Source organism: Bacillus hominis (assembly GCF_018332515.1).
Classification (GTDB): Bacteria; Bacillota; Bacilli; order Bacillales; family Bacillaceae_G; genus Bacillus_A; species Bacillus_A hominis.
Genome location: NZ_BOQD01000007.1, coordinates 57,672 through 104,771, shown reverse-complemented (window position 1 = coordinate 104,771; position 47,100 = coordinate 57,672). Strand labels below are relative to the sequence as shown.

General features: G+C 37.7%; 45 protein-coding genes (1 of these 45 cut by a window edge). All 45 read right to left on the bottom strand.

From position 1 onward, the window contains the following. Positions 1-1,836: polyribonucleotide nucleotidyltransferase (locus KI356_RS01665; protein WP_212934629.1), on the bottom strand; the 1,836-nt coding region annotated here is incomplete at its 3' end. Between the two features lie 161 nt (positions 1,837-1,997). Continuing rightward, positions 1,998-2,267 carry a 30S ribosomal protein S15 gene (gene rpsO / locus KI356_RS01660; protein ID WP_001229392.1) on the bottom strand — a complete coding sequence of 90 codons (270 nt, stop codon included), beginning with the start codon at positions 2,265-2,267 and terminating at the stop codon, positions 1,998-2,000. Positions 2,268-2,367: 100 nt separating this feature from the next. After that, positions 2,368-3,339 carry a bifunctional riboflavin kinase/FAD synthetase gene (ribF, locus tag KI356_RS01655; RefSeq protein WP_212934628.1) on the bottom strand — a complete coding sequence of 324 codons (972 nt, stop codon included), beginning with the start codon at positions 3,337-3,339 and terminating at the stop codon, positions 2,368-2,370. Positions 3,340-3,382: 43 nt separating this feature from the next. After that, on the bottom strand, positions 3,383-4,306 hold the full coding sequence (gene truB / locus KI356_RS01650; RefSeq protein WP_212934627.1) for a tRNA pseudouridine(55) synthase TruB: 924 nt from the start codon (positions 4,304-4,306) through the stop codon (positions 3,383-3,385). Between the two features lie 90 nt (positions 4,307-4,396). Continuing rightward, positions 4,397-4,753: a 30S ribosome-binding factor RbfA gene (gene rbfA, locus KI356_RS01645; protein WP_000776437.1), complete on the bottom strand. Its 357-nt coding sequence runs from the start codon at positions 4,751-4,753 to the stop codon at positions 4,397-4,399. 15 nt (positions 4,754-4,768) lie between these two features. After that, positions 4,769-5,050: a DUF503 domain-containing protein gene (locus KI356_RS01640; protein WP_002088157.1), complete on the bottom strand. Its 282-nt coding sequence runs from the start codon at positions 5,048-5,050 to the stop codon at positions 4,769-4,771. After that, a complete protein-coding gene (gene infB / locus KI356_RS01635; protein WP_128281202.1) occupies positions 5,047-7,113 on the bottom strand; it encodes a translation initiation factor IF-2 in 2,067 nt (688 codons plus the stop codon). The genes KI356_RS01640 and infB overlap by 4 nt, the downstream gene beginning before the upstream one ends. Positions 7,114-7,117: 4 nt before the next feature. Beyond that, entirely contained in the window at positions 7,118-7,429 is a 312-nt protein-coding gene (locus KI356_RS01630) for a YlxQ family RNA-binding protein (protein WP_001286519.1), read from the bottom strand. After that, entirely contained in the window at positions 7,430-7,702 is a 273-nt protein-coding gene (gene rnpM, locus KI356_RS01625) for an RNase P modulator RnpM (protein ID WP_128281201.1), read from the bottom strand. 11 nt (positions 7,703-7,713) lie between these two features. Then, complete coding sequence (nusA, locus tag KI356_RS01620) at positions 7,714-8,820, bottom strand: transcription termination factor NusA (RefSeq protein ID WP_128281200.1); 1,107 nt, start codon at positions 8,818-8,820, stop codon at positions 7,714-7,716. A 17-nt stretch (positions 8,821-8,837) separates the two neighbouring features. After that, positions 8,838-9,308 carry a ribosome maturation factor RimP gene (rimP, locus tag KI356_RS01615; RefSeq protein WP_000359098.1) on the bottom strand — a complete coding sequence of 157 codons (471 nt, stop codon included), beginning with the start codon at positions 9,306-9,308 and terminating at the stop codon, positions 8,838-8,840. Positions 9,309-9,641: 333 nt separating this feature from the next. After that, on the bottom strand, positions 9,642-13,943 hold the full coding sequence (locus KI356_RS01610; RefSeq protein ID WP_128281199.1) for a PolC-type DNA polymerase III: 4,302 nt from the start codon (positions 13,941-13,943) through the stop codon (positions 9,642-9,644). A 124-nt stretch (positions 13,944-14,067) separates the two neighbouring features. Then, on the bottom strand, positions 14,068-15,768 hold the full coding sequence (locus KI356_RS01605) for a proline--tRNA ligase (RefSeq protein ID WP_128281198.1): 1,701 nt from the start codon (positions 15,766-15,768) through the stop codon (positions 14,068-14,070). A 109-nt stretch (positions 15,769-15,877) separates the two neighbouring features. Next, on the bottom strand, positions 15,878-17,134 hold the full coding sequence (rseP, locus tag KI356_RS01600) for an RIP metalloprotease RseP (RefSeq protein ID WP_128281197.1): 1,257 nt from the start codon (positions 17,132-17,134) through the stop codon (positions 15,878-15,880). A 17-nt stretch (positions 17,135-17,151) separates the two neighbouring features. Then, positions 17,152-18,294, bottom strand: coding sequence for a 1-deoxy-D-xylulose-5-phosphate reductoisomerase (gene dxr, locus KI356_RS01595; protein WP_128281196.1), 1,143 nt, complete (start codon positions 18,292-18,294; stop codon positions 17,152-17,154). A gap of 23 nt (positions 18,295-18,317) precedes the next feature. Beyond that, positions 18,318-19,109: a phosphatidate cytidylyltransferase gene (gene cdsA / locus KI356_RS01590; RefSeq protein ID WP_002160739.1), complete on the bottom strand. Its 792-nt coding sequence runs from the start codon at positions 19,107-19,109 to the stop codon at positions 18,318-18,320. A gap of 17 nt (positions 19,110-19,126) precedes the next feature. Next, on the bottom strand, positions 19,127-19,903 hold the full coding sequence (gene uppS / locus KI356_RS01585) for an undecaprenyl pyrophosphate synthase (protein ID WP_212934626.1): 777 nt from the start codon (positions 19,901-19,903) through the stop codon (positions 19,127-19,129). A gap of 85 nt (positions 19,904-19,988) precedes the next feature. Then, positions 19,989-20,546, bottom strand: a complete 558-nt coding sequence (frr, locus tag KI356_RS01580; RefSeq protein WP_000531506.1) for a ribosome recycling factor — start codon at positions 20,544-20,546, stop codon at positions 19,989-19,991. Positions 20,547-20,549: 3 nt separating this feature from the next. Beyond that, a complete protein-coding gene (gene pyrH, locus KI356_RS01575) occupies positions 20,550-21,272 on the bottom strand; it encodes a UMP kinase (protein WP_002111372.1) in 723 nt (240 codons plus the stop codon). A 66-nt stretch (positions 21,273-21,338) separates the two neighbouring features. Next, on the bottom strand, positions 21,339-22,226 hold the full coding sequence (tsf, locus tag KI356_RS01570) for a translation elongation factor Ts (RefSeq protein ID WP_128281194.1): 888 nt from the start codon (positions 22,224-22,226) through the stop codon (positions 21,339-21,341). Positions 22,227-22,330: 104 nt separating this feature from the next. Next, positions 22,331-23,032, bottom strand: a complete 702-nt coding sequence (rpsB, locus tag KI356_RS01565; protein ID WP_000111485.1) for a 30S ribosomal protein S2 — start codon at positions 23,030-23,032, stop codon at positions 22,331-22,333. A 350-nt stretch (positions 23,033-23,382) separates the two neighbouring features. Continuing rightward, a complete protein-coding gene (gene codY / locus KI356_RS01560; RefSeq protein ID WP_000421293.1) occupies positions 23,383-24,162 on the bottom strand; it encodes a GTP-sensing pleiotropic transcriptional regulator CodY in 780 nt (259 codons plus the stop codon). A gap of 77 nt (positions 24,163-24,239) precedes the next feature. Further along, a complete protein-coding gene (gene hslU, locus KI356_RS01555) occupies positions 24,240-25,631 on the bottom strand; it encodes an ATP-dependent protease ATPase subunit HslU (protein WP_128281193.1) in 1,392 nt (463 codons plus the stop codon). Between the two features lie 22 nt (positions 25,632-25,653). Next, complete coding sequence (gene hslV / locus KI356_RS01550) at positions 25,654-26,196, bottom strand: ATP-dependent protease proteolytic subunit HslV (RefSeq protein ID WP_002014538.1); 543 nt, start codon at positions 26,194-26,196, stop codon at positions 25,654-25,656. A gap of 42 nt (positions 26,197-26,238) precedes the next feature. Beyond that, entirely contained in the window at positions 26,239-27,138 is a 900-nt protein-coding gene (gene xerC, locus KI356_RS01545) for a tyrosine recombinase XerC (RefSeq protein ID WP_128281313.1), read from the bottom strand. Between the two features lie 71 nt (positions 27,139-27,209). Next, a complete protein-coding gene (gene trmFO, locus KI356_RS01540) occupies positions 27,210-28,514 on the bottom strand; it encodes an FADH(2)-oxidizing methylenetetrahydrofolate--tRNA-(uracil(54)-C(5))-methyltransferase TrmFO (protein ID WP_128281192.1) in 1,305 nt (434 codons plus the stop codon). 48 nt (positions 28,515-28,562) lie between these two features. Continuing rightward, positions 28,563-30,641, bottom strand: a complete 2,079-nt coding sequence (gene topA, locus KI356_RS01535) for a type I DNA topoisomerase (RefSeq protein WP_128281191.1) — start codon at positions 30,639-30,641, stop codon at positions 28,563-28,565. A 144-nt stretch (positions 30,642-30,785) separates the two neighbouring features. Then, positions 30,786-31,655: a DNA-processing protein DprA gene (gene dprA / locus KI356_RS01530; protein ID WP_128281190.1), complete on the bottom strand. Its 870-nt coding sequence runs from the start codon at positions 31,653-31,655 to the stop codon at positions 30,786-30,788. Between the two features lie 87 nt (positions 31,656-31,742). Then, entirely contained in the window at positions 31,743-32,645 is a 903-nt protein-coding gene (gene sucD / locus KI356_RS01525) for a succinate--CoA ligase subunit alpha (RefSeq protein ID WP_000115186.1), read from the bottom strand. A 19-nt stretch (positions 32,646-32,664) separates the two neighbouring features. Next, entirely contained in the window at positions 32,665-33,825 is a 1,161-nt protein-coding gene (gene sucC / locus KI356_RS01520) for an ADP-forming succinate--CoA ligase subunit beta (protein ID WP_002121788.1), read from the bottom strand. A 193-nt stretch (positions 33,826-34,018) separates the two neighbouring features. Next, positions 34,019-34,792: a ribonuclease HII gene (gene rnhB, locus KI356_RS01515; RefSeq protein WP_128281189.1), complete on the bottom strand. Its 774-nt coding sequence runs from the start codon at positions 34,790-34,792 to the stop codon at positions 34,019-34,021. Positions 34,793-34,847: 55 nt separating this feature from the next. After that, on the bottom strand, positions 34,848-35,738 hold the full coding sequence (ylqF, locus tag KI356_RS01510) for a ribosome biogenesis GTPase YlqF (protein ID WP_002121793.1): 891 nt from the start codon (positions 35,736-35,738) through the stop codon (positions 34,848-34,850). 20 nt (positions 35,739-35,758) lie between these two features. Beyond that, entirely contained in the window at positions 35,759-36,310 is a 552-nt protein-coding gene (gene lepB, locus KI356_RS01505) for a signal peptidase I (RefSeq protein ID WP_025148333.1), read from the bottom strand. 100 nt (positions 36,311-36,410) lie between these two features. Beyond that, a complete protein-coding gene (gene rplS, locus KI356_RS01500; RefSeq protein WP_002014524.1) occupies positions 36,411-36,755 on the bottom strand; it encodes a 50S ribosomal protein L19 in 345 nt (114 codons plus the stop codon). Between the two features lie 146 nt (positions 36,756-36,901). Beyond that, positions 36,902-37,636, bottom strand: a complete 735-nt coding sequence (gene trmD / locus KI356_RS01495; protein WP_002014522.1) for a tRNA (guanosine(37)-N1)-methyltransferase TrmD — start codon at positions 37,634-37,636, stop codon at positions 36,902-36,904. After that, the gene (gene rimM / locus KI356_RS01490) at positions 37,636-38,151 is read right to left on the bottom strand and encodes a ribosome maturation factor RimM (protein ID WP_033711967.1); all 516 of its coding nucleotides are present in this window, start codon (positions 38,149-38,151) and stop codon (positions 37,636-37,638) included. Before rimM ends, trmD begins: the two co-directional genes overlap by 1 nt. A gap of 121 nt (positions 38,152-38,272) precedes the next feature. Then, a complete protein-coding gene (locus KI356_RS01485; RefSeq protein ID WP_002088196.1) occupies positions 38,273-38,500 on the bottom strand; it encodes a KH domain-containing protein in 228 nt (75 codons plus the stop codon). A 14-nt stretch (positions 38,501-38,514) separates the two neighbouring features. Continuing rightward, a complete protein-coding gene (gene rpsP / locus KI356_RS01480; protein WP_000268750.1) occupies positions 38,515-38,787 on the bottom strand; it encodes a 30S ribosomal protein S16 in 273 nt (90 codons plus the stop codon). A 100-nt stretch (positions 38,788-38,887) separates the two neighbouring features. Then, entirely contained in the window at positions 38,888-40,237 is a 1,350-nt protein-coding gene (ffh, locus tag KI356_RS01475) for a signal recognition particle protein (RefSeq protein ID WP_002111383.1), read from the bottom strand. Between the two features lie 12 nt (positions 40,238-40,249). Further along, positions 40,250-40,582: a putative DNA-binding protein gene (locus KI356_RS01470; RefSeq protein WP_000891061.1), complete on the bottom strand. Its 333-nt coding sequence runs from the start codon at positions 40,580-40,582 to the stop codon at positions 40,250-40,252. Positions 40,583-40,715: 133 nt separating this feature from the next. Next, a complete protein-coding gene (ftsY, locus tag KI356_RS01465; protein ID WP_000007653.1) occupies positions 40,716-41,705 on the bottom strand; it encodes a signal recognition particle-docking protein FtsY in 990 nt (329 codons plus the stop codon). Positions 41,706-41,719: 14 nt separating this feature from the next. Then, entirely contained in the window at positions 41,720-45,289 is a 3,570-nt protein-coding gene (gene smc / locus KI356_RS01460; protein WP_212934625.1) for a chromosome segregation protein SMC, read from the bottom strand. Between the two features lie 147 nt (positions 45,290-45,436). Beyond that, positions 45,437-46,174, bottom strand: coding sequence for a ribonuclease III (rncS, locus tag KI356_RS01455; protein ID WP_070144596.1), 738 nt, complete (start codon positions 46,172-46,174; stop codon positions 45,437-45,439). A gap of 58 nt (positions 46,175-46,232) precedes the next feature. Further along, on the bottom strand, positions 46,233-46,466 hold the full coding sequence (acpP, locus tag KI356_RS01450) for an acyl carrier protein (protein WP_000786062.1): 234 nt from the start codon (positions 46,464-46,466) through the stop codon (positions 46,233-46,235). A 69-nt stretch (positions 46,467-46,535) separates the two neighbouring features. After that, positions 46,536-47,100: the 3' portion of a 3-oxoacyl-[acyl-carrier-protein] reductase gene (gene fabG, locus KI356_RS01445; RefSeq protein ID WP_002121805.1), read on the bottom strand. The gene runs 176 nt beyond the window's last position; 565 of the gene's 741 nt are visible here — the last part of the coding sequence; the start codon falls outside the window, past its right edge; the stop codon is at positions 46,536-46,538.

The following is a 47,100-nucleotide window of genomic DNA, read 5'->3' as shown; positions in this document are numbered from 1 at the left end:
AATTTTCTTCGCTTTTTCATTCATCTCTTGATTAATTGATGAAATGAATACTGTACCATCTTGCTCGATGTCAATTTTAACACCAGTTTCTTCAATAATTTTATTGATTTGTTTACCGCTTGGTCCAATAACGTCACGGATTTTATCTGGGTTAATTGCCATTGTAATAATCTTTGGAGCGTAAGCTGATAATTCAGTACGTGGCTCTGCAATAACAGATAACATATGATTTAGAATGTGCACACGACCAATTTTCGCTTGTTGTAATGCCTCTTCTAAAATTTCACGAGATAGACCATCGATTTTAATGTCCATTTGCAGTGCAGTTACACCTTTTGCAGTACCTGCTACTTTAAAGTCCATATCACCTAAATGATCTTCCATACCTTGAATATCAGATAAAATTGTGTAATGCTCACCAGATTTAACTAGACCCATTGCAATACCTGCAACTGGAGCTTTAAGTGGAACACCAGCATCCATCATCGCTAAAGTACTACCACAAATACTTGCTTGTGAAGTAGAACCATTTGATTCTAACACTTCAGATACAAGACGTACTGTATATGGGAAATCTTTTTCAGATGGAATTACAGGCTCAAGAGCACGTTCTCCTAGTGCACCGTGACCAATTTCACGACGACCTGGTCCACGCATCGGTCTTGTTTCACCAACACTAAATGATGGGAAATTATAATGATGCATGAAGCGTTTTGATTCTTCTACACCAAGACCATCTAAAATTTGCACATCGCCTAATGCGCCTAATGTACAAATACTTAACGCTTGTGTTTGTCCACGTGTGAATAAACCAGAACCATGTGTACGAGATAAAATACCAACCTCTGATGCTAAAGGACGAATTTCATCACCTTTACGACCATCTGGGCGGATTTTTTCAACTGTAATAAGACGACGTACTTCTTCTTTTACAATTTTATATAAAATTTCACTTACTTGTCCTAATGTATCAGCGTCAACTTCCTGAGCTTCGTAATGCTCAATTACACGCTTTTTCACTACATTAATTGCATCTTCACGTGCATGTTTTTCGTGCACTTGAATTGCAGAATGCATATCCTTCTCAGCCATCTCACGTACAGCTTGATTAAGATCAGCATCTACTTCATAAAGTTTCACTGCTGTTTTCTCTTTACCGACAGCTTGTACAATCTCTTCTTGGAATGCAATTAGACGTTTAATTTCGTCATGACCAAACATAATTGCCTCTAACATTGTTTCTTCAGGCACTTGATCTGCTCCTGCTTCAACCATGTTAATTGCATCTTTCGTACCAGCTACAACAAGGTGAATATCACTTTGTTCTTGCTGTTCTACTGTTGGATTAATAACGAACTCGCCATTAATACGACCAACTGTCGCACCTGCGATTGGACCTTCAAATGGAATATCTGAAATAGATAATGCTAATGAAGAACCAAGCATAGCTGCCATCTCAGAAGAACAGTCTTGATCAACACTCATTACGATGCTGACAACTTGTACTTCATTACGGAAACCATCTGCGAAAAGTGGACGGATTGGACGGTCAATTAAACGACTTGCTAAAATTGCTTTTTCACTTGGACGGCCTTCGCGCTTAATAAAACCGCCTGGGATTTTTCCGACTGCATATAAACGCTCTTCATAGTTTACTGTAAGCGGGAAGAAATCTACATTTTTTGGCTCTTTTGATGCAGTTGCTGTAGATAGAACTGCTGTGTCGCCATATCTTACTAATACTGCTCCGTTTGCTTGTTTTGCAAGCTGACTTGTTTCAATTGTTAGCTGACGACCAGCTAAATCTATCGAGAAGACTTGCTTTTCCTGACTCATTTAAGTACCCCTCTCAATTTAAAATATTCAATTCTTCTATGTAAATGGATAGTATATCACAATATTCTTTCCTCTAGTATTGCCGAAAATTAAGTAAGCTATAAAGAGTAGAAGATATATTTTTACCTAACAAAAAAGCGGGAATATTCCCGCTTCTTTGACTATCGACGTAAGCCAAGCTTTGTGATTAATTCACGGTAACGTGTGATATCGCTATTACGAAGGTAAGTAAGTAAGTTACGACGTTTACCAACCATCTTTAATAGACCACGACGTGAATGATGATCCTTCTTGTGAGTACGTAAGTGCTCGTTTAGAGTGTTAATTTGCTCCGTTAGGACAGCAATTTGAACCTCTGGAGAACCAGTATCAGTCTCATGAGTTCTAAATTGTGCAATGATTTCATTTTTACGCTCTTGTGTTAAAGCCATCCTATTTCACCTCCTAATAATTAAACCCCCAGTTACCTAGCAAGCATCGGTGAGTCGCAATGCCAAGTAATGGTTGTCATAAAGTACATAACATAGAATACTACTTTTCATTTGAAAAAGCAAGTATATTCTTTACGCTCGCAAAATATTCTTGGGCAACCTTTTTATCTTGAGCGATTTGCGCAACTAACTCATCAATTCCATTAAACTTTTTTTCTTCTCTTATACGCATGTGCCACTCCACTGTAACACTTTGATCGTATATGTCTTTATTAAATTCAAATAGATGCACTTCAATAGATAATTGACGCTCATTCTCTTTGAAAGTTGGTTTATACCCGATATTACATACGCCATCGTGCCATTCATCGTGAACTTTCAATCTCACTGCATATACACCTACAGGTGGAAGTAGATATTCATCACTTAAACCTACATTTGCAGTTGGAAAACCAATTTGGCGTCCACGCTTATCACCGTGCACAACTATTCCTTCTACCGTATAAGATCTCCCTAAAATAGATGGAATTTGTTCCATTTCGCCATTTCGAATTAACTTTCGTAATGAAGTAGAACTTACTTTTTCTTCTTGATATTCAACTTTTTCGATCACGGTCTGTGTAAACTCCCCTCTTGCATGAAATGGTAAAGTCTCCATCTTCCCTTTCCCTAAACGTCCATATGAATAATCAAAGCCTGCTACTACATGCTTTACATTTAAGCCAATAATATAATCATCGACAAACTGTTGTGGCAATAATCCAGCAAATGATTCATCGAATTTCACCACATATAATATATCAATCCCTAAACTTGCGATGATTTCTTCTTTAAGACGCATCGGTGTAATATACTCCACATGCGCTTCTTTTTTCCCTAATACAACAGATGGGTGTGGATGAAATGTCATGACAGCACTTTTACATCCTCTTTCATCCGCTATTTTTTTCGCTGTTCGAATCACACGTTGATGTCCTAAATGAATGCCATCAAAATATCCTAATGCCATTACAGTAGGTGGTAATTCTACTTTATTTCGTTCATGTGGATGAGTTAAATGAATAAGTTTCACGCTTGCATTCACCTTTTTCTGTAATAATCCTTCCAATAATTCATTATAGCTTTAGTTCTTGATTATTCACAAGTACTTTCATCGGCTTTAGCATACCAGGTTGTTTCGGGTGATGCTCAAAAATTGCTAAGCAACGATCATTTTTATCAAATACTGTAATAAATGGTGCTGTTATTTCTAGTTCATTCTTTAAGAACATACCATTCTTTATTTTTTCAGCTTGCTTTTCATCTACAACCATTTTGGGAAACTTACTTAACGCTTCATCAATTGAAATGAAGATAGACTCTACTGTTCCATTTTGCACGTTTTCTTCAATTTCTTCAAATGATATGCAATTTTCTAGTAAAAATTCACCCGATGCTGTTCTTACAAGGTGAGACATATGTGATGGAAAACCAAGTTTTTCACCAATCATTACTGCTAATGTTCTTACATATGTTCCTTTACTACACGTTACACGGAAACGGAATGAAATGTTTTCCCCTTCAAAAACATCGCGTTCATCAAGTAATACAAATTCATGAATTGTAATTGTACGAACTGGACGCTCAACTTCTTGTCCTGCTCTTGCATATTCGTATAGTTTTTTCCCATTTACTTTTACAGCTGAGAACATCGGTGGCATTTGTTCAATTGTCCCTGTTAGTTCTGCTAGTACCTCTTCTACTTCTTTACGTGTAATGACACGATTTACATCTTGTTTCTCCACAACTTCACCAGAAGCATCTTCTGTTGTTGTTGAAAACCCTAATGTCACTTCACCTTCGTATGTTTTTGTTTCACTTGTCAAAAATTGCGCAATTTTTGTTGCACGCCCAACGCAAATAGGTAATACTCCTGTTACATCTGGATCCAGTGTCCCTGTATGACCAATTCGTTTCTCACGCAATATCTTTCTTAATTTGAACACACAATCATGTGATGTCATTCCCTTTGGCTTATGTAATAATACTACACCTTCCATATATTCACCTCATCGTTATTCTTCTGTAGTAATTGTAATTATGCAAAACTTATTTTACATTGAAAAAATGGATAGACAAATGTCTATCCATTATTCTTCACGTTTACCGTCTTTATTAATTTCATGTAAAAGTGTATCAATTCGATGACCATATCCGATAGACTCATCGAACTCAAAGGTAATTTCTGGTGTTTTACGAAGACGAATACGTTGGCCAATTTCTGAACGAATAAAGCCTTTTGCCTTCGCTAAACCTTTTAATGTATTTTCTTTCTGTTCTTCGTCACCTAAAACAGAAATGTATACTTTAGCAATTTGTAAATCTCCACTTACTTGTACATCTGTTACTGTAACAAATCCAATACGTGGGTCTTTAATTTTACGACTGATAATGTCGCCTAATTCTTTTTTCATTTGCTCGCCCACACGGTTCGCACGTAATTTCATAACTCTTCACCTCATTCAATACCATTCCAAATGTGTTATCGTACGTTCAATTTCAGGAAATGAATCGATATACTCAAGTACACGATTCATTTCTTTTTCACAGACAACACGATTTGAGGATACGGAAACAATTGCAATTTCTGTACGTTGCCATACATCTTGATGCCCAACTTCAGAAACAGCTACATTATAGCGCTGTTTCACACGAGTTAACACACGTTGCAAAATTGCTCGTTTCTCTTTTAAAGAATGCACATCGTAAATCATACACTCGAATGAGAGTGAAGCGATAATCATCGCTTCACTTCTTCCATAACGTATGCTTCAATGATGTCCCCTTCTTTAAGATCATTATATCTCTCAATTGTAATACCACACTCATAGTTTTGTGCAACTTCTTTTACGTCGTCTTTGAAACGTTTTAACGTATCAAGTTGCCCTTCGAAAACTACTACGCCATCACGGATAATACGAACGCCACTATCACGTGTAATTTTACCGTCTATTACGTAACAACCTGCGATCGTTCCAACTTTTGTTACTTTGAACGTTTGACGAACTTCCGCTTGACCGATTACTTTTTCTTCGAATTCTGGATCCAGCATACCTTGCATTGCTGATTCGATTTCTTCGATTGCTTTATAGATAATACGGTGTAAACGAACATCAACGTTCTCTAATTCAGCTGTACGCTTCGCATTCACATCAGGGCGTACGTTAAATCCAATTATAATTGCATTAGATGCAGAAGCTAAAATAACATCAGATTCTGTAATCGCACCTACGCCTGTATGGATAATTTTCACTTTTACGCCTTCAACATCAATTTTACGAAGTGATGCTGCCATTGCTTCTACAGAACCTTGTACGTCTGCTTTCACAATTAAGTTAATTTCTTTTACATCGCCCTCTTGGATTTGTTGGAATAAATCTTCAAGGCTTAATTTAGATTTCTCACCACGTTGTGCAACTAACGCTTCTTGTGCACGTGATTCACCGATTTGACGAGCTTTCTTCTCATCAGCGAATGCCATGAAACGATCTCCCGCTTGTGGTACTTCATTTAAACCTGTAATTTCAACAGGAGTTGATGGACCAGCAACTTTTACACGACGACCAATATCACTTACCATTGCACGAACACGACCGAATGATGTTCCAACAACAATTGGATCTCCAACTCGAAGTGTACCGTTTTGAACAAGTAATGTCGCGATAGTTCCTTTACCTTTATCAAGCTGTGCTTCAATTACAGTACCAGTTGCATAGCGATTTGGATTTGCTTTATATTCTTCTACTTCACTCACAAGAAGAATCATTTCTAGCAAGTTGTCAATTCCCTCGCCTTGAATTGCAGAAATTGGTACGAAAATCGTGTCTCCGCCCCAAGCTTCTGGAACTAATTCATATTCTGTTAATTCTTGCATTACACGATCAGGATTTGCCGCTGGTTTATCCATTTTATTCACAGCAACAATAATTGGTACTCCAGCTGCTTTCGCATGGCTAATCGCTTCAACTGTTTGTGGCATAACACCGTCATCAGCTGCAACAACAAGAATTGTAATATCTGTTACTTGTGCACCACGAGCACGCATTGTTGTAAATGCCGCGTGACCTGGTGTATCTAAGAATGTAATTTTCTTATCATTTACATCAACTTGGTATGCACCGATATGCTGAGTAATTCCACCAGCTTCGCCAGCAGTTACTTTTGAATTACGGATAGAGTCAAGCAATGTTGTTTTACCATGGTCAACGTGTCCCATAATTGTAACAACAGCTGGACGTTCTTTTAAGTTTTCTTCATCCTCTTGCTCATCGATGAATGTTTCAAATTCAGTTTCACTTACAACTACTTCTTCTTCTACTTCAATACCATAATCAGTAGCAATTAACTCAATTGTATCTTTATCTAAGTCTTGGTTAATTGTCGCCATAATTCCTAGCATGAAGAGCTTTTTAATAATTTCAGATGGCTCTTTGCTTAACTTTTTAGCAAGGTCACCTACTGTAAGGCTTCCAGAGAAAGTAATTTTATCTGGTGTTTCTACTATTTGCGTTTGTTGTCTTCCAGCAAAGTTATCTTGACGTTTGTCTTCATTTCCTTTGCCTTTTTTCTTCTTCTTATTGCTGTTCTTTTTACTGCGAACAACTTTCTCTTCTACTTCAAACTCATCTGCAACAGAAGGTTTTTCTGCTTCAGTGCTATATTGATTATCTAATTTGTTTACTACTTCATCTTCTAACATTGTCATATGATTCGAAACCTCGATATTCATCTCTTTTAGTTTTGTCATAAGATCTTTACTTGAGATATTATTTTTTTTTGCATATTCATGTACTCGAATTTTACTCATACCTTCACCCCCGGTAATTTGTATCGAGCATGCTACGTAGCTTTTTCGCAAAGCCTTCATCTAACACAGCTACAACGACTCGCTCGTCTCTCCCAATCGCATGCCCTAATTGTTGTCGATTTTCGACTTTTCTCATTGGTATGTTGTAGTACGTGGTTTTATCAATGATACGTTTTGTAGTGTTCGCTGACGCATCTTCAGAAAGCAATACTAGCTTTGCTTTGCCACTTCGTACTTCTTTTAAAACGAGTTCTTCACCCGAAATAATTTTTCGAGCGCGGTTTGCTAGTCCTAAAAACGATTTCCAATCGGACACTTATTTCGACTCCTTCTCAATAAGCTCAAGAAGCTCTTCGTACAGAGAACTGTCGATTTTCGCTTTTAGATGATGTTCCAAAATATTTTTCTTTTGGGCTTGAATAATGCTTTCTTTATCTTTTGACAAATATGCACCTCGTCCTGATTTTTTTCCTGATAAATCAATAGACACTTCGCCCTCTTTGGAACGAACAATGCGAACGAGCTCTCGTTTTGATTTCATCTCTTGCGTCGCAATACATTTTCGTAACGGAACTTTTCGATTGCTCATACTCATCACCTCTATTCGATTTCGTCTTCAACTGAATCGAATCCGAATGCGATTACGCTATCTTCTTCTGTCACAATACCAAGTTGTTTCGCATCAGACTCACTTTTAATATCAATTTTCCAGCCTGTTAATTTAGCTGCAAGACGCGCATTTTGTCCACGCTTACCAATCGCTAATGAAAGCTGGTGGTCTGGAACAACAACAGTTGTTGCTTTCTCTTCTTCATCTACAAGTACTTTAACAACCTGTGATGGACTTAAAGCATTTGCAACATATTCAACTGGGTCATTCGACCAGCGAACGATGTCAATCTTTTCACCTTTTAGTTCATCTACAACGCGTTGTACACGTTGTCCTTTCGGTCCTACACAAGAACCTACTGGATCAACATCCATATTCTCTGCATATACAGAAATTTTAGAACGGTCGCCTGCTTCACGTGCTACAGAGCGAATTTCTACAGTTCCATCATAAATTTCTGGAACTTCCATTTCGAATAAACGTTTTAAAAGACCAGGATGTGTACGTGATACGTAAATTTGTGGTCCTTTTGTTGTCTTTTCTACTTTTGTAATAAATACGCGAATACGATCATGTGGTTTATATTGCTCATTTGGCATTTGCTCACTTACAGGTAATAAAGCTTCTACTTTACCTAAGCTTACATAGATGAAACGAGCATCTTGGCGCTGTACAATACCAACCATAATGTCTTCTTCACGATCACTAAATTCTGAGTAGATAACACCACGTTCTGCCTCACGAACTCGTTGTGTTACAACTTGTTTGGCAGTTTGCGCTGCAATACGACCAAAATCTTTTGGCGTTACTTCAATTTCTAGTACGTCGCCATCTTGGTAGTTTGGATTAATTTGTCTTGCCTCTTCTACAGAGATTTCAAGACGTGGATCAAATACATTATCCACAACGTCCTTACGTGCTAAAACTTGAATTGTTCCCACTTGTGGGTTAAAGCTCACACGAACGTTTTGTGCTTGGTTAAAATTGCGTTTATAAGCAGAGATTAATGCTGCTTCAATCGCATCAATAATAATATCTTTACTAATACCTTTTTCTGACTCTAATACGAGCAAAGCATCTAACAACTCAGTGCTCATGAAGATCCCCCTTCTTACTAAAACGTAACAGCAAGTCGCGCATTTGCAACTTTATCCATTGGAATTTGGATTTCTTTTTTACGTGTTTTAATTGTTAATAGTAGTGTAATTGTAGTACCGTCGTAGGAAAGTAACTTTCCTTCAAACATCTTCTCACCATCAATCGGCTCATATGTTTTAATTGCCACTTGTTTTCCTACCGCTTGCTGGAAGTCTTTCTCTTTCTTTAATGGGCGTTCCGCTCCAGGAGATGATACATCCAAAAAGTAAAGATGAGGAATTGGATCCTCTTTATCTAAAGCTTCGCTTAAACGTTCACTTACCGCACCGCATTCTTCAATGTCGACTCCCTTTTCAGAATCGATGAATACGCGTAAGAACCAGTCTTGTCCTTCTTGCACATACTCTACATCTACAAGTTCAAGATTTAACTCTTCAACGATTGGCTGCGCAAATGCTTCTACAACTTCTGTGACTTTCTTATCCATAAACAGCCTCCTTCCTGCCGCCATGTACCATTTACAAGAAAAGATCCCGTTCATAAAGACGGTCTATCTTATTCTTTCTCGTTAGCTAACAAAAGCCCCTGCCGTTAAGCAGGGAATATCTGTCTTAGTATTACCAAATTTAAGAAGTAAAACTTGTAACAAAATATGTATATACGACAGAAATATCTTTACTATCTACATAAACAAAATGTAGATAGTAACACGAAAGAGTGGGTTTCCCCACTCTCTTTTTCACAAAATATACATGACATGGTTATCTCGGTTTATAGTATACCATAGCAAATATTGATTTGCAAAGACTTTTCCTACCTATTAAAACAGTGACAATTGGTTTTGATCCGGTAAATCTCCTAGACAACCTTGACTATCTAAATACTCAATAATCGTTTTAGAAACCTTACTGCGCTGCTGTAAGTCTTCTTTTGATAAGAAATCACCATTTTTACGAGCCTCAACAATACTGAAAGCTGCGTTTGTACCAAGACCAGGCACTGCATTAAATGGAGGAATTAAAGTATCCCCATCAATTATAAATTCGGTTGCATGCGAACGGTATAAATCAACCTTTTGGAATGAATAACCACGCTCACACATTTCAAGTGTCATTTCTAGTACCGTTAATAAACTCTTCTCTTTCGGCGCTGCATCCAATCCTTTTTGTGCAATTTCATCAATTCTTACACGTATGGATGCTGAGCCTTTCGCCATCGCCTCTACATCAAAGTCATCTGCACGAACTGTAAAATATGCTGCATAGAATAAAAGTGCGAAATGTACTTTAAAGTATGCGATACGTACAGCCATAAGTACGTATGCAGCCGCATGGGCTTTAGGGAACATGTACTTAATCTTCTTACATGAATCAATATACCAGCCTGGTACACTGTTATTTTTCATGTCCTCTTCCCATTCCTCTGGTACACCTTTACCTTTACGCACCGACTCCATGATTTTGAAGGCTAACGATGGATCCAATCCTTGATAAATTAAATATACCATGATGTCATCACGACAACCGATAACTTCACTCAGTGTACACGTACCGTTATAAATTAATTCATTCGCATTACCTAACCATACATCTGTACCATGGGACAGTCCAGAAATTTGGACAAGCTCTGAAAACGTCGTTGGTTTCGTTTCTTCTAACATTTGTCTTACGAATTTCGTACCAAACTCTGGTATACCAAGTGTACCTGTTTTACAGTTAATTTGTTCTTCCGTTACCCCTAAAGATTCTGGACCAGAGAAAATCTTCATTACTTCTGGATCATCCGTTGGGATTGTTTTCGGGTCAATACCACTTAAATCTTGAAGCATACGAATAACAGTCGGATCATCGTGTCCTAATATATCAAGTTTCAATAAATTATCATGAATTGAGTGGAAGTCAAAGTGCGTTGTTCTCCACTCAGCACCTATTGAATCAGCCGGAAACTGAATTGGTGAAAAGTCAAAAATATCCATGTAATCTGGTACAACGATAATACCACCTGGATGCTGTCCGGTCGTACGCTTTACACCCGTACATCCTGAAACTAAACGATCAATCTCTGCATTTCGAATCGTTAAATTATGATCATTTGCATAACCTTTTACATATCCATAAGCAGTTTTTTCCGCAACCGTACCAATCGTTCCAGCACGATATACATAATCTTCACCAAACAATACTTTCGTATAGTTATGGGCACGTGGTTGGTATTCCCCGGAGAAGTTCAAATCGATATCGGGCACCTTATCTCCTTTAAATCCAAGGAAGGTTTCGAACGGAATATCATGTCCATCTTTCACGTATGGAACATTACATGTTGGACATTCTTTATCTGGTAAGTCAAAACCAGAACCTACAGAACCGTCATTAAAGAACTCTGATTGTTTACACTTTGGACATACATAGTGTGGTGGTAATGGATTTACTTCTGTAATTTCCATCATCGTTGCAACAAATGATGATCCTACCGATCCACGCGAACCTACCAGATAGCCATCTACTAACGATTTTTTCACAAGCTTATGTGAAATTAAATAAATAACGGCGAACCCATGTCCAATAATACTTTTCAATTCTTTTTCTAAACGAGCCTCTACAATTTCCGGTAATTCTTCACCATAAATACTGCGCGCCATTTTATAACTCATATCACGTGTTTCATCGTCGGCACCTTCAATTTTCGGTGTGTATAGATCATCTTTTACCGGATGAACATCACCAATTAATGATGCAATCTTTTGTGTATTCGTTACAACAATTTCTTTTGCTGTATCTTCACCTAAGAATGAAAAACAATCTAACATTTCATCTGTTGTACGGAAATGTACGGGTGGTAATGAATGGCGATTTAAAGGATTTGCTCCGCCCTGCGAACTTACTAAAATTTTCCGATACATTGCATCCTCTGGATCTAAATAATGCACGTTCCCTGTAGCAACAACTGGTTTATCTAACGTCTCACCTAGTTTTACTAAATTAGAAATAATTGTTTTTAATTGACCTTCATCTCGAACAAGTTCACGTTCTACTAAATGACGTAACACCTCTGGAGGCATAACCTCAATATAATCATAAAACTGTGCAATTTCTTCTACTTCTTCAGGTGCTTTTTGCATCATCGCTTCAAACACTTCACCTTTATCACAAGCCGTCCCTACTATAATGCCTTCACGATATTTTTTTAATAGGGACCTTGGCACTCGTGGTACACGGTAAAAGTAATTCAGGTGAGAATAAGAAACAAGTTTATATAAATTTTTTAATCCAACGTCTGATGTGGCAAGTAATGTCATATGACTTGGGCGCCCACGTTTATATGCATCACCTTGTCCCATACTATCGTTTAATTGATCGTGATATTCAAATCCCTTTTCAATCACATCTTTTAACATTTTCACAAGTAAATATCCCGTTGCTTCAGTATCATAAATCGCACGGTGATGTTGCGTTAATTCAATATCAAGCTTTTTACACATCGTATTTAATCGATGATTTTTCATTTCTGGGAATAAGAACCGTGCAAGTTCTAACGTATCAATAACTGGATTTTTCGTTTTTTCTATCCCAGCCTTTTTAAAACCTACATTTATAAAGCCCATATCGAAGCTTGCGTTATGAGCAACAAGTGTATGGTCACCCATCCATTCCTCAAACTTTTTAAACACTTCGTCCACTTCTGGTGCATCAGTTAACATATCATCTGTAATACCTGTTAATTCAATAATCGTCGCCGATAATGGTTGATGCGGATTTGCGAAAGATTCAAAGCGATCAATAATTTCGCCACCTTTTACCTTTACAGCAGCTAACTCAATGACTGTATCATATACAGCAGATAACCCTGTTGTCTCAACGTCAAAGACAACATATGTTTCTTCTGCAAGTAGACGATGTGCTTCGTTATATGCTATCGGCACACCATCATTAACTAAATTTGCTTCTACACCATATAGAACTTTAACTCCAGCCTTTTTACCAGCAGAATATGCTTCTGGGAATGACTGTGCAACAGCATGGTCTGTAACTGCAATAGCCTCATGCCCCCATTTTCCTGCTTGGGCAACGAGCTTAGAAACAGAAGTAACAGCATCCATTTGGCTCATCGGAGTGTGAAGATGAAGTTCTACACGCTTTTCGCCTTCTGGCGCTTTATCTTTACGAGACGGCCCTGTTATTTCATTAATATCATTTGCAATCATTACTAAATCTCGAACGAATGTATCGTTTTGAACAGAACCACGCGCTTTCACCCACATTCCTTTTTTCAAGGATTGCAGCATTGGAATATCTTCTTTGTCACGCGAGAACATTTTGATCATAATAGAATCCGTATAATCCGTTATTTTTAAAGTTAATAACGTACGTCCACTACGAAGCTCTTTCGTTTCTACATGGAAGACATATCCTTGAACCGTTTTTCTTCTTTCTTCATCTTGAATTTCTCGCATCGGTGTAATCTCTTCATCCGGCTTAATAAGATACCCGAGTGTAATCGGTCCTTCATGCACAACGCTGCTTTCTTCAGCTTGCTTCTTCGCCATTTCTTCCATAGCTTGTATAACACGCTCGCGGTCTTCTTGCTGCGTTTGCTCACGAAACTTTTGCATTTCTTCTGTATTTTGCTGTATATGTGTGTCTAACTGGAAACGCGGGAATCCAAAAGCTTCGTATTGATCCCCCACTGGTTTCGCAACGTTTTTCTTTAAAGCAGTAGACTCCAGCTCGTTATTCACATTTATTAGCAACTTCACTCCATTCACCTGCGGAAGCTGCTTCTTTAAGTAAGCGAACATAGGTGAAAATGTAATTCGTTCCGTACAAAGCGGCCAATACGCCCTCACTTCTTCTTCTGTAAATTGTTTATTCTCTGTTTCTAATGCAAATGTTGTTCTTGCAATATGAGAAAATGATTGCTTAAGCTTTGTTTCTAGCAATTCATATAATTCTGTAGGCAAAATACGTGGCACTTGTAAATCAAAATGCCAACTTTTATTCGCTTTATCAATAACGAGCCTTTCAATACCACCGCCTTGTAAATATTGATTTATAAGGTCGTCTGGTATTTGCAACTGCTGGAGCAAAATTTGAAATCGCTCTTGTTGTTCATTTGTTAAAGACATAAGCACTCTCCTTCCATTTGCTATTATAAATTGAAACGTACTACAAAGAAAGATTTCTCACTTCTTCTTTTACAAAATACGTTTACAAAGAAAGAGAAGGTACCTCGTAACGAGGTACCTCTTCTTATTTTAAAATATTTGCAATATATGTTTGAAGTTCTTCTACTTTTACTTCTTCAGACTCACCTGTAGCACGTACTTTCACTTCTACAATACCTTCGTCTGCTTTTTTACCAACTGTAACGCGAACTGGAAGACCGAATAAATCTGCATCTGCAAATTTAACACCTGCACGTTCTGCACGATCGTCTAATAACACTTCATAGCCTTGTTCTTGTAATGAGTTGTAAATATTTTCACCCATTTCACGTTGTGCATCAGATTTCATATTTACTGGAATTACATGCACATGGAACGGTGCTACAGCTTTTGGCCAAACTAAGCCGTTCTCATCATTAAACTGCTCTGCAATTGCTGCCACTGTACGAGATACACCGATACCGTAACAACCCATAATAAGTGGTTTTGTTTTTCCGTTTTCATCTAGGAATGTTGCGTTCATTGCTTCACTATAACGAGTTCCTAATTTGAATACATGACCAACTTCAATTCCGCGTGCGAAAAGAATTGTTCCGTTTCCATCTGGAGATTGGTCTCCTTCTTGAATGAAGCGTAAATCTGTATATTGACTTACTTTAAAGTCACGTTCTGGATTTACATTTACATAATGGAATCCTTCTTCGTTCGCTCCTGAACATCCGTTAACAATTGATGCTACAGCGTGATCAGCAATAATTTCGATATCACCTGTTACATCAATCGGTCCTAATGAACCAACTTCACAATTTAATAATTCTTTTACTTCTTCATGAGAAGCAAGCTCAACAACTGAAGCGCCGTATACATTTTTCACTTTCACATCGTTTACTTCGTGATCACCACGAACAAGTACAACTACTAATTTCTCATCTACTTTAAATACCATAGACTTAATGCACTTGTCAGCTGCAATGTTTAAGAATGCAGATACTTCTTCAATTGCTTTTTGGTCTGGTGTTGCTACTTTTTCAAGTGCTTTTTCTGCTTCGTCACTCTTCGTATACGTAGCAACAACAGGAGCCATTTCGATGTTTGCTGCATAATCAGATGTGTCAGAGTATGCAATTGTATCTTCACCAACATCAGATAATACCATAAATTCGTGTGTATCTTTTCCGCCCATTGCTCCAGAGTCAGCAATAACCGCACGGAAATTCAAGCCACAACGAGCAAAAATGTTAGAGTATGCTTTATATAAGCGATCATACACTTCATCTAAACTCTCTTGCGTAGCGTGGAAAGAATATGCATCTTTCATTAAAAATTCTCTTCCGCGTAATAAACCGAAACGTGGTCTTTGCTCATCACGGAATTTTGTTTGAATTTGATATAATGTTAATGGTAGTTTTTTGTATGATTTAATTTCATCACGTACAAGGTCTGTGATTACTTCCTCATGAGTTGCCCCTAGCGCAAACTCGCGAGCATTACGATCTTTCATACGCATTAATTCTGATCCGTAAGAATACCAACGGCCTGATTCTTGCCATAATTCTGCAGCTTGCATAGCTGGCATTAATAATTCTACAGCTCCTGCACGCTCCATTTCTTCACGAACAATACGTTCTACTTTGTGTAATACTTTTAAACCAAATGGTAGAAAACTATAAATACCTGAAGCATTTTGACGCATAAACCCTGCGCGAAGTAATAATTGATGACTCTTAATTTCAGCATCGGCTGGAACTTCACGTAATGTAGGACTGAATACCATACTTTGTTTCATTGATTCGCACCTCTTCATTTTACTCTTATACGCAGTAAAACCCCTCACCTCGAGTTAGGTGAGGGATTTTATTCTACGAGCTTTATTTCATTATAAACTTCACCTTATTTTACAAGAAAAACTTACGGATGTCATTCCATGTTACAACCAACATAAGCAACATTAATAATGCAAAACCAATAAAGTGAACCATTCCTTCTTTTTGACGATCAATCGGTTTGCCTCTTAACGCTTCAATTAAGAAGAAGAACAAACGTCCACCGTCTAAAGCTGGGACTGGTAATAAATTAAATAAACCAAGGTTAATACTTAACACTGCCGCTAAACTTAGTACACGTGTAAATCCATAATCTACAACTTGATCTGTTAGATTATAAATTCCTACTGGACCTGACAACTCATTAATAGAAAATTGACCAGTTACTAATTTCATAAGAGACTCAAAAATTAGTTTCGTCCATTCGTACGTTTGTTCAAATCCTGATTTAATAGAACCCATCACTGTTTTCTCTACAGGAGAGTAAACACCAATTCTACCAACTTCGTCTTTGCCTTCTTTATCGAGTGTTGGTGTTACTTTCACATTGAATTGCTCACTATCACGCTTTACTTGTAACGTAATTTCTTTATTTGGGTTTTCACGAACAATTGATACAACATCTTTCCATGTACTAGTGTTCTTCCCATTAATCGCTTGAATTGTATCATTTTCTTTTAATCCAGCTTGTTCTGCAGCACTATTCTCCATTACTTTTCCGACCATTGGTTTGTCAACAGGAACTCCTTGTACAAATCCAAGAATCACAAAAATAACAAATGCTAGAATAAAGTTCATTGCAGGACCTGCAAAAATTGTTAGAGCACGTTGACCCAATTTTTTAGAGCCAAATTGCCTATTATACGGAGCGATTTGGATTTCTTCTCCAGCAGTAATGATACGAGCTTTTTCATTCACTCGGAATGTTTGCAGCTCTTCCTCGTACTCTTCATAACCCGAAATTGTAAGATTATGCTCTAAATCAGCTTGTTCAACTTCAATGACACGAACATTTGGATATTTTTCATATCCGTCAAAAACTAATTTCACAACTTCGTCTTTTTCATTTAATACAAGTCCAACCTTTTTTCCAGGCTTTAACTCAACTGTGTCCGCATCCTCGCCAGCCATTCTTACATAGCCACCAAGGGGCAGTAATCGAATCGTATACACCGTTTCATTCTTTTCAAATGAGAATATTTTCGGACCAAAACCAATCGCAAACTCGCGGCACAAAATACCTGCTCTTTTTGCGAAATATAGATGCCCTAGCTCATGGAAAAATACGAGTGCACCGAAAATTAATATAAAGGCAATCGCTGTATTCAATTCCATAACCACCTTTGCTAAATTTGTTCCATCACAAACCGTCTTGTGGCTGCATCAATTTCCTGAATTTCCTCTAAGCTCGGACGTGCAATGACATTGTGATGGTGCATTGCTTTTTCAATGAGGTCTTCCACTGTTAAGAAACTAATTCTCTTTTGTAAAAAAGCTTCAACAGCTACTTCATTTGCCGCGTTCATTACAGCTGGCATACTTCCACCTGTCTTTCCAGCTTCATACGCAAAACGTAGACAACGGAAACGTTCTTGATTCATTTTCTCAAAATGCAATGTTCCCATTTCCCATAAATTTAACTGTTTTGTGTCTGAAAGAGGTAATCTATCAGGATATGTAAGCGCGTATTGAATTGGTACTCGCATATCAGGTGAGCCAAGCTGTGCCATTACACTACGATCTTCAAATTCAACCATAGAATGAATAATACTTTCTTTATGTAGAACAACATCGATTTGCTCATAAGGGATACCAAAAAGCCAGTGTGCTTCAATTACTTCTAGCCCCTTATTCATCATTGTAGCAGAATCAATTGTAATTTTCGAACCCATTGACCAGTTTGGATGACGAAGCGCATCTTCTACGGTCACATGATGCAATTCATCTCTCGTTTTATCACGAAAACTTCCGCCTGAGGCAGTTATAATTAATCGAGAGATTCTTTTTTCATTTTCACCATTCAAGCATTGAAAAATAGCTGAATGTTCACTGTCTACTGGAAGTAACGATACATTATGTTTTCGTGCTGCTTCCATTACAAGATGCCCTGCAGTTACTAACGTTTCTTTGTTTGCAATTCCAATTGTTTTTTTCGCCTCAATTGCGCGGAGTGTCGGTAACAACCCTACGCTACCTACAACAGCATTCACTACAATTTCTGTATCTGGGTGGAGCGCTACTTCTAATAAGCCTTCGCTACCATATACGACTTTTGTATTACCAGAAACAGCTTGTAATTTTAAAACATCTTCCTCTCTTTGCACAGAGACAATTTGCGGAGAAAATTCTTGAATTACCTTTACTGCATAATCAACATTCTTCCCTACAGAAAAAGCAACGAGACGGAATTGGTCCGGGTGCGAGCGTAACACATCTAATGTTTGTGTACCGATTGATCCGCTTGCACCTAATAAACTAATGTTTTTCATGACTCCAACCCCTCGTTCATTTATTAATTGTATTGTAATAAGAAGTATAGAATTGGTAACACAAATAACCAACTATCTGTTCGATCTAAAATACCACCATGCCCAGGTAAAATTGTACCTGAATCCTTTACACCATAATGGCGTTTAAATGCAGATTGCACTAAATCACCAATTTGTCCAAAAATAGAAATGATAATCGTCAGAACGATTAAAATTCCTACATTCGCTTCAACTGGGAAGAACATATTGTAAACAAGTGCAACAACAATTCCACAAACAATACCGCCTAATGAACCTTCAATCGTTTTATTCGGACTAATTTCTGGCCACAATTTTCTTTTTCCAAATGCTTTTCCTATAAAATAGGCACCTGAATCAGTTGCCCATATGACAAATAGTGCACAGAACACATATTTGATTCCTAATATTCTCGTTTCATTTAAATATAAGAATCCCATTCCAACATATGTCGTTGCCATAAGTAAAAATGAAGCATTGTCAAAAGTAAATGTATTCTTAGAAAGGACTGTATATGATAAAAGTAATAAAACAATCACAAATGTGATTTCTAATTTACCTAACCCAATCCATGTAAACAGTTCTGATGCACTACTCGGAATTAAAATAATCCACAATAATACTGCAGCTAAAACTGTTGGTACCGAAATAAGCGTAAGCTTGTTCATACGAATTAATTCATATAAACCTATAGAAGCAAGTGCATACACTAAAACTGTAAAAGGCACGCCACCGTAAATTACGATGGGAATGAATAGCGCGGCAGCAATCACTCCAGTAATAATTCTCTGTTTCACTACCAAACCCTCTCTTTCTACACGCCTCCGAATCTGCGCCCTCTATGCTGAAAGTCCGTAATCGCATTTAGCAAATGTTCCTCGGTAAAATCTGGCCAATACACATCTGTAAACCAAAATTCCGAATAAGCAATTTGCCATAACATGAAATTACTAATACGTAGCTCTCCGCTTGTACGGATTAACAACTCTGGATCAGGTAAAGAACTCGTCATTAAGTAAGAAGAAATCATTTCTTCACTTACTTCTTCCGAACGAATTTTTCCTTCTTCACTATCTTTCATCATATGTTGCACAGCAGAAACGATTTCATCCCGACTTCCATAGTTTAACGCGAAATTAAGAATTAATCCCGTATTCTCTTTCGTATCTTCCATGGCTTTTTCCATCGCTCTGCGCGTATGCGCAGGAAGACGATCTTTTTGCCCTATTACTCGGACTTGTACGTTTTCTTCAATCAATTCTGGTAAAAATGCACCTAAAAATTCTTCTGGAAGCTTCATCAAATAATCAACTTCTTTTTTCGGTCTTTTCCAGTTCTCAGTCGAAAAAGCATAAAGAGTTAATACTTTCACATCAAGCTTACTTGCAAATTTTGTGATTTTTTTCACAACTTGCATACCTTCATGATGGCCAGCAATGCGAGGCATCGCTCTTCTCTTTGCCCATCTTCCATTACCATCCATAATAATAGCAATATGTTCTGGGATATATCCTTTTTTCACTTTTTCAATGAGATGATCAAACGATGTGACCTTTTTATCTTTAAAAAAAGGAAACTTTTTAAACATCATTCATACCCTCCACCAAGCAGACGTATGCCTAAAAGTGTAAAAAGACCCCCTTAAGAAGAGGGTCATATTTGCGAAATTATCGCTATTACACTTCCATAATTTCTTTTTCTTTGTTTTTTGCGATTTCGTCAACTTTTGCAATATATTTATCTGTTTCTTTTTGGATATCTTCAGTATATCCTCTTAAATCATCTTCTGTAATATCGCCTGCTTTTTCAAGCTTCTTAAGGTCATCATTACTGTCACGACGTACGTTACGAACAGCAACTTTTGCTTCCTCAGCATATTTTTTCACAACTTTAACAAGATCACGGCGACGCTCTTCTGTTAATGCAGGGAATGCAATACGAATTACAGTTCCATCATTAGAAGGATTTAAGCCTAAATCTGCTTTTAAAATTGCTTTTTCAATATCACCGATAGAAGTTTTGTCATAAGGTTGAATTACAAGTAAACGTGCTTCTGGAACTGTAATGTTCGCTAATTGCACAACCGGTGTTGGTGCACCATAGTAATCAACTTGTACCTTATCTAATACAGACGAGCTTGCACGACCAGCGCGAACTGTTGCTAATTCACGAGAATAAGCAGCAACTGCTTTTTCCATTTTTTCATTTGAAGACTTCAATACTTGTTGTCCCATAATTTATTTCCCCCTTACAACTGTTCCAATATTTTCGCCTAAAACGGCACGTTTAATGTTACCTTTTTCCATAACCGAGAATACAATTAATGGAATATCATTATCCATACATAAAGAAGAAGCTGTAGAATCCATTACACCTAAACCTGCTTTTAATACATCTAAGTAAGTAAGTGTTTCGTATTTCGTAGCTGTTGGGTCAATAGATGGATCTGCACTATATACGCCATCCACATTGTTTTTCGCCATTAAAATAACGTCCGCTTCGATTTCCGCTGCACGTAATGCTGCTGTTGTATCTGTAGAGAAGTATGGGTTACCAGTACCTGCTGCAAAGATAACAACACGTTTTTTCTCTAAGTGACGAATTGCTTTACGACGAATGTAAGGCTCTGCCACTTGACGCATCTCAATTGAAGTTTGTACGCGAGTTTGAATTCCAATATTCTCTAAGCTATCTTGAAGAGCTAATGAATTCATAACCGTTGCCAACATGCCCATGTAATCTGCTCCTGCACGATCCATGCCCATTTCGCTTCCAATTTTCCCACGCCAAATGTTACCGCCACCAACAACAACAGCAACCTCTACATCAAGTTCTGCAATTTCTTTCACTTGTTCCGCAACTGACTTAATAACAGCTGGGTTAATTCCAAATCCTTGCTCGCCAGCTAACGCTTCTCCGCTTAGCTTTAATACGACACGATTATATTTCGGTTTACTCATAATGAACCTCCAATTGCTTACATCTTTATTTTAAAAAAGGGAACACAAAGTGTTCCCTAATCTGTATTAGTTGCTACCTTTTACTTGGTTCATTACTTCTTCAGCAAAGTTGTCTTCGCGTTTTTCGATACCTTCACCAACAGCGTAGCGAACGAATCCTTTTAATGTTCCGCCTTTAGACTCAACGAACTGACGAACTTTCATATCAGGGTTTTTAACGAACGCTTGGTCAAGTAAGCAAATTTCTTCGAAGAATTTGCCTAGACGGCCTTCAACCATTTTTGCAACGATTTTTTCAGGCTTACCTTCGTTTAAAGCTTGTTGTGTTAATACTTGACGCTCATGCTCAACTTCTTCAGCAGTTACAGCATCGCGGTCGATGTATTTAGGGTTAACTGCTGCGATGTGCATTGCTACATCTTTAGCAGCTGCTTCGTCAGTAGAACCTTCAAGAACTGTTAATACACCAATACGTCCACCCATGTGTAGGTAAGCGCCAAATGCATCAGCATCAGTTTTTGATACGATTTCGAAACGACGAAGTGTAAGTTTTTCACCAATTTTAGCGATTGCTTCGTTGATGTACTCTTCTACTGTTTTGCCGCCTTCGATTGTTTGAGCCATAGCTTCTTCAACGTTAGCAGGTTTGTTAGCTAATAAGTGAGCAGCTAGTTCTTTAATTAATGCTTGGAAACCTTCGTTTTTCGCAACAAAATCAGTTTCAGAGTTTAATTCTAAGATTAAACCTTCGTTACCGTTTGTTTCGATGAAAGTTAAACCTTCAGCAGCGATGCGGTCTGCCTTTTTAGCAGCTTTCGCAATACCTTTTTCACGTAAGAAGTCAATTGCTTTCTCCATGTCGCCGTTAGTTTCTGTTAAAGCTTTTTTGCAGTCCATCATACCTGCGCCAGTTTTTTCACGAAGTTCTTTTACCATTTGTGCAGTGATTGCCATGTTTTTCATCCTCCTAAAATATGTATTTATCACCTTTTAAAAAGGTGTATATACCTTAAAAAAGGTGATAAAAGGCCGAACCCCTTATCACCTTTCCAAATTTGTTACGCAGTAACAGTTTCTTCACCTTGTTTTGCTTCAAGGATCGCGTCTGCCATTTTAGATGTAAGAAGTTTTACAGCACGAATTGCATCATCGTTTGCTGGGATAACATGATCGATTTCGTCTGGATCACAGTTTGTATCAACGATACCGATGATTGGAATGTGTAATTTGCGTGCTTCAGCAACTGCAATACGCTCTTTACGAGGGTCTACTACGAATAATGCACTTGGAAGACCTTTCATATCTTTAATACCGCCTAAGAATTTCTCAAGACGCTCTAACTCTTTTTTAAGTTGAACAACTTCTTTCTTAGGAAGTACTTCGAAAGTACCATCTTCTTGCATTCTTTCGATGTCTTTAAGACGCTTGATACGCTTTTGGATTGTTTGGAAGTTTGTTAAAGTTCCACCTAACCAACGTTGGTTAACGAAGTACATACCAGCACGAGTTGCTTCTTCTTTAATAGCTTCTTGTGCTTGTTTTTTAGTACCTACGAATAAGATGTCTCCGCCTTCAGCAGCGATGTCACGCATCGTTCTGTAAGCTTCCTCAACTTTTTTCACAGTTTTTTGTAAGTCGATGATGTAGATACCGTTACGCTCTGTGAAAATGTAACGCTTCATTTTTGGGTTCCAACGACGAGTTTGATGTCCGAAATGAACACCTGCTTCAAGCAATTGCTTCATAGAAATTACTGACATAATATAGTTCCTCCTAAATGGTTTTTGATATCCTCCGTTTACTTCAACTCTAAGCGAAACTACAACCGTAGCACCAACACTTAAATCAGTAAACGTGTGTACTTTGTACTGACACCACTGCTTACTATATCATACTGAAATATTACAATCAAGTCGAAAATGCGAACAATGTAAAACTTTCTTTTTTTCACGCTCAAATTCTAGTATTACCAACCTTCAATTCCTTTAAGCAAGGAATTGAAGGTTAATTAATAGTTTTCTAAAGAACGTTATCATGACGCCTTACATAAGTAAAATCATTCTCTTAAAAACCAAAAAACTCTCCTCAACCGAGGAGAGTTTTTTATAAATTAGTTTGTTTTTAATTTAGCAAGTTCTTGTAGAAACTTGTCGTTTAGCACTTTAATGTATGTTCCTTTCATACCTAAAGAGCGAGACTCAATAACACCAGCACTTTCTAATTTACGTAGTGCATTTACGATTACAGAACGAGTAATCCCTACGCGATCAGCAATTTTACTTGCAACAAGTAAACCTTCTGTTCCATTTAATTCTTCGAAGATGTGCTCAATTGCTTCTAACTCACTGTAAGATAATGAGCTGATCGCCATTTGAACAACAGCTTTACTACGTGCTTCCTCTTCGATTTCTTCTGCTTTTTCACGTAAGATTTCCATACCTACAACAGTTGAGCTGTACTCAGCAAGGATTAAATCATCATCTAAGAACTCTTGACCAAGACGAGCTAATACTAATGTACCTAGACGCTCACCGCCACCAACGATTGGTACGATTGTAGTTAAGCCTTGACCGAATAGTTCACTGTTTTCTACCGGGAATGCTGTGTAAGCACTATCCACACCTAAATTTGAAGATGTTTCTGTAACATTGAATAAACTTTGCGTGTACTCCTCTGGGAATTGACGCTCCGCTAACATTTGCTTCATACGTTCGTTCTCAATTTGTTGGTGAATCGCATATCCTAATAATTTACCACGGCGACTTACAACGAACACGTTTGCTTCAATTACTTCACACATTGTGTCAGACATTTCTCTAAAGTTTACAGGCTTCCCTGCTGCGCTCTGTAATAACGCATTTAATTTTCTCGTTTTTGCTAATAATTCCATTTCAAAATTTCCTCCTACATGTTACTTACATATTTTTTCATCACTTGGAAACTAGGGCGAGTCACCTGATGACACTATTACAAAATAAACTGGCTCACATCTTTATTTTTAGCTATTGTCGCTAACTTTTCCTCAACATATTGAGGTGTTATCGTTATTTTCTCTAACGTAATTTCAGATGCCTCAAACGATAAATCTTCAAGGAGCTTCTCCATAACAGTATGAAGTCTTCTCGCTCCAATATTATCTGTATCCTGATTAACTTGATAAGCAATCTCAGCAATCTTACGAATAGCTTCGTCTGAAAATTCAATTTCTATACCTTCAGTCGCTAATAACGCCATATACTGTTTAATTAGCGCATTGTCAGGCTCGATTAATATTTTAACAAAATCATCCGCCGATAATTTTGTTAATTCTACTCGAATCGGAAATCTCCCTTGCAATTCCGGAATTAAATCCGACGGTTTAGACATATGAAACGCTCCAGCTGCAACGAATAAAATATAATCCGTTTTTACTGATCCGTATTTTGTTGCAACATTCGATCCTTCTACAATCGGTAAAATGTCACGTTGCACACCTTCACGCGATACATCTACGCTATTCGACTGCTTACCAGCAATTTTGTCAATTTCATCGATAAAAATAATCCCGAGCTGTTCAGCACGATAAACAGCCTCTTGTGTAACTTCATCCATATCAATTAAGCGCTGTGCCTCTTCATTTGTCAAGAGTTTTCTTGCTTCTTTTACAGAAAGTTTACGTTTTTTCGTTTTTTTCGGCATGATACTTCCTAGTGCATCTTGGAAATTCATTCCCATTTGCTCCATGCCAGTTCCTTGTAACATATCAAACATTGAAGACTGTTGCTCAGTCACTTCAATCGATACAATTTCATCTTCAAGAAGTCCCGCAGCAAGCTTTCTTTCCACATCTTGACGTTTCTTTTCGATTTCAACATCTTCTTGCTCATCGGATGTTTGATTCGAATTTTGAGCACCGCCAAAAAGCATTTCTAATGGGTTTTTAAATCCAGATTGCTTCTCCGGACTTGGCACTAAAATTTCAACAAGACGTTGGTTCGCTTGCTCTTCTGCTTTATCTTGAACTTTAACTACCATTTCTTCTTTCACGATGCGTACTGACGTTTCTACAAGGTCACGTACCATCGACTCTACATCTCGACCTACATATCCAACTTCTGTGAATTTCGTAGCTTCAACCTTAATAAAAGGTGCTCCAACGAGTTTCGCCATTCGCCGTGCTACCTCTGTTTTACCAACACCTGTCGGTCCAATCATTAAAATGTTTTTAGGTGCAATTTCATCACGTAAATTTTCAACTAATTTACTGCGACGGTATCGATTTCGTAGAGCTACAGCAACCGCTTTCTTTGCATCTTTTTGACCGATGATGTATTGATCTAATTTTTCCACAATTTGACGCGGAGTAAAATGTAAATGCATATAAAATGCCTCCCTTACGATTCTACAATTCTTCAACAATTATGTTGTGGTTCGTATAAACACAAATATCGCCTGCAATTTCTAAACTGGCCTTCGCAATTTGTTTCGCTGTTAAATGTTCACTTGCATGTTGCTTTAAAGCACGACCAGCAGCAAGCGCATAATGCCCACCAGAACCAATCGCTAAAATACCATCATCTGGTTCAATTACTTCTCCTGTACCTGAAACTAGGAGCATCGTTGTTTTATCCATGACAATGAGCATTGCTTCTAGCTGACGTAACATTTTATCACCACGCCATTGTTTCGCCATCTCAACTGCAGCGCGCTGCAAGTTGCCATTATACTCTTCTAATTTTCCTTCAAACATTTCAAAAAGAGTAAATGCATCAGCAACTGAGCCTGCAAAACCAGCTAAAACTTTCCCTTGGAAAAGTTTGCGAACTTTGCGAGCTGTATGTTTCATTACAACAGCATTCCCCATCGTTACCTGACCATCTCCAGCCATTGCACATTCTCCGTTATGATGAACTGCAAATATCGTTGTAGCGTGGAAATTTCCCATAGAAAAAACTCCTTTATATGTTTTTATGGCTTTAAAAGCAATTTATGCTCGCGGGTGATGCTTCATGTAAACAGAACGCAATCTTTCTTTAGAGACATGCGTATAAATTTGTGTCGTCGACAAATTCTCATGACCTAATAGCTCCTGCACAGTACGTAAATCCGCTCCTTCATCCAACATATGTGTAGCAAATGTATGCCTTAACATATGGGGACTTATCCGCATTGTAAGTGAAGCTTTCTTAATGAGTTCGTTCAAAACATAACGTACACCCTGATCTGTTAACGGCTTCCCTTTCGCATTTAAAAATACCATATGAGATTGTTCTTCAGTCTTTTGAGCTAACTGTTTTCTCCCGTTCTCTATATAAGTAATTAAAGCATCTTGTGCATAGCTTCCGAACGGAATATATCTTTGTTTTTTCCCTTTTCCCATCACTAAAATTGTTCCCACTGCAAAGTCAATATCGGTAAGTTCCAAATTAACGCATTCGCTTACACGAATCCCAGTTGCATACATCAACTCTAATAAAGCTTGATTCCTTTGACCTAATGGCGCCCCTATATCAGAAACTTCGAACAATTCTTCTAACTCTTCAGCATATAAAAACTTTGGGATTGACAATTCTTTCTTGGGGAGTGACGCAAGTGCAAACGGATTATCTTTTTGATAGCCTTCACGCATCAAAAAACGATATAAACTTCGTAAGCTTGATACTTTCCTTGCGACAGATTTACGGGCTAACTGCTGATCGTGCAACGTCGTCAAGTATAAACGAACATCCGCGTATGTAACATCTAAAAAAGAGGATATGCCTTCTCGCTCCATAAATTGCACAAAATGTTCTAAATCATTTTGATAACTTGCAATTGTATATTTTGAATAATTTCTTTCAATTTGTAAATATCCAACGAATAATTGTAACAATTTCTTCACATTCACATCCATATAACTCACCTCAATAAAGGCTACTAAATCGTAGCACAACTTAGTAGCCTTTGCAAGAAATTTAATTAAATATTTACAAAATTTTGAATTGTTTCCAAAGCACGTGTAGCATATGCTTCATTTCGCTCTTGTTTCTTTTTAATTTTCTTCTCTAACGGTGCAAATAATCCGAAGTTCGCATTCATTGGCTGGAAGTTTTTCGCATTTGTTGCAGTAATATAATTTGCCATACTTCCCATTGCAGTTACAGGTGGTAATACAACTGGCTCTTCACCTTGTACAAGTCGAGCAGCGTTAATACCCGCTAATAATCCTGATGCTGCTGATTCAACATAACCCTCTACTCCAGTCATTTGACCCGCGAAGAATAAATCATCACGTTGTTTATATTGATATGTTGGGCGAAGTAAATTAGGCGAATTAATAAACGTATTACGATGCATTACACCATAACGTACAATCTCTGCGTTTTCTAGTCCTGGAATTAGCTGTAACACTTCTTTTTGTGGCCCCCACTTTAAATGTGTTTGGAAGCCTACAATATTGTATAATGTTCCTGCTGCATCATCTTGACGTAACTGAACAACCGCATACGGTGTTTTCCCTGTTTTCGGATCTTCTAACCCAACAGGCTTCATCGGTCCAAATACTAACGTCTGTCTTCCTCTACTTGCCATAACTTCTACTGGCATACAACCTTCAAAGAAAATTTCTTTTTCAAATTCTTTTAAAGGCACTGTCTCAGCAGCAATTAAAGCCTCATAAAAGCGATCAAACTCTTCTTCTGTCATTGGACAGTTTAAATATGCCGCTTCACCTTTATCATAACGAGATTTTAAATATACTTTATTCATGTCAATGCTGTCCTTCTCAACGATTGGCGCTGCAGCATCGTAGAAATAAAAATAATCTTCACCTGTTAGTTTTTTTAATTGTGCAGAAAGATCTGGAGACGTAAGTGGACCTGTCGCAATAACAGTTGGTCCCTCTGGAATTTCAGTGATTTCCTCATTCATTACAGTTACGTTCGGATGATTTTTCACATATTCAGTCACTTTCGCCGCGAATTCATGACGGTCTACAGCTAAAGCACCTCCTGCTGGTACAGAGCACTCATCAGCTGCACGAATAATGACAGAATCCATTAGGCGCATTTCTTCTTTAATAACACCAACAGCATTTGTTAATGTGTTTGCGCGTAGTGAGTTACTACATACTAATTCAGCAAATTTATCTGTATGATGAGCTGGTGTTTGCCTTACTGGTCTCATTTCATATAATTTTACTTGGACACCACGTTTTGCAATTTGGTAAGCTGCTTCGCTTCCTGCAAGACCTGCGCCAATGACGTTTACTATTTGTGTTGTCATATATATCACCTTTCCTTTTCTTCCCGAAAAAAATGTGAGCAGTTACGCTCACATTTGTTGTTCTTCTTCATAATCACACGAAATACATTGTACTTGCACGCCTTTTTTCAACTTTTTCTCTACGAGCATACCTTCACACTTCGGACATTTACGACCAATCGGCTTATCCCAAGATACAAAGTCACATTCTGGATACGTACCGCATCCGTAGAAAAGACGTTTCTTTTTATTACTACGGCGTTCAATAATTTGTCCTTTATCACACTTCGGACAAGTAACACCGATTTCTTTTACAATCGGTTTTGTATTACGACATTCTGGGAAATTTGAACAAGCCATAAACTTCCCATATTTACCCATTTTAAAGACCATCGGGTGACTACATAATTCACAGTCTTCCCCAGCTGGTTCATCTTTAATTTCCACTTCACGCATTTCTTTTTCCGCTTTTTCTAAGCGCGGTTCAAATTCTACGTAGAAATCATCAACAATTTTCACCCAATTCGCATTTCCTTCTTCTACTTCATCAAGGCTTTGCTCCATATTGGCAGTAAATTCAATGTTAATAATCTCTGGGAAAAACTCTAAAATAAGTTCGATTACTATTCCACCAAGCTCAGTCGGAACGAAGCGTTTATTATCTAAAGCAACGTATCCACGTTTTTGGATTGTTTCAAGTGTCGGTACATAAGTAGACGGTCTCCCAATTCCAAGCTCTTCAAGTGTCCTTACTAGACGAGCCTCTGTATAACGTGGCGGAGGCTGTGTATAATGTTGCTTCGGTTCTATATCTTTTGAAAATACAGTTTCACCTACTTCTAACGGTGGCAACATCTTATCCTTTTCTTCCGCACCATCATCTTTCGACTCTACGTACACTTTCATAAATCCTGGGAACTTTACAACTGATCCACTTGCACGGAACTGAACATTGTTATTAATGAGTCTCGCTGTAACAGTATCCATTATAGCAGATGCCATTTGACTTGCAACAAATCGCTCCCAAATCAGTTTATACAAACGGAGTTGATCACGACTTAAGAAACTTTTTAGTTCCTCTGGCTTTCTCATTACCGAAGTAGGACGAATCGCCTCATGCGCATCTTGTGCTTTCGACTTTTTCGTTTCTTTCTTCTTCTCTGTTCCTATGTATTCCGCACCAAACGCCTCAGTAATGTAATCACGAGCCTCTGTTTGAGCTGTTTCTGAGATACGTGTTGAATCGGTTCTCATATACGTAATAAGACCTACAGTCCCTTGTTTTCCAAGATCTATCCCTTCATACAGTTGCTGTGCAAGCATCATTGTTTTCTTTGCTCGCATATTTAACTTACGCGCTGCCTCTTGTTGTAAGGAAGATGTTGTAAACGGTAATGCAGGGTTACGCTTTCGCTCTTTTCGCGTTACATTTTCAACCGAAAACGCATTGTCTTTCATCTTTTCGATTATTTCGTTTACTTGTGCTTCGTTCGTTAATTGAACTTTTTCACCATCTACACCGTAAAAGCTTGCTTCAAATGTGTCTTTCCCTTTCACAAATTCTGTTTTAATTGTCCAGAATTCTTCAGGTTCAAAGCTTTGAATTTCTCTTTCACGTTCGATGATTAAACGAACTGCTACAGATTGTACGCGTCCTGCACTTAATCCTTTTTTTACTTTCTTCCATAATAAAGGACTAATATTGTAGCCAACAAGACGATCGAGTATACGCCTTGCCTGTTGTGCATCTACTAAATCCATATTAATTGCACGAGGGTATTTAAATGATTCTTTTATTGCATCTTTTGTAATCTCATTAAATACAACTCGGCAATCTGATTCAACGTCCACATTTAACGTATTTGCTAAATGCCAAGCAATCGCTTCTCCTTCACGATCCGGATCGGCCGCGAGATAGACTTTCTTTGCTTTTTTTGCCGCTGATTTTAAATCTTTTAAAACGGGACCCTTACCACGAATGGTAATATACTTCGGGGTGAAGTTATTCTTTACTTCTATCCCCATTTGGCTTTTAGGTAAATCGCGGACATGTCCCATGGACGCGACGACTTTGTATTTTTTCCCTAAATATTTTTCAATGGTCTTCGCCTTAGAAGGCGACTCCACGATTACGAGGTAATCTGACATGCTAGTGCCTCCTTAAGAGGTGGATTCAAGTCTTCATCAATCTTATTGATTTCTCTTGTTTTTGTCAATCAAGAATGAATATACCATACAGCGACAATCTACCATTTGTCAATAATTGTTTAATAAAAACATAAAAATATAAGGTTAATTTAAAATTTCTTCAAGGATATCCTTTGCATTTCTTACTAGCTTTGCGCCTTGTTGAATTAGATGATTCGTTCCCGCTGCACTCTCTATAAATATAGGACCAGGAAGTGCAAACACCTCTCTATTTTGTTCTAACGCAAGCTCTGCGGTAATAAGGGATCCACTTCTCGCTTTTGCTTCTACAACTAAAACACCTTTACTTATACCGCTAATAATTCGATTTCTTTTTGGAAAATACCATTTTTTCGGCGCATAATGCGGCGGATACTCTGTCAATAACAATATATAGTCTTTCCACATGTCATATAAACCTCTATTCTCCTTTGGATACATGTAAGATAATCCGTGTCCTAATATTGCGATAGTCGGGCAATGCTGCCTTACTGTAACCTCGTGAGCAATTGTATCTATCCCTCTTGCAAATCCACTAACAATAAGCCATTCTTTTTCAAGTAAAGGGTGTAAGATAAACCTCATACTCTCCTTTCCATATAAAGACGGCTCTCTCGTTCCAACAATTGCTAATTTATTTACTTTATTTAGAAAACCTCTTTCTCCTTTTCCGTATAAAACAAAAGGGGGATCTTGTATTTCTCGCAGTAATTGTGGATAGTCCTTATCCCATATTGTTATATAAAATATTCTCTTTTTTTCTAACTCGGATACATATTGTTGGAGGTTTGAAATTTGAAGAAAATTCACTAGTTCTAAAGATTTTTTCGAGGATATTCCAGTGTAATATTCAAACTGATTCGGACTATAAGTGTATATTCCCTTCAGTTCTGGATCAACATATAGTAGCCTCTCCATCGCCTTCCAATGATCTGCCAATATGTAATGAAGATGCAATAATCGTTCTCTTTTCATCTTAATTCTCCTTACCCATAATTTTTATTATGTAAACAGAAAAAAGTGTAAAAAGGCACCTCGAATAAGGAGGTGCCTTTCAAAAGATTAGTAGTTTTTACAAGTCTCAAATAATCCCTTTTCTTTTAAAACAGAGATTAATGTTTCACCCATAACAGCTGGTGTTTCTGCTACTTTAATACCACAAGCTTCCATTGTTTTAATCTTTTCAGCAGCAGTTCCTTTGCCGCCAGAAATGATTGCCCCAGCATGGCCCATACGTTTTCCTTCTGGCGCTGTTTGACCACCAATGAAGCCTACAACCGGTTTTGTCATATTAGCTTGTACCCACTCAGCTGCCTCTTCTTCTGCCGTACCGCCGATTTCACCAATCATAATTACAGCATGCGTTTCTTCATCTTCATTAAATGCTTTTAACGCATCAATAAAGTCTGTACCGTTAACAGGATCCCCACCAATACCTACAGCAGTAGATTGGCCAATACCTTCTTGTGTTAACTGATGTACAGCTTCATACGTTAATGTACCGGAGCGAGATACGATACCAACGTGACCTTTTTTGTGAATATATCCTGGCATAATACCAATTTTACATTCGTCAGGTGTAATAACACCAGGGCAGTTTGGTCCAAGTAAACGTGTATGTTTACCCGCCATATATCTCTTAACGTTTACCATATCTAATACAGGGATTCCTTCAGTAATACATACTACTAAATCAATCTTTGCATCAACAGCTTCCATAATTGCATCAGCCGCAAAAGCGGGTGGAACGTATACAACTGAAGCGTTTGCGCCTGTTGCTTTCACAGCATCTTCTACTGTATCAAATACTGGTACACCTTCAATATCAGTGCCACCTTTACCTGGTGTTACACCACCGACAATTTTCGTACCGTATTCAATCATTTGCTTTGTATGGAATAATCCTTGAGAACCTGTAATACCTTGAACAATAACTTTTGTATCTTTATTAACTAATACGCTCATTTTTCTCCCCCGCTTTCTATTAGCCCACTAGTGAAACAATTTTTTGTGCACCGTCTGCCATAGATTCTGCTGCAACAATATTTAAACCAGACTCATTTAAAATTTTCTTTCCTAACTCTACGTTTGTACCTTCAAGACGTACAACTAAAGGCAACTCAAGACCTACCTGCTTCGTTGCTTCAATAACACCTTCTGCGATAACATCACACTTCATAATGCCACCAAAAATGTTAACGAAGATACCTTTTACATTTTTATCAGAAAGGATAATTTTGAATGCTTCTGTAACTTTTTCAGCTGTTGCGCCGCCACCAACATCTAAGAAGTTAGCTGGGTCACCATGGTAATGTTTAATGATATCCATTGTAGCCATTGCTAAACCTGCACCATTAACCATACAACCGATATTTCCATCTAAAGGAATGTAGTTTAAGTCATATTTAGAAGCTTCAATTTCTTTTGAATCTTCTTCTTCAAGATCACGAAGTTCTAAAATATCTTTATTGCGATATAACGCATTAGAATCAAAGTTTAATTTTGCATCTAACGCCATAACTTTACCGTCACCTGTTGTAACAAGTGGATTAATCTCAGCGATAGAGCAATCTTTTTCGATAAACGCACTGTATAAGCCCATCATAAACTTCACAGCTTGTCCTACAAGTTCTTTTGGAATATTGATGTTAAATGCGATTCGACGCGCTTGGAAACCTTGTAAACCTACTGCTGGATCAATATATTCTTTAAAGATTTTTTCAGGCGTTTTTTCTGCCACTTCTTCAATTTCTGTTCCACCTTCTTCAGATGCCATTAAAACAACTTGAGAAGTTGCACGATCTAATACAAGACCTACATAATATTCTTTTTTAATATCGCAACCTTCTTCGATAAGTAAGCGTTTTACTTCCTTACCTTCAGGACCTGTTTGATGCGTCACAAGTGTAGTTCCTAAAATGCTTTCTGCATATGTACGAACTTCTTCTAAATTTTTCGCAACTTTTACACCGCCAGCTTTGCCGCGTCCACCAGCGTGAATTTGCGCTTTAACTACACATACGTCCGTTCCTAACTCTTTCGCTGCTTCTACAGCTTCTTCTACTGTAAATGCAACCTTCCCGTTCGGAACGCTAACCCCATAGCTTCTAAGGACTGCCTTACCTTGGTACTCATGGATATTCATGGTCCCATCCTCCCCTGTTTTCCTGTTTTACTCAAAAAGTTTTTTAATGTTTAAAAAACATTACATTGCCATTGTATAAGATGATTGGCACGCTGTCTACAATAAAGTGTCAGAAAACTGAAATCGCTTTATTCTTTTTCGAAAATAATAATGTTTATATACCAAAATAAAAAATAAGCTGTGAATATACAGCTTATTTTTGAATCATATCTTTAATTGGCGCGAATGATTTTCGATGTTCCTCTAATACTCCATGTACTTCAATCGCTTCTAAATGCTGTTTCGTCCCATATCCCATATGTTGTTCAAATCCATATGCAGGATACTTTCCTCCTAACTCTTTCATCATACGATCTCTCGTGACTTTCGCAATAATAGATGCAGCTGAAATCGAGACACTTTTCGCATCACCTTTAATGATTGATGTTTGCGGAATTGATGTGGGAAGCTTCATCGCATCGATTAATAAATATTGTGGTGTACATGATAAATTAGCAACGGCATCCAACATCGCTTGCTTCGTCGCTTGATAAATATTTATTTCATCAATAACTTGTGGTGATACAATTCCCACTCCAATCGCAATTGCATGCTCTTTAATTTCATCATAAAAACGCTCACGTTTCGCTTCACTTAATTTTTTCGAGTCATTTAATCCTGGAATATAAAAATCTTCTGGAAGGACGACAGCCGCCGTCACAACCGGTCCTGCTAACGGCCCACGGCCCACTTCATCAATGCCAGCAATGTATGTGAGGCCTTTTTTACGTAACTCATTTTCGTACTTTGACATTTCTAGAAATTTTTCTCTTTCTTTTTGCGCTAACTCTTTTTGTTTATACCACTTCAAAATTAGTTTTTGAACACCTTTTCGCTCATCTTTCACTAACATTTGAAAACGCTCGTCTTCTTCACTCATAATTTCTTGTAGAAAACATTCCGCTTCTTGAATAGTCATTTTTTGCATCCATCTACACTCCTTTTAAACGTAACCAAAAAGAAAAGACGTACAAACGCACGTCTTATACTTCTTCTACTTTTTCTACATCTTCTACCTGCTCTGCGAACTCTTCTGGTGTTTCAAACGTCATTTTTCCAAATCTTCCACCACGAAGCTCACGAAGTATAAGCTCAGATGTTTTATCATAATCAATCATTCCGCCGCCCATTAAGCAACCTCTATTTTTTCCAATTGCATCAAATAACTCCACAATTTCTTCTGGAATGTCATTTAAATTATATCGCTCTTTTAAACGTTCTGGATAATGTTCTTCCATAAAACGTAACGCATAAATAGCTACATCCTGTAGATTTAATATAGAATCTTTAATTGCACCCGTCGTCGCTAAACGAAGACCAACTAATTGATCTTCAAATTTAGGCCACAAAATACCTGGTGTATCTAATAATTCCATTTCTTTCCCAACTTTAATCCACTGCTGGGCTGTTGTCACACCAGGACGATCTCCTGTTTTTGCTATATTCTTCTTCGCTAATTTATTAATCAGTGTAGATTTACCAACGTTTGGAATACCTACAATTAAAGCACGAATTGCTCTTGGTCTAATGCCTTTAGCAACCATTTTATCGAATTTTTCTTTGACAAGAACTTTACAAGCTGCTGCAATTTCTTTCATACCTTGTCCAGCTTGCGCATTAATTGAAATTGCCTTTTGACCTCTTTCATCAAAATATGCGATCCACTGCTTTGTAAGACGATCATCCGCCATATCCGCTTTATTTAAAACAACAAGCCTTGGTTTATGCGTAATAATTTCATCAATCATTGGATTACGAGAAGATAAAGGTAATCGAGCATCTACAAGCTCAATTACAACATCAATTAACTTTAATTTTTCTGTTACTTGGCGTCTAGCCTTTGCCATATGCCCTGGGAACCATTGAATTACCATGTTGCCACCTTCTTTTTCTTTTATTTCACAATACGTGCATCTTTTAACGGCCAATATAGCATATTTGCTTTACCAATCACTTGGTCCATTGAAATTGTGCCAATCGAACGGCTATCTTTACTAAAACGACGATTATCGCCTAAAACAAATAATTGACCTTCTGGAACAGTTTTCTTTCCTGTCATTTCTTCAAGAGTAAAATCATATGTAAGCGGTCCGTCAGCAAGTTGCTTTTTCTGCTTATCTAAATACGGCTCCTCATAAGGTTTCCCGTTAACATATAGTTTATCATTACGGTATTCGATTTCGTCGCCTGGCAGGCCAATAATACGCTTAATATAATCTTTTTCTTCCGTCGCTCGGAATACAATAATATCAAAGCGTTTCGGATCACCTATGTGATAGCCAATTTTATTAACAATCATTCGATCACGGTCATGTAAAGTCGGCGACATCGATACACCATCTACGAGAATTGGGGCAAAGAAAAACTGTCTAATTACGCCCGCTAATACAATAGCAATCAAAATTGCTTTGATCCATTCCCAAAGTGAGCTCTTCTCTTTCTTCATGCTTTCCCCTCCATAGTTATGTAAGCTGCTCGTATTATACCAAAATTTCATATAGATTGGAAAAAGGGAGCTTGTGTATTTACAAGCTCCCATACATGTCTTATCGAATTTCTTTAATACGTGCTTTTTTACCGCGAAGGTTACGTAAGTAGTATAACTTAGCACGACGTACTTTACCACGGCGAAGTACTTCGATGTTCGCGATTCTTGGCGTGTGAACTGGGAATGTACGCTCAACACCTACACCGTAAGAAATCTTACGAACTGTGAATGTTTCACTGATTCCGCCACCACGACGTTTAATTACAACACCTTCGAAAAGCTGAATTCTTTCACGAGTTCCCTCAACTACTTTTACGTGTACACGTAAAGTGTCTCCAGGACGGAATGAAGGAAGGTCAGTTTTTAATTGGCCTTTTGTGATTTCTGTGATTAATTGTTGCATATTAAATTCTCTCCTTTAAACAGATGCTCTTATAAAGTCTTATTAAATTACAGCGGAACATCGTTAATACGGCTACTGATTTCAGTAGCACAAATGTTATAATAGCATATTGCTAGGACTGTTGCAATAGAAAATATATCAAGCCCTTATCGGTCTTCTTTAATCTGTTCCAGCCATTTCTCTTCTTGCTTAGATAATTCTCGTTCTTCCAGTAAATCCGGTCTACGTGTGTACGTACGACGCAAGGACTCTTTATGGCGCCACTCATCAATGTTTTTATGATTTCCTGACATTAGTACATCTGGTACCTTCATACCACGAAAATCAGCAGGACGTGTATAATGTGGGTGCTCTAACAAACCTGTACTAAAAGAGTCTTCCACTTGTGATGTTTGATTCCCAAGTACTCCTGGCAAAAGACGTACAACACTGTCAGTGACTACCATAGAAGCCAATTCTCCACCCGTTAATACGTAATCCCCAATAGAAATCTCATCTGTTACAAGATGCTCACGAATTCGTTCATCGTATCCTTCATAATGGCCACATACAAAAATAACATGCTCTTCTCCAGCAAGCTCTTCTGCCTTCTTCTGCGTGAAACGCTCTCCTTGTGGACACATTAAGACGATTCTCGGCTTACGGTCTGTTTCCTTCGTTAACTCTTCTACTGCATCAAAGATAGGCTGCGGGGTTAATACCATACCAGCGCCCCCACCATACGGATAATCATCTACACTATTATGCTTACTAGTTGTATACTCACGGAAATTGACAACACGAAGCTCTACCGCTTCTTTTTCTTGTGCTTTCTTTAAAATTGAAGACCCAAATACACCTGTAAACATATCTGGAAACAATGTTAAAATGTCAATTTTCATTATAGTAGCCCTTCCATTACATGAATGGTTACTAATTTATTTTCAATGTTAACTTGAAGTACAACGTCATCAATATAAGGAATTAACAGATCTTGACCCTTTGGACGTTTAATCACCCAAACATCATTCGCACCAGGAGATAGAATCTCTTTGATTGTCCCTAACGCTTCTCCTTCTTCCGTTACAACGTTGCAACCAATAATTTCATGGTAGTAGTATTCACCTTCAGCTAGTTCACCTAACTGCTCTTCTGGTACTTTAATTAAAGAACCTTTAAACTTCTCTACTTCATCTACATTGTTGTATCCTTCAAGTGTTAATAAATCAAATGTCTTATGTTGACGATGAGAAGTTACCTTCACTGTAAGATAGTCTGTACCTTTCTCATCCCATATGTATAACGTGTTCCCTACTTTATATCGCTCTTCTGGAAAATCAGTACGAGAAATAACACGAATTTCTCCTTTTACGCCATGAGTATTTACAATTTTCCCTACGTTAAACCATTTTGTCATAAATAGTATGTCACCCCTGGTTTCTATATAAATTAAGCATTTCCATTTTATATATGGAACATGCAATTTCTCTTTAAATGTTAAAAAAGGGAGAGGAAATAACTCCTCGCCCTTTTTACGTTTATTGAATTTCCAGTGTGACGTTCTCATCATTATGATGTCCCACTGAATACAAGAGCATTCGAATCGCTTTCGCAACTTTCCCTTGCTTTCCAATGACTTTTCCAACATCCTCAGGATGTACAGTTAATCGATACTTTATTTCTCCGTTGCAAAGTTCCTGTGTAACTTTTACATCTCCAGGATGATCCACAAGAGGTTTAACAATTGTCTCGACTAACATTTTCATTGTCATTGCCTCAATTACTTACCTTGTTTAGATAAGTGGAATTTCTCCATGATACCTTGGTTAGAGAAAAGGTTACGAACTGTATCAGATGGTTTAGCACCATTTCCTAACCATTTTAATGCTGCTTCTTCGTTGATCTTAACTTCCGCTGGTTGAGCAACCGGATTGTAAGTACCGATTTCCTCAATGAAACGTCCGTCACGAGGAGAACGAGAATCTGCAACAACTACACGATAGAAAGGAGTTTTTTTAGCTCCCATACGTTTTAAACGAATTTTAACTGCCATTTATAAAGCACCTCCGAATTTATTTCACACAGATAATTATATTAGCAAAAAGACTATTGCTTTGTAAAGTATTTTTTCTTAACAGAGCCATCTTTTTTCCTTACATGAATGGAAACTTCAATCCACCTAGTCCTTTTTTCTTACCTTTTTGCATTCCCGTCATCGTCTTCATCATTTTTTTCATATCATCAAATTGCTTGATTAGACGATTGATTTCTTGTACTGTTGTACCGCTACCTTTGGCAATGCGCTTTTTACGACTAGCATTGATTATTTCCGGTTGTTCTCGTTCTACTTTAGTCATAGAACGAATAATTGCCTCAATATGCCCAATTTGTTTTTCATCAACTTGTGCATTTTTCAGCCCTTTAATTTTATTTGCACCAGGAAGCATTCCTAACAATTCGTCAAGCGGTCCAAGTTGACGCACTTGTCCAAGTTGTTCTAGGAAATCGTCAAGCGTAAACGAAAGCGTACGCATTTTTTGCTCAAGTTCTTTTGCTTTCTCTTCATCAACTGTAGCTTGCGCTTTTTCAATTAATGTTAAGACGTCGCCCATCCCTAAAATACGGGATGCCATACGTTCTGGATGGAACGCTTCAATTGCATCTAGTTTTTCACCCATACCAGCAAATTTAATTGGTGTATTTGTTACAGCCTTAATAGATAATGCCGCACCACCGCGCGTATCACCATCTAATTTCGTTAATACAACACCAGTTAATCCTAACTGTTCATGGAAACTTTGTGCTACATTTACCGCGTCTTGTCCTGTCATCGCATCGACAACAAGGAAAATTTCATCCGGTTTCGCAACTTCTTTGACTTTCGCTAATTCATCCATTAGTTCTTCATCAATATGCAGGCGACCCGCTGTATCGATTAAAACATAATCGTGATGATCTTCTTTTGCTTTCGCAATCGCTTGTTTCGCAATTTCAACCGGACTTACTTGATCTCCTAAGGAGAAAACAGGCATGTCCAATTGCTTCCCTAATGTTTCAAGCTGTTTAATCGCTGCTGGACGGTAAATATCCGCTGCAACAAGCATCGGTTTACGATTATGCTTTTTACGAAGCAAATTCGCAAGCTTACCTGTCGTCGTTGTTTTACCCGCACCTTGCAGACCAACCATCATTATAACAGTAGGTGGCTTATTAGCAACAGCAATTTTGCTTTGCTCTCCGCCCATAAGTTCTGTAAGTTCTTCCTGTACGATTTTAATTACTTGTTGTCCAGGTGTCAAACTTTTCATTACATCTTGTCCGACAGCACGCTCAGACACACGCTTTATAAAATCTTTTACTACTTTAAAGTTAACATCCGCTTCTAAAAGAGCTAGACGAACTTCTCTCATCATTTCTTTCACATCGGCTTCAGAAACTTTTCCTTTGCCGCGGATTTTTTGCATTGTCTGTTGAAGTCGGTCGGCTAATCCTTCAAATGCCATATTGCCGCCCTCCTAATCTAATTTTTCGATAGCTTCAACAACTTGTTTCATTTCTTCATTCACATGCTCTTCTTCGCTGATTAGCTGTTTTAGCTTTGCAACAAGTCGCTGTCGCTCTTGAAACTTTTGAAGTAATACTAATTTATCTTCATATTCTTCAAGCATCGCTTCAGTCCGTTTAATGTTATCATACACGGCTTGGCGACTTACATCAAATTCTTCCGCAATTTCACCAAGAGATAAATCATCTAGATAATAAAGCGACATGTAACTTCTTTGTTTTTGCGTTAACAACGATTGATAAAAATCAAATAAATAGTTCATTCTCGTTGTTTTCTCGAGCATGTTGGATCATCCTTTGTTAAGTGATTTCCCTTTACATCAATTAGTTTACATGGAGTATAAAAGAGTGTCAAGTTTTTTTCTTAACATCACATATTTTTTATGCAAAAAGAAGCGGGGATACCGCTTCTTTCACTTACACTTCTTCTGTTTCTACTAAGTTCGCAAACAAACCATAAACATATTGTTCTGGATCAAACTGCTGCAGATCATCCATTTGCTCTCCTAGCCCAACAAATTTCACCGGAACATCCATTTCGTTACGAATCGCTAAGACGATACCACCTTTAGCAGTTCCATCTAACTTGGTTAAAACAATACCAGTAACATTCGTTGCTTCACGGAATGTTTTCGCTTGGCTTAAACCATTTTGTCCTGTTGTTGCATCAATAACAAGTAATACTTCATGAGGAGCCCCTGGTACTTCACGCTCAATTACGCGCTTCACTTTCTCTAACTCTTTCATTAAGTTTACTTTATTTTGTAAGCGTCCTGCTGTATCACATAGCAATACATCCACTTTACGGGCCTTTGCCGCTTGTACAGCATCATACATAACCGCCGCTGGGTCAGATCCTGATCCTTGTTTAATTACTTCTACACCAACACGATCGCCCCATACTTCTAATTGTTCAATCGCCCCAGCACGGAATGTATCTCCTGCCGCCAATAGGACAGACTTACCTTCTGATTTAAATTTATGTGCAAGCTTACCAATCGTCGTCGTTTTCCCTACACCATTAACACCAACAAATAAAACTACTGTTAATTGATCCTCTTGTATATTAACTTCATTACTAAAGTCGCTGTCACCTTTGTAAATTCCCACTAGCTTTTCAGAAATAACAGCCTGTACTTCTTTCGGATCTTGAATGTTACGACGTTGTACTTCTTCTTTCAACTGATCAATTAATTCCATCACTGTCGAAACTCCGACATCCGCACTAATTAAAATTTCTTCTAATTCCTCAAAGAAATCTTCGTCTATTTTACGGTAACGGTACACTAAGTCATTTACTTTATCAGCAAATGAATTTCTCGTTTTTTCTAATCCTTGTTTAAACTTCTCTGTTACCGTATCCGTTTGCTTTGAAATTTTTTCTTTTAATTTTTTAAAAAAGCTCATACTTCCCATCCTTCCTATCTACTTGCAACAAGTTCTTCACCATCATCTAAACGAACAGAAACAAGCTTCGACACCCCTGATTCTTGCATTGTTACACCGTATAATACATCAGACTCTTCCATTGTACCTTTTCGATGTGTAATTACAATAAACTGCGTTTCATCACTAAATTTCTTTAAATACTGCGCAAAACGAGCAACGTTTGCCTCATCAAGAGCTGCTTCTACTTCATCTAGCACACAGAATGGAACTGGGCGTACTTTTAAAATACCAAATAAGAGCGCAATTGCAGTTAAAGCACGCTCTCCCCCTGAAAGTAAACCTAAGTTTTGTAGTTTCTTCCCTGGTGGTTGCGCTACAATGTCAATACCAGTATTTAGTAAATCTTCTGGATTTGTCATTACTAAATCCGCTCTACCGCCCCCGAATAATTCAGAGAATACAGATTGAAACTCTGTTCGAATTCCTTCAAACGTAGTAGAAAAGCGTTTTTTCATCTCTTCATCCATTTCCGTAATAAGTTGATGCAATGTCGATTTCGCTTCTTCTAGGTCATCTTTTTGCTCTAATAAGAATGTATGGCGCTCTGCTACACGTTCATATTCATCAATTGCCCCTAAATTTACTGCGCCTAACTCTTCGATGGATAGTTTAATTAGTTTTACCTTTTTACGTGCATCTTCTGCAGGCATCATCATTGTATACTTAAGTTTTGCTGCTTCAAATGAAATCGTATATGTTTCACGTAAATGTTGCAATCTATTTTCCAGCTCTACATCAAGTCGGTTAATTTTCACTTCTTGATCTTTCAGCATTTCAAGAATATATTTATGTTTACCCATTGTTTCTTTCGCACCGCGCTCTAAATGCTCGACTCTTTCTTGCAATGACACGCGTTGTTCACGGCGAGAACGAATTAACTCCGAAGTTTGATTACGATCATACGCTTTCTTCTCAATCATATTCGTAATTTGTTCTTCGCCACTTGAATTAGATGTCATCTCTTGCTTTAAGAACGCTAAATCTTCTTTCGTTTTTACAAGCGTCGCATCAGTCTCTTCTTTTTCCTTCGTCAATCGTTCGACTTTTTCTTTTTGATTAGACAAACGTTGTTGTTGTTCAGCAGCTTGTACTTTTAGCTCCGTCATTTCCTTCTGAACTTTTTCTTTTGAAGAATGTTGTTCACTTTTTTGTTTCGTTAAAACGACGATTTTGCTATCTAATTCCCCAATCTCCGCTTGAAGAGTCGCTAAAATCTTTTCTAACTCTTCTTTACGCCCTTGCATTTTTACTTGGTCTTGTAAAAATCCTTCAATCTCTAAATCGTAAATCGATAAACGATCATTAATACGATGTTCATCTAATTCTAAACGATTAATTTCTTCTCTTAGCTTCTGTTCATCTACACGTTCGGTCTCTACACCTTGGCGTAGCTCTCGTATTTGTAGTTCTTTTTCTTGAATCTCTTGCTTTACTGCTTTAACAAAGTTTTCTAGCTTCGTTGTTTTTTCTTCCATGTCAGTTAGTTTTTTAGTCCACTCTTCCAGTTCACGTTGACGTCCCAATAAAGAGGATTTCGCCTGTTTTACAGCTCCCCCCGTCATAGAACCACCCGGATTCACTACATCACCTTCGAGTGTTACAATACGATAGCGGTATTGCAGTTGTTTCGCTAACTCATTTGCTCCGCGTAAATCTTTCGCAACAACAACAGTACCTAATAGGCTTGAAACTACATTCTCATATTTATTGTTGTACTGCACAAGTTCTGCCGCTACACCGACAAATGCTGGGTGTTGATTCACAATGCGTAATTGTTCAAATGATAACGATCTACTTTTAATAACAGCTTGAGGTAAAAACGTTGCACGGCCATGTTTATTTTGCTTTAAAAATGTAATTGCATTACGAGCATGTTCTTCTGTTTGTACTACGATATGTTGCATCGCTGCCCCAAGGGCAATTTCCATTGCGATTTCATATTCTTTCGGCACAGTCAGAAGTTCTGCAACAGCTCCCTCAATACCTTGTAGCCTATTTTCTCTAGCCTTTAATACTTCACGTACCCCTTGATAGAAGCCAGAATAGTCCTCTTGCATCTCTTCTAACATTTCTTTCCGAGAGCGCGCCTGTTGGACAAATTGATACGCTTGATACAGTTTCGTTTCATTTTCACTATACTGTGACTTACATTTCCCAAGCGCCGTTTCTGTCTTCTGTATGTTAGAAATAATGCCAGCTATTTTCTCTCTCGCTTGCTCATAACTTTCTACAAGTTTCGCTTTTTTCGCTGTAATTTCCACACGCAGCTGTACATACTTTTCATTTTCTTCATCAAGTCGTTCGTTTTTAGAGTTTTGCTGTTTTGATTGTTCTTCAATCATAGATAATTCATTACGAAGACTTGCTTGTTGATTTAAAAGTTCAATATAGTCACCTTTTAAATTCTCAATTTGTTCCTCTAAATTCTCAGCAAAAGTCGCCAGTAATTGTTCATTATCATGCAATTTCTTCTCTAATTCTTTTACTTGATTCACAAATTGCATTAATGCTTCTGTACTTGTTTCAATTTCGCCATCATAACTTGTAGCTTTCTCTGTTAACTCAACAATTAGCTTTTCAAGCTGCGCACAATGTGTCGTTGCATTTTTCTTTCTTTCCTTTAACAGCTCGCGCTGCCCTTCTAGTTTTTCTAGTTCTTTACTAGACAGCAGGAGAACTTCTTGTAAGGAATTTACAGATTCATCAACGGCTTGTAGTTGCCCGCGTAATTCCTCAAGCTCTTCTTCACTTTTTTGTAAGTTCACCGACATTTTAGATTCTTCATCTTTATTATGCCCAAATTGATTTCGAAGCGCTTCCCACTTTTCATGTAATTCTTCAATTTCATGTACAATAAGCGCAGCTTCTACTTTCTCTAATTCTTCTTTTTTCTCAAGATAATCTTTCGCAATAGAAGCTTGTCTTTCTAGTGGTTCTACTTGACTACTTAATTCGTGAATAATATCTTGTACACGATTTAAGTTTTCTTGTGTTTCCGCCAATTTCCCTTCAGCTTTCTTTTTACGAAGTTTGTATTTCAGCACACCCGCAGCTTCTTCAAATACACCACGACGTTCTTCTGATTTACTACTCAAAATCTCTTCGACTTTCCCCTGGCTAATAATTGAAAAAGCTTCTCTTCCCATACCAGAGTCCATAAATAAATCAATAATATCTTTCAATCTACAAGATTGTTTATTAATATAAAAATCACTATCACCCGAACGAGATACACGACGCGTTACACACACCTCGTTATACTCAATCGGTAAGCGTTGGTCTTCATTATTTAAAGTTAATGTAACTTCAGCAACATTAACCGCTCTTCTCGTATCACTGCCGGCAAAAATAATATCCTCCATCTTTGCACCGCGTAATGACTTTGCAGATTGTTCACCAAGTACCCAGCGAATCGCATCAGTAATATTACTTTTTCCGCTCCCGTTAGGTCCTACTACAGAAGTTACACCTGGAACAAAATCGACAGATACACGCTCAGCAAAAGATTTAAATCCCGCTATTTCTAATCTTTTTAAAAACACGAAAGGCCTTCCTCCTATTCTCCGTTGTTATAAAGGTTGTCTGCACGAAAACAAGCTATAATACGGATTTACTTCCCTCTTATTTATCTACAAAAGAAAAGTTTCATTCTATGCATAAGGAATCCCCCTCATTCAAAGGGGGATTCCTTATGATTGTTCTTTTAATTTTTTCAATGCTTCTGCAGCAGCTTGTTGCTCTGCCTCTTTTTTTGACTTACCACTACCAAGACCTAATGCCTCATTATTTAAAGTTACACGAGACACAAATTCTCGGTTGTGGGCCGGTCCTTTTTCTTGTAAAATTTGATACTCAATATTGCCACTACCATCACGCTGAATCAATTCTTGCAATTGACTCTTATAATCCATCACATGAGAAAAAGCACCTTCATTAATTTTTGGATATACAACTTCTTTTAAATATCCCCAAACTGTTTCTAGCCCTTGATCAAGGTAAAGGGCACCAATAAACGCTTCAAAGACATCCGCTAATAAAGCTGGTCGTTCACGTCCACCCGTCATTTCCTCACCTTTTCCTAATAAAACAAGGCTACCAAATGACATTTCGTTTGCAAAACGAACAAGAGATGGCTCACATACAATAGCTGCACGTAGTTTCGTTAACTCTCCTTCGCTCATTGTCGGATATTTTTGAAACAGATACTGTGATACAGTGAGTTCCAATACAGCATCGCCAAGAAATTCAAGACGCTCATTGTCCTCATGCGGTTTTTTTCGATGCTCATTCACATACGATGAATGCGTAAATGCTTGAATCAATAATTTTTCATCTGTAAACGTAATACCTATCTTTTCTTGAAATACTTTAAACGCTTCACGATATTTTGCTTCGTATTTTTTTTCTCTATGTTTTCGGTACGGCATAGGTCCCTCCAGATATAAGCCGAGAAGCCCCGTTAAAAAACGGGACTTCACTTAAGCATTATAGATGACTCTCTATGTAAGTCACAGCATCGCCAACAGTAGCAATCTTCTCAGCATCTTCATCAGAAATTTCCATTTCGAATTCATCTTCTAATTGCATCACAAGTTCTACTACATCTAGGGAGTCTGCGCCCAAATCTTCTTTGAAGCTTGCAGCTGGTACTACTTCAGTCTCTTCTACTCCTAAACGATCAACGATAATTTTTGTTACACGCTCTAAAACATCTGCCATTCCATTCACCTCCCCTCAAATATTATATTAAATATTGTCAAAAAAAACTAGATGAAATCGATTCTTTTATTACATTACCATTCCGCCATCAACATTTAACGTTTGTCCTGTAACATATTTGCTTTGATCAGAAGCAAAAAACGTTACAGCATTCGCGATATCTTGCGCTTCACCAAACTGTGCAGCCGGAATAACTTTTAACATCTCAGCTTTTATATTTTCATCTAATACATCCGTCATATCAGTCGCAATAAACCCAGGAGCAATTGCATTTACAGTTATATTTCGGCTTGCTAATTCTTTTGCTGATGTTTTTGTTAATCCAATTACACCAGCTTTGGCAGCAACATAATTTGCCTGACCTGGATTACCTACAACACCAACAACAGAAGCAATATTTATTATTCTACCATGACGTTGACGCATCATATAACGAGATACTGCTTTTGTACATAAGAATACACCTTTTAAGTTTGTATTAATAACTGTATCCCATTCTTCTTCTTTCATACGCATTAATAAATTATCTTTTGTTACGCCGGCATTATTTACAAGAATATCAACTTGTCCAAATGTATCTACTGTTTGTTTCACCATATTTGTAACATCTTCAGCATTTGCAACATCTGCTCTT

What these genes read in the sequence shown, in the direction of transcription:
- KI356_RS01640 (WP_002088157.1), bottom strand. Translation starts at nt 5,050, where the DNA reads ATGATTATCGCTTCACTCTCATTCGAGTGTATGATTTACGATGTGCAT.
- rbfA (WP_000776437.1), bottom strand. Translation starts at nt 4,753, where the DNA reads ATGAAATTACGTGCGAACCGTGTGGGCGAGCAAATGAAAAAAGAATTA.
- pyrH (WP_002111372.1), bottom strand. Translation starts at nt 21,272, where the DNA reads ATGAGTAAACCGAAATATAATCGTGTCGTATTAAAGCTAAGCGGAGAA.
- lepB (WP_025148333.1), bottom strand. Translation starts at nt 36,310, where the DNA reads ATGAAGAAAGAGAAGAGCTCACTTTGGGAATGGATCAAAGCAATTTTG.
- ffh (WP_002111383.1), bottom strand. Translation starts at nt 40,237, where the DNA reads ATGGCATTTGAAGGATTAGCCGACCGACTTCAACAGACAATGCAAAAA.
- topA (WP_128281191.1), bottom strand. Translation starts at nt 30,641, where the DNA reads ATGTCAGATTACCTCGTAATCGTGGAGTCGCCTTCTAAGGCGAAGACC.
- KI356_RS01485 (WP_002088196.1), bottom strand. Translation starts at nt 38,500, where the DNA reads ATGAAAATGTTAGTCGAGACAATTGTTAAACCTCTTGTGGATCATCCT.
- trmFO (WP_128281192.1), bottom strand. Translation starts at nt 28,514, where the DNA reads ATGACAACACAAATAGTAAACGTCATTGGCGCAGGTCTTGCAGGAAGC.
- rpsP (WP_000268750.1), bottom strand. Translation starts at nt 38,787, where the DNA reads ATGGCAGTTAAAATTCGTTTAAAACGTATGGGAGCTAAAAAAACTCCT.
- trmD (WP_002014522.1), bottom strand. Translation starts at nt 37,636, where the DNA reads ATGAAAATTGACATTTTAACATTGTTTCCAGATATGTTTACAGGTGTA.
- hslV (WP_002014538.1), bottom strand. Translation starts at nt 26,196, where the DNA reads ATGGGAAATTTCCACGCTACAACGATATTTGCAGTTCATCATAACGGA.
- infB (WP_128281202.1), bottom strand. Translation starts at nt 7,113, where the DNA reads ATGAGTAAAATTCGAGTACATGAATATGCAAAAAAAAATAATATCTCA.
- hslU (WP_128281193.1), bottom strand. Translation starts at nt 25,631, where the DNA reads ATGCATTTACATTTTACTCCGCGTCAAATTGTGGAAAAATTAGATCAA.
- frr (WP_000531506.1), bottom strand. Translation starts at nt 20,546, where the DNA reads ATGGGACAACAAGTATTGAAGTCTTCAAATGAAAAAATGGAAAAAGCA.
- acpP (WP_000786062.1), bottom strand. Translation starts at nt 46,466, where the DNA reads ATGGCAGATGTTTTAGAGCGTGTAACAAAAATTATCGTTGATCGTTTA.
- KI356_RS01610 (WP_128281199.1), bottom strand. Translation starts at nt 13,943, where the DNA reads ATGTCTTTAACAAATGAACAACAAGAGCGATTTCAAATTTTGCTCCAG.
- truB (WP_212934627.1), bottom strand. Translation starts at nt 4,306, where the DNA reads ATGGAAGGTGTAGTATTATTACATAAGCCAAAGGGAATGACATCACAT.
- rpsB (WP_000111485.1), bottom strand. Translation starts at nt 23,032, where the DNA reads ATGTCAGTAATTTCTATGAAGCAATTGCTTGAAGCAGGTGTTCATTTC.
- rpsO (WP_001229392.1), bottom strand. Translation starts at nt 2,267, where the DNA reads ATGGCTTTAACACAAGAGCGTAAAAATGAAATCATTGCACAATTTAGA.
- KI356_RS01605 (WP_128281198.1), bottom strand. Translation starts at nt 15,768, where the DNA reads ATGAAACAAAGTATGGTATTCAGTCCTACATTACGTGAAGTTCCAGCC.
- rplS (WP_002014524.1), bottom strand. Translation starts at nt 36,755, where the DNA reads ATGCAACAATTAATCACAGAAATCACAAAAGGCCAATTAAAAACTGAC.
- ftsY (WP_000007653.1), bottom strand. Translation starts at nt 41,705, where the DNA reads ATGAGCTTTTTTAAAAAATTAAAAGAAAAAATTTCAAAGCAAACGGAT.
- tsf (WP_128281194.1), bottom strand. Translation starts at nt 22,226, where the DNA reads ATGGCAATCACTGCACAAATGGTAAAAGAACTTCGTGAAAAAACTGGC.
- sucD (WP_000115186.1), bottom strand. Translation starts at nt 32,645, where the DNA reads ATGAGCGTATTAGTTAATAAAGATACAAAAGTTATTGTTCAAGGTATT.
- rncS (WP_070144596.1), bottom strand. Translation starts at nt 46,174, where the DNA reads ATGCCGTACCGAAAACATAGAGAAAAAAAATACGAAGCAAAATATCGT.
- rnhB (WP_128281189.1), bottom strand. Translation starts at nt 34,792, where the DNA reads ATGCAAAAAATGACTATTCAAGAAGCGGAATGTTTTCTACAAGAAATT.
- uppS (WP_212934626.1), bottom strand. Translation starts at nt 19,903, where the DNA reads ATGATGTTTAAAAAGTTTCCTTTTTTTAAAGATAAAAAGGTCACATCG.
- rnpM (WP_128281201.1), bottom strand. Translation starts at nt 7,702, where the DNA reads ATGAGCAATCGAAAAGTTCCGTTACGAAAATGTATTGCGACGCAAGAG.
- dxr (WP_128281196.1), bottom strand. Translation starts at nt 18,294, where the DNA reads ATGAAAAACATTAGTTTATTAGGTGCAAGCGGATCAATCGGTACACAA.
- codY (WP_000421293.1), bottom strand. Translation starts at nt 24,162, where the DNA reads ATGGAATTATTAGCAAAAACGAGAAAATTAAATGCGTTATTACAGAGC.
- ylqF (WP_002121793.1), bottom strand. Translation starts at nt 35,738, where the DNA reads ATGGTAATTCAATGGTTCCCAGGGCATATGGCAAAGGCTAGACGCCAA.
- KI356_RS01470 (WP_000891061.1), bottom strand. Translation starts at nt 40,582, where the DNA reads ATGCTCGAGAAAACAACGAGAATGAACTATTTATTTGATTTTTATCAA.
- dprA (WP_128281190.1), bottom strand. Translation starts at nt 31,655, where the DNA reads ATGAAAAGAGAACGATTATTGCATCTTCATTACATATTGGCAGATCAT.
- rimM (WP_033711967.1), bottom strand. Translation starts at nt 38,151, where the DNA reads ATGACAAAATGGTTTAACGTAGGGAAAATTGTAAATACTCATGGCGTA.
- sucC (WP_002121788.1), bottom strand. Translation starts at nt 33,825, where the DNA reads ATGAATATCCATGAGTACCAAGGTAAGGCAGTCCTTAGAAGCTATGGG.
- rimP (WP_000359098.1), bottom strand. Translation starts at nt 9,308, where the DNA reads ATGGATAAGAAAGTCACAGAAGTTGTAGAAGCATTTGCGCAGCCAATC.
- nusA (WP_128281200.1), bottom strand. Translation starts at nt 8,820, where the DNA reads ATGAGCACTGAGTTGTTAGATGCTTTGCTCGTATTAGAGTCAGAAAAA.